The 50,973-nt window shown below is 65.3% G+C and carries 52 protein-coding genes and 1 pseudogene (1 of these 53 only partly in view); 20 read left to right on the top strand and 33 right to left on the bottom strand.

Annotation, left to right across the window (positions count from 1 at the left end):
• The 5 genes from HV798_RS23280 to HV798_RS23300 all read right to left on the bottom strand — a co-directional run.
• Nucleotides 1-283 carry the start of a 2-hydroxyacid dehydrogenase gene (locus tag HV798_RS23280; protein ID WP_175194475.1) on the bottom strand. The gene continues 677 nt to the left of window position 1, outside the view, so 283 of the gene's 960 nt are visible here — the first part of the coding sequence; it begins with the start codon at nucleotides 281-283; the stop codon falls past the left edge of the window.
• 12 nt (nucleotides 284-295) lie between these two features.
• A complete protein-coding gene (locus tag HV798_RS23285; RefSeq protein WP_425486166.1) occupies nucleotides 296-787 on the bottom strand; it encodes a type II 3-dehydroquinate dehydratase in 492 nt (163 codons plus the stop codon).
• Nucleotides 777-1,391, bottom strand: a complete 615-nt coding sequence (locus tag HV798_RS23290) for a glutathione S-transferase (RefSeq protein ID WP_175194478.1) — start codon at nucleotides 1,389-1,391, stop codon at nucleotides 777-779. The genes HV798_RS23285 and HV798_RS23290 overlap by 11 nt, the downstream gene beginning before the upstream one ends.
• Before the next feature lie 15 nt (nucleotides 1,392-1,406).
• Complete coding sequence (locus tag HV798_RS23295; protein ID WP_175194481.1) at nucleotides 1,407-2,405, bottom strand: NAD(P)H-quinone oxidoreductase; 999 nt, start codon at nucleotides 2,403-2,405, stop codon at nucleotides 1,407-1,409.
• Between the two features lie 83 nt (nucleotides 2,406-2,488).
• The gene (locus HV798_RS23300) at nucleotides 2,489-3,610 is read right to left on the bottom strand and encodes an ABC transporter ATP-binding protein (RefSeq protein ID WP_175194483.1); all 1,122 of its coding nucleotides are present in this window, start codon (nucleotides 3,608-3,610) and stop codon (nucleotides 2,489-2,491) included.
• On the opposite strand from HV798_RS23300, the gene HV798_RS23305 reads away from it, so the two are divergent.
• Nucleotides 3,609-3,851: a hypothetical protein gene (locus HV798_RS23305; RefSeq protein WP_175194485.1), complete on the top strand. Its 243-nt coding sequence runs from the start codon at nucleotides 3,609-3,611 to the stop codon at nucleotides 3,849-3,851. The genes HV798_RS23300 and HV798_RS23305 overlap by 2 nt on opposite strands.
• Before the next feature lie 157 nt (nucleotides 3,852-4,008).
• On the top strand, nucleotides 4,009-5,259 hold the full coding sequence (locus tag HV798_RS23310) for a flavin-containing monooxygenase (RefSeq protein ID WP_175194502.1): 1,251 nt from the start codon (nucleotides 4,009-4,011) through the stop codon (nucleotides 5,257-5,259).
• A gap of 73 nt (nucleotides 5,260-5,332) precedes the next feature.
• Here the strand turns inward: HV798_RS23310 and HV798_RS23315 are convergent, their stop codons facing one another.
• Together HV798_RS23315 and HV798_RS23320 are read right to left on the bottom strand one after the other, a co-directional pair.
• The gene (locus tag HV798_RS23315) at nucleotides 5,333-5,818 is read right to left on the bottom strand and encodes a hypothetical protein (RefSeq protein ID WP_175194516.1); all 486 of its coding nucleotides are present in this window, start codon (nucleotides 5,816-5,818) and stop codon (nucleotides 5,333-5,335) included.
• Nucleotides 5,819-5,832: 14 nt separating this feature from the next.
• Nucleotides 5,833-6,774: a LysR family transcriptional regulator gene (locus HV798_RS23320; RefSeq protein ID WP_175194524.1), complete on the bottom strand. Its 942-nt coding sequence runs from the start codon at nucleotides 6,772-6,774 to the stop codon at nucleotides 5,833-5,835.
• Between the two features lie 96 nt (nucleotides 6,775-6,870).
• Here HV798_RS23320 and HV798_RS23325 point away from each other — a divergent pair, with 96 nt between their 5' ends.
• The 3 genes from HV798_RS23325 (at nucleotide 6,871) to HV798_RS23335 (ending at nucleotide 9,770) form a co-directional block, all read left to right on the top strand.
• A complete protein-coding gene (locus tag HV798_RS23325) occupies nucleotides 6,871-8,208 on the top strand; it encodes a 2-hydroxycarboxylate transporter family protein (RefSeq protein WP_246289078.1) in 1,338 nt (445 codons plus the stop codon).
• Between the two features lie 7 nt (nucleotides 8,209-8,215).
• Nucleotides 8,216-9,196: an alpha/beta hydrolase family protein gene (locus tag HV798_RS23330; protein WP_175194526.1), complete on the top strand. Its 981-nt coding sequence runs from the start codon at nucleotides 8,216-8,218 to the stop codon at nucleotides 9,194-9,196.
• Nucleotides 9,197-9,302: 106 nt separating this feature from the next.
• On the top strand, nucleotides 9,303-9,770 hold the full coding sequence (locus tag HV798_RS23335; protein WP_175194529.1) for a carboxymuconolactone decarboxylase family protein: 468 nt from the start codon (nucleotides 9,303-9,305) through the stop codon (nucleotides 9,768-9,770).
• 57 nt (nucleotides 9,771-9,827) lie between these two features.
• On the opposite strand, the gene HV798_RS23340 is transcribed toward HV798_RS23335, so the two are convergent.
• The 3 genes from HV798_RS23340 to HV798_RS23350 form a co-directional block, all read right to left on the bottom strand.
• Nucleotides 9,828-10,430 (bottom strand): LysE/ArgO family amino acid transporter, encoded by a 603-nt coding sequence (locus tag HV798_RS23340; RefSeq protein ID WP_175194531.1) that lies wholly within the window; start codon nucleotides 10,428-10,430, stop codon nucleotides 9,828-9,830.
• A 142-nt stretch (nucleotides 10,431-10,572) separates the two neighbouring features.
• Nucleotides 10,573-10,824, bottom strand: coding sequence for a hypothetical protein (locus HV798_RS23345; protein WP_175194533.1), 252 nt, complete (start codon nucleotides 10,822-10,824; stop codon nucleotides 10,573-10,575).
• Nucleotides 10,825-11,012: 188 nt separating this feature from the next.
• On the bottom strand, nucleotides 11,013-11,237 hold the full coding sequence (locus HV798_RS23350; RefSeq protein ID WP_025139528.1) for an HP1242/YdcH family protein: 225 nt from the start codon (nucleotides 11,235-11,237) through the stop codon (nucleotides 11,013-11,015).
• A gap of 261 nt (nucleotides 11,238-11,498) precedes the next feature.
• Here HV798_RS23350 and HV798_RS23355 point away from each other — a divergent pair, with 261 nt between their 5' ends.
• On the top strand, nucleotides 11,499-12,644 hold the full coding sequence (locus HV798_RS23355; RefSeq protein WP_175194535.1) for a sterol desaturase family protein: 1,146 nt from the start codon (nucleotides 11,499-11,501) through the stop codon (nucleotides 12,642-12,644).
• Between the two features lie 3 nt (nucleotides 12,645-12,647).
• On the opposite strand, the gene HV798_RS23360 is transcribed toward HV798_RS23355, so the two are convergent.
• The 6 genes from HV798_RS23360 to HV798_RS23385 form a co-directional block, all read right to left on the bottom strand.
• A complete protein-coding gene (locus HV798_RS23360; RefSeq protein WP_175194537.1) occupies nucleotides 12,648-13,373 on the bottom strand; it encodes an anti-sigma factor in 726 nt (241 codons plus the stop codon).
• On the bottom strand, nucleotides 13,370-13,939 hold the full coding sequence (locus tag HV798_RS23365) for a sigma-70 family RNA polymerase sigma factor (RefSeq protein ID WP_175194597.1): 570 nt from the start codon (nucleotides 13,937-13,939) through the stop codon (nucleotides 13,370-13,372). Before HV798_RS23365 ends, HV798_RS23360 begins: the two co-directional genes overlap by 4 nt.
• Nucleotides 13,940-14,063: 124 nt before the next feature.
• Nucleotides 14,064-14,612, bottom strand: coding sequence for a DUF3455 domain-containing protein (locus HV798_RS23370; RefSeq protein ID WP_025139524.1), 549 nt, complete (start codon nucleotides 14,610-14,612; stop codon nucleotides 14,064-14,066).
• A gap of 128 nt (nucleotides 14,613-14,740) precedes the next feature.
• Nucleotides 14,741-15,364 carry an isochorismate family cysteine hydrolase YcaC gene (ycaC, locus tag HV798_RS23375; protein ID WP_025139523.1) on the bottom strand — a complete coding sequence of 208 codons (624 nt, stop codon included), beginning with the start codon at nucleotides 15,362-15,364 and terminating at the stop codon, nucleotides 14,741-14,743.
• 125 nt (nucleotides 15,365-15,489) lie between these two features.
• Nucleotides 15,490-16,458, bottom strand: a complete 969-nt coding sequence (locus HV798_RS23380; RefSeq protein WP_175194599.1) for a LysR substrate-binding domain-containing protein — start codon at nucleotides 16,456-16,458, stop codon at nucleotides 15,490-15,492.
• A gap of 104 nt (nucleotides 16,459-16,562) precedes the next feature.
• A complete protein-coding gene (locus HV798_RS23385; RefSeq protein WP_175194539.1) occupies nucleotides 16,563-17,522 on the bottom strand; it encodes an AraC family transcriptional regulator in 960 nt (319 codons plus the stop codon).
• Between the two features lie 319 nt (nucleotides 17,523-17,841).
• Between HV798_RS23385 and HV798_RS23390 the strand changes: the two genes are divergently transcribed.
• Both HV798_RS23390 and HV798_RS23395 read left to right on the top strand, forming a co-directional pair.
• A complete protein-coding gene (locus HV798_RS23390) occupies nucleotides 17,842-18,888 on the top strand; it encodes an aldo/keto reductase (RefSeq protein WP_175194542.1) in 1,047 nt (348 codons plus the stop codon).
• A gap of 156 nt (nucleotides 18,889-19,044) precedes the next feature.
• Nucleotides 19,045-19,797: pseudogene (locus tag HV798_RS23395) on the top strand (YoaK family protein); the annotation flags it as partial.
• 53 nt (nucleotides 19,798-19,850) lie between these two features.
• On the opposite strand, the gene HV798_RS23400 reads toward HV798_RS23395, so the two are convergent.
• From HV798_RS23400 to HV798_RS23410, 3 genes are all read right to left on the bottom strand, one after another.
• A complete protein-coding gene (locus HV798_RS23400; RefSeq protein WP_175194546.1) occupies nucleotides 19,851-20,648 on the bottom strand; it encodes a hypothetical protein in 798 nt (265 codons plus the stop codon).
• 86 nt (nucleotides 20,649-20,734) lie between these two features.
• Nucleotides 20,735-21,487, bottom strand: coding sequence for a tetratricopeptide repeat protein (locus HV798_RS23405; RefSeq protein ID WP_175194548.1), 753 nt, complete (start codon nucleotides 21,485-21,487; stop codon nucleotides 20,735-20,737).
• Nucleotides 21,488-21,538: 51 nt separating this feature from the next.
• Nucleotides 21,539-22,084, bottom strand: a complete 546-nt coding sequence (locus tag HV798_RS23410; RefSeq protein WP_025139515.1) for a fasciclin domain-containing protein — start codon at nucleotides 22,082-22,084, stop codon at nucleotides 21,539-21,541.
• Between the two features lie 283 nt (nucleotides 22,085-22,367).
• Between HV798_RS23410 and HV798_RS23415 the strand changes: the two genes are divergently transcribed.
• Nucleotides 22,368-23,027 carry a thiopurine S-methyltransferase gene (locus HV798_RS23415; protein ID WP_025139514.1) on the top strand — a complete coding sequence of 220 codons (660 nt, stop codon included), beginning with the start codon at nucleotides 22,368-22,370 and terminating at the stop codon, nucleotides 23,025-23,027.
• A 62-nt stretch (nucleotides 23,028-23,089) separates the two neighbouring features.
• On the opposite strand, the gene HV798_RS23420 is transcribed toward HV798_RS23415, so the two are convergent.
• The 4 genes from HV798_RS23420 to HV798_RS23435 all read right to left on the bottom strand — a co-directional run bounded on the left by HV798_RS23420 (nucleotide 23,090) and on the right by HV798_RS23435 (nucleotide 28,568).
• Nucleotides 23,090-23,689: a transglycosylase SLT domain-containing protein gene (locus tag HV798_RS23420; RefSeq protein WP_025139513.1), complete on the bottom strand. Its 600-nt coding sequence runs from the start codon at nucleotides 23,687-23,689 to the stop codon at nucleotides 23,090-23,092.
• A 215-nt stretch (nucleotides 23,690-23,904) separates the two neighbouring features.
• Nucleotides 23,905-26,496, bottom strand: coding sequence for a bifunctional aconitate hydratase 2/2-methylisocitrate dehydratase (gene acnB, locus HV798_RS23425; RefSeq protein WP_175194551.1), 2,592 nt, complete (start codon nucleotides 26,494-26,496; stop codon nucleotides 23,905-23,907).
• A 292-nt stretch (nucleotides 26,497-26,788) separates the two neighbouring features.
• On the bottom strand, nucleotides 26,789-27,697 hold the full coding sequence (locus HV798_RS23430; protein WP_175194553.1) for an FxLYD domain-containing protein: 909 nt from the start codon (nucleotides 27,695-27,697) through the stop codon (nucleotides 26,789-26,791).
• Complete coding sequence (locus HV798_RS23435) at nucleotides 27,687-28,568, bottom strand: FxLYD domain-containing protein (protein WP_175194556.1); 882 nt, start codon at nucleotides 28,566-28,568, stop codon at nucleotides 27,687-27,689. Before HV798_RS23435 ends, HV798_RS23430 begins: the two co-directional genes overlap by 11 nt.
• 316 nt (nucleotides 28,569-28,884) lie before the next feature.
• Here HV798_RS23435 and HV798_RS23440 point away from each other — a divergent pair, with 316 nt between their 5' ends.
• Nucleotides 28,885-29,649 carry a TSUP family transporter gene (locus HV798_RS23440; RefSeq protein ID WP_175194558.1) on the top strand — a complete coding sequence of 255 codons (765 nt, stop codon included), beginning with the start codon at nucleotides 28,885-28,887 and terminating at the stop codon, nucleotides 29,647-29,649.
• 55 nt (nucleotides 29,650-29,704) lie between these two features.
• On the opposite strand, the gene HV798_RS23445 is transcribed toward HV798_RS23440, so the two are convergent.
• The 6 genes from HV798_RS23445 to HV798_RS23470 all read right to left on the bottom strand — a co-directional run bounded on the left by HV798_RS23445 (nucleotide 29,705) and on the right by HV798_RS23470 (nucleotide 35,521).
• Nucleotides 29,705-30,145, bottom strand: coding sequence for a CBS domain-containing protein (locus tag HV798_RS23445; protein WP_025139508.1), 441 nt, complete (start codon nucleotides 30,143-30,145; stop codon nucleotides 29,705-29,707).
• A 572-nt stretch (nucleotides 30,146-30,717) separates the two neighbouring features.
• On the bottom strand, nucleotides 30,718-31,731 hold the full coding sequence (locus HV798_RS23450; protein ID WP_025139507.1) for a proline racemase family protein: 1,014 nt from the start codon (nucleotides 31,729-31,731) through the stop codon (nucleotides 30,718-30,720).
• Between the two features lie 35 nt (nucleotides 31,732-31,766).
• A complete protein-coding gene (locus HV798_RS23455; RefSeq protein WP_175194561.1) occupies nucleotides 31,767-32,558 on the bottom strand; it encodes an ABC transporter permease in 792 nt (263 codons plus the stop codon).
• Complete coding sequence (locus HV798_RS23460) at nucleotides 32,555-33,403, bottom strand: ABC transporter permease (RefSeq protein ID WP_175194564.1); 849 nt, start codon at nucleotides 33,401-33,403, stop codon at nucleotides 32,555-32,557. The genes HV798_RS23455 and HV798_RS23460 overlap by 4 nt, the downstream gene beginning before the upstream one ends.
• The gene (locus HV798_RS23465; protein WP_175194566.1) at nucleotides 33,400-34,449 is read right to left on the bottom strand and encodes an ABC transporter ATP-binding protein; all 1,050 of its coding nucleotides are present in this window, start codon (nucleotides 34,447-34,449) and stop codon (nucleotides 33,400-33,402) included. The genes HV798_RS23460 and HV798_RS23465 overlap by 4 nt, the downstream gene beginning before the upstream one ends.
• A 16-nt stretch (nucleotides 34,450-34,465) precedes the next feature.
• Nucleotides 34,466-35,521, bottom strand: a complete 1,056-nt coding sequence (locus HV798_RS23470) for an ABC transporter substrate-binding protein (RefSeq protein WP_175194568.1) — start codon at nucleotides 35,519-35,521, stop codon at nucleotides 34,466-34,468.
• A 124-nt stretch (nucleotides 35,522-35,645) separates the two neighbouring features.
• Between HV798_RS23470 and HV798_RS23475 the strand changes: the two genes are divergently transcribed.
• From HV798_RS23475 to HV798_RS23495, 5 genes are all read left to right on the top strand, one after another.
• Nucleotides 35,646-36,728 (top strand): GlxA family transcriptional regulator, encoded by a 1,083-nt coding sequence (locus tag HV798_RS23475; RefSeq protein ID WP_175194570.1) that lies wholly within the window; start codon nucleotides 35,646-35,648, stop codon nucleotides 36,726-36,728.
• Nucleotides 36,729-36,832: 104 nt separating this feature from the next.
• Nucleotides 36,833-37,540 (top strand): glutathione S-transferase, encoded by a 708-nt coding sequence (locus HV798_RS23480; RefSeq protein WP_175194573.1) that lies wholly within the window; start codon nucleotides 36,833-36,835, stop codon nucleotides 37,538-37,540.
• 472 nt (nucleotides 37,541-38,012) lie between these two features.
• Nucleotides 38,013-39,482, top strand: coding sequence for a methyl-accepting chemotaxis protein (locus HV798_RS23485; protein ID WP_175194575.1), 1,470 nt, complete (start codon nucleotides 38,013-38,015; stop codon nucleotides 39,480-39,482).
• A 127-nt stretch (nucleotides 39,483-39,609) separates the two neighbouring features.
• Nucleotides 39,610-39,834: a DUF1653 domain-containing protein gene (locus HV798_RS23490; RefSeq protein ID WP_025139499.1), complete on the top strand. Its 225-nt coding sequence runs from the start codon at nucleotides 39,610-39,612 to the stop codon at nucleotides 39,832-39,834.
• A gap of 3 nt (nucleotides 39,835-39,837) precedes the next feature.
• The gene (locus tag HV798_RS23495; protein ID WP_175194578.1) at nucleotides 39,838-40,458 is read left to right on the top strand and encodes a 3'-5' exonuclease; all 621 of its coding nucleotides are present in this window, start codon (nucleotides 39,838-39,840) and stop codon (nucleotides 40,456-40,458) included.
• A gap of 12 nt (nucleotides 40,459-40,470) precedes the next feature.
• On the opposite strand, the gene HV798_RS23500 is transcribed toward HV798_RS23495, so the two are convergent.
• Nucleotides 40,471-40,761 (bottom strand): antibiotic biosynthesis monooxygenase family protein, encoded by a 291-nt coding sequence (locus HV798_RS23500; RefSeq protein ID WP_175194581.1) that lies wholly within the window; start codon nucleotides 40,759-40,761, stop codon nucleotides 40,471-40,473.
• A gap of 122 nt (nucleotides 40,762-40,883) precedes the next feature.
• Between HV798_RS23500 and HV798_RS23505 the strand changes: the two genes are divergently transcribed.
• The 3 genes from HV798_RS23505 to HV798_RS23515 all read left to right on the top strand — a co-directional run bounded on the left by HV798_RS23505 (nucleotide 40,884) and on the right by HV798_RS23515 (nucleotide 43,001).
• The gene (locus HV798_RS23505; protein ID WP_175194584.1) at nucleotides 40,884-41,297 is read left to right on the top strand and encodes a hypothetical protein; all 414 of its coding nucleotides are present in this window, start codon (nucleotides 40,884-40,886) and stop codon (nucleotides 41,295-41,297) included.
• A gap of 461 nt (nucleotides 41,298-41,758) precedes the next feature.
• Nucleotides 41,759-42,232 carry a hypothetical protein gene (locus HV798_RS23510; protein ID WP_029954239.1) on the top strand — a complete coding sequence of 158 codons (474 nt, stop codon included), beginning with the start codon at nucleotides 41,759-41,761 and terminating at the stop codon, nucleotides 42,230-42,232.
• Nucleotides 42,233-42,278: 46 nt separating this feature from the next.
• Nucleotides 42,279-43,001: a hypothetical protein gene (locus HV798_RS23515; RefSeq protein ID WP_175194586.1), complete on the top strand. Its 723-nt coding sequence runs from the start codon at nucleotides 42,279-42,281 to the stop codon at nucleotides 42,999-43,001.
• Nucleotides 43,002-43,032: 31 nt separating this feature from the next.
• On the opposite strand, the gene HV798_RS23520 is transcribed toward HV798_RS23515, so the two are convergent.
• Nucleotides 43,033-45,459 carry a DUF3772 domain-containing protein gene (locus tag HV798_RS23520; protein WP_025139493.1) on the bottom strand — a complete coding sequence of 809 codons (2,427 nt, stop codon included), beginning with the start codon at nucleotides 45,457-45,459 and terminating at the stop codon, nucleotides 43,033-43,035.
• 162 nt (nucleotides 45,460-45,621) lie between these two features.
• Complete coding sequence (locus HV798_RS23525; RefSeq protein WP_175194588.1) at nucleotides 45,622-46,545, bottom strand: LysR family transcriptional regulator; 924 nt, start codon at nucleotides 46,543-46,545, stop codon at nucleotides 45,622-45,624.
• Between the two features lie 125 nt (nucleotides 46,546-46,670).
• On the opposite strand from HV798_RS23525, the gene scpC reads away from it, so the two are divergent.
• Nucleotides 46,671-48,188, top strand: coding sequence for a succinyl-CoA:acetate CoA-transferase ScpC (gene scpC, locus HV798_RS23530; protein ID WP_175194590.1), 1,518 nt, complete (start codon nucleotides 46,671-46,673; stop codon nucleotides 48,186-48,188).
• A gap of 50 nt (nucleotides 48,189-48,238) precedes the next feature.
• Here the strand turns inward: scpC and HV798_RS23535 are convergent, their stop codons facing one another.
• Nucleotides 48,239-49,186 carry a LysR substrate-binding domain-containing protein gene (locus tag HV798_RS23535; RefSeq protein ID WP_025139490.1) on the bottom strand — a complete coding sequence of 316 codons (948 nt, stop codon included), beginning with the start codon at nucleotides 49,184-49,186 and terminating at the stop codon, nucleotides 48,239-48,241.
• A 130-nt stretch (nucleotides 49,187-49,316) separates the two neighbouring features.
• On the opposite strand from HV798_RS23535, the gene HV798_RS31735 reads away from it, so the two are divergent.
• Nucleotides 49,317-49,700: a hypothetical protein gene (locus HV798_RS31735; protein WP_246289081.1), complete on the top strand. Its 384-nt coding sequence runs from the start codon at nucleotides 49,317-49,319 to the stop codon at nucleotides 49,698-49,700.
• The last annotated feature ends 1,273 nt before the right edge of the window (nucleotides 49,701-50,973 follow it).

Raw genomic sequence — 50,973 nt, forward strand, 5'->3', positions numbered from 1 at the left:
TGATGGGCACGTCGGCGGGCAGATCTTCGCGGCCGACCAGCGAATCCACCCCCGCGCCCAGATTCACGATGAGGCGCAGGTTCTTCATGCGGTCGAAGAACCCCGGCGGCGCTTTCCATACCAGCGCGTAGTGGATGTCGGCCGGATCGTGTGCCTCGTCGCCGTGCACCACGCGCAGGTCGGGCAGGCGCGCCTGCATGGCGTCGCGCCACGCCGTGTAGTCGTCGAATTGGCTATAGAAGACCATTGCGCCCGATATGGGGGGCAGGAGGGCGGCATGCATGGCGGGTCATCCTCAGGCGGTGCGGCCGATCAGGCGGGACATGGCTTCGATGGCAAGCTCGTAGCCATCGCCGCCCAGCCCCGCGATGACGCCATCGGCGGCCTTGGAAATATAGGAATGGTGGCGGAAGGCTTCGCGCCGCCAGATATTGCTCATGTGGACTTCGATGATCCTGCCTGGAAAGGCTAGCAAGGCATCCAGAATGGGCACCGACGAATAGGTCAGGCCGGCGGCGTTGATGATGATGCCTTGCGCCGCGCCGCGGGCTTCCTGGATCCAGTCGACCAGCTGGCCTTCGTGGTTGGACTGGACGAAGTTCAACTGGATGCCCAGCGACGCGGCCTTGTTCTCGCAGCGCTGCTGCAGCACGGGAAAACTGTCCGTGCCATAGGTCTTGTTGGCATCCAGTCCGTAGAGATTGGCGTTGGGTCCGTTGAGAAACCACACTGTGGAGGATGTCGGGGGTGCGCTCGGCGTCGTCATGGCGGCAGTCTCAGGCTTCATGGGGAAGGGTCGCCTGCATGGCAGGCAAGGCGTTGATCACGGAGAACCACGCCGCGGCGCGTGGATGCGCGGTGCGCCAGTCCAGTTCGGGAAAGCGGAAGTCCAGATAGCCCAGGGCGCAGGCGAGGGTCAGGTCGCCGATGTCGGGATGCGTTCGCGACAGGTCGTTCGCTTGCGATTCGATTTGCGCCAGGCAGGCCTGCACCTTGACGAGCTGCGCCTCGCGCCATTGCGGCCACTGGATCTCGGCTGGCCGCGCCGTGTGTTCATAGCGCGCCAGCAGGGCGGCATCCAGCAGGCCATCGCCCAGCGCCTGGCGCGTCAAGGCCACCCAGCGGGCCGGGCCGGCCGGGAACAACTGCGTGTCGCCGGCAGCGTCGGCCAGGTATTCGCAGATCACGCGGCTGTCGTAGAGCGCGCTGCCGTCCGGCAGGAGCAGGGTGGGCACCTTGGCCAGCGGATTGTGGGCGGCGATGCGCGTGTCGCGGTTGATCGGGTGCGCGGCACTGGCCAGCCATTCGATCCGTCCGGCCTGGCCGGTCTGGTGCGCGCAGATCATCACTTTGCGCACGAAGGGCGACGTCGGGGCGTAGAGAAGTTTCAAGCGGGACTCCGTGGGTCAGGGTTTGAGGACCAGCTTGCCGAATACCTTGCCGCTTTCCAGCAACTGATGCGCGCGCACGGCATCGGCCAGGGGCAGGCTGTGTGCCATCCTGGGGCGGATGCGGCCTGCGGCCACCAGGGGCAGCACATGGCGCCTGAGCGCGACGGCCATGCGGGCCTTTTCTGCATCGGTCTGCGGACGCATGGTCGAAGAATGCAGGCTCAACTGTTTCTGCATCAGCGTCAGCAGCTCGATGTTGATGGCCGACCCTTGCAGGAAGGAAAGGCTGACGTGGCGCCCGCCGAAGGCCAGCGCCTGCAGGTTGCGCCGCACATAGTCGCCACCGACGATATCCAGCACCACATCCACGCCGCGGCCCTGCGTGAAGGCTTCGCAGGCCTGCACGAAATCCGTGTCATGAAAGCAGATCACCTCATCGGCGCCCAGTTCGCGCAGGGCGTCGAAGCGGTCGCGTTCGCCGTCCGTGGCGATGACCCGCGCGCCGGCGGCATGCGCCATCTGGATGGCCAGCGTGCCGATGCCCCCGCCGCCGCCATGGATCAGCACCGTGTCGCCCATGCGCAGGCGGCCCAGCTCGAACAGGTTGTGCCAGACGGTGAACAGGCCTTCCGGCAGGGCGCTTGCTGCGGCATCGTCCAGTGCCTCAGGCACCGCCAGGGAATGATCCACGCGGGCCACGCACCAGGGCGCGTAGCCGCCGCCGGCAAGCAGGCTCATCAGGCGCTGCCCGCGCAAGGCGTCCGGCACGCCGGGGCCGCAAGCCGTGACTTCGCCACAAGCCTCCAGCCCCAGCACGTCGGTCACGCCCGGCGCCGGCTTGCTCACGCCCTGGCGCTGCATGATGTCGGGCCGGTTGATGCCGGCCGAATGCACGCGCAGCAGCACTTCGCCGGGGCCCGGCGCCGGCACCGGCCTGCCCGCCAGCGTCAGTACTGTGGCGTCGCCCGGCTCGCGGGCGATGATGGCTTGCATTTCAACGGGAATCTGGGTCATGGCATTGGGCCTCGCGGACGAATGGACACTCGGCGGCTGCGCAGGCGCGGCCGCCAGGAAACGGGGGTTTGCCTGCGCCGGCTTCAGGACGACGCGTTGAAGACCGTGACGCCCTGGCCGGGCAGCGCCAGTCCCGCCACGGCGCCCACGGGCCATTCCTGCAGGCAGTTCAGGTCGAAGGTGCGCACCATGACGTGCTGGCGCCCCTCTACGGGAATGTGCACCTCCAGGTACAGATCCACGTGGTCGCCCTGGAACACGTGGTTGACGACCGTGCCGCTCAGGACCGATCCGCTATGCAGGGTTTCCAGCTTGATGTGTTCCGGCCGCACATAGAGATCGAGCCGGTGGCCTTCGTGCGAGCCGCCCACCAGGCGCTGGCGGGGGATATGCGTCAACCCGGCGCCCAGGCGCAGCTGGATGGTTTCCGCGCTGGTGCCGTGATAGTGCGCGGGCAGGATGTTGACGTCGCCCAGGAACGAGGCCACGAACGGATCCTGCGGATTGCGGTAGAGCTCGTCCGGCGTGGCGACCTGCCGGATCTCGCCCTGGTTCATCACGGCGATGCGATCCGACATGCTGAGGGCCTCGCCCTGGTCATGGGTGACGAAGATCGTCGTCACGCCCAGCCTGCGCTGGATGTCGCGGATCTCTACCTGCATGGCGCCGCGCAGGCCTTTGTCCAGCGCGGAAAAGGGCTCGTCGAGCAGCAACACCTTGGGACGGATCACCAATGCCCGCGCCAGCGCCACGCGCTGCTGCTGGCCGCCGGACAGCTCGCGCGGCTTGCGCTCGCCCAGGCCGTCGAGCTTGACCAGGGCCATGGCTTCCCGCACCCGCTGTTCGATCTCGGCGGCCGGCACGCGCCGCATCCGCAAGCCGTAAGCGATATTGCGCTCGACGGTCATGTGCGGGAACAGGGCGTAGTTCTGGAACACGATGCCGATCTGGCGCAGATACGGGGGCAGCGCCGTGACCGGCGTGTCGTCGATGAAGATCTCGCCTTCGTTCGCATCGGCAAAGCCCGCGATCAGGTTCAGCAAGGTGGTCTTGCCGCAGCCCGATGGGCCCAGCAGCGTCAGGAATTCCCCGCGCTCGATCTTCAGGGACACCTGTTTCAGTACCGCGAGATCGCGGTATTGCTTGACGACGCCCTCCAGGCGGACCGCGCTGGAGCTATCGGAGGCAAAGGGAAGATTCGGCATGGCTGCTGCACTCACGGAGTTCAGTTTCCCGGCGCGAAACTCCGGGAAAAAACAGGCGGGGGTCGCATGGCACGCAGGGCTGCGACGCCAGCGTTCTGATGCAGCCAAGAATACGGTAAAGCCCTATTTCCAGTGCGTTGCCGATGCTGATGGGGGCCATCGGAAAAAAGAAATCACGACGGTGCAAGCGCTGTACCCGGGCAAACCGACACCTTTGCTTTTTCCTAAGTCAGCCGTCTGAAAAACGAAGTTATCAACTCCGGGCTTCGGGGTCACACTGCGTGCCAATCGTTCAGCGCGCACCGGGATCGTGCACGCGGTTCGCCGGCTTTCTTGTCCTTGATCGTCGTGTCAGCCTCGAGACGCACCAGGGTCTCGGTATTCCTTAGGATCTTCACATGTCAATTGAAAAAACCAATACGCTGGTGATCGGCGCCGGCCAGGCCGGCATCGCTATGAGCGAGCACCTTGGCGCCATGGGGATTCCGCATATCGTGCTTGAACGCAAGCGGATAGCAGAACGCTGGCGTTCCGAGCGCTGGGACTCGCTGGTGGCCAACGGCCCCGCCTGGCACGATCGCTTTCCCGGCTTGAAGTTCGATGACGTCGGGCCCGACGTCTTCCCGCCCAAGGAACGTATGGCCCAGTACTTTGAAGACTACGCCAGGATGCTCAATGCGCCGGTGCGTACCGGCGTCGAGGTCCGGCGCGTCAAGCGCAATGACAAGCGCCCGGGCTTCACTGTCACCACGTCCGAAGGCACGATCGAAGCGCTGCACGTGGTCGCCGCCACCGGTCCCTTCCAGGTGCCGACCTATCCGAACATCGTGCCGGAAGGCGCCGGCATCCAGCAACTGCATTCTTCGGCCTATAAAAACCCGGGCCAGCTGGCCGACGGCGCCGTGCTGGTCGTCGGCGCGGGCGCTTCCGGTTCGCAGATCGCCGAAGAGCTGCGCCAGGCCGGCCGCACCGTCTACCTGTCGGTGGGCGAGCACTACCGGCCGCCCCGTTCCTATCGTGGGCGCGACTACTGCTGGTGGCTGGGCGCGCTGGGAATGTGGGATGAGGTCAAGAAAAAGCCGAAGCGCGAACACGTCGCCTTCGCCGTGAGCGGCTACGAAAACGGCAAGACCGTCGACTTCCGGCGCCTGGCCCACGACGGCATCCAGCTCGTCGGCATCACGACCGCCTACGACAACGGCACACTGCGCTTTGCCGACAACCTCGCCCGCGACGTTGCCCAGGGCGATGCCGATTACTTCGAGGTCCTGCGCGAAGCCGATGCCTACATCGAGCAGAACGGCCTGGACCTGCCGCCCGAACCGGATGCCTGGAAGCTCCTGCCTGACCCGGAATGCCTGGCTTACCCCATCCTCAGCCTGAACCTGGCCGAGGCCGGCATCAAGACCATCCTGTGGGCGACCGGCTTCAAAGTGGACTTCAGCTGGATCGAAGTCGACACCTTCGATGAGAAGGGCTACCCCATCCACAAGCGCGGCATTTCCGCCGAAAAAGGCATTTACTTTCTCGGCCTGCCCAACCTCACCAACCGCAGCTCATCCTTCATCTGGGGCGTCTGGCACGACGCCCGCTACATCGCCGACCATATCGGCATCCATCTGGACTATCTGGCCTACAAGAAGGAATGACGGAGCCGGCCTGTGGCCCGCAAGCAGGCCGGACCTGACCGTCCGGCCACTTGCGGGCGGCAATGCGCGGCGCTCACGGCGCCGCGGCATACACGCGTCTCAATGACTCGCCCAGCGGCGTGATGAAGTCATCCAGCTGCCAACATCGGGACGGTTGCCGCTTGAGGATCAGGTGCACGATCTGCGGGGTTTTCGGTCCACCGGGCTCCAGGACGAAGGGATAGCGCATGGCGACGATGGCGGTGTCTTCCGAGGTCGACTCCGCTTCGAAAACCGGCGCCCCGCCGATGTCGCCGTCTTGCGCGCCCAGCCAGGGGTCGTAATCCAGGTGGCCGACTTCGCCTTTGGCGTAGGCCCACTCCCCGCGCAGGGCGGCATCGAAGGCAGGGGTGTACAGCGAAGGATCGTGACGCTCGGTATTCCAGTGGAAATCGGCGTGGTCCTGCTGGAAGCTGCGCGTCCATTGCTCGGGGGCAGGGCAGCCGGCGCGGACGGGGCCTGCAAGCGCGCAAAGCGCGAGCAGCAAGAGCGGTTTCATGAAGGGGGCGCGTAACGGCACGGAGTCTCCTTGCGTCATAGCAATGTTGCCTGCCAGGCACCCGACGCAATCAGGTTGCGGCATTCGGCGATCACTTCATCCGCCACCAGATCCACTGGGTTGGCGATCTTGCCCAGTTTACGGTGTGCCAGGCAGACGGTGCGGGCCAGCGGGGGATGGATCGGCCGGGCATCCACCTGCCCGGCTTCGATCTCGTCCCTGACCGCGCAGGGCGCCAGCACGCTATGGTAGCGGCCGCTGGCGACCAGCTTGACCAATTGATGCCCGGCATCGATTTCCAGCGCCACGTTCAGGGCGGCACCATGCTTTTCCGCATGGGTTTCCAGGGCCGTACGAAAGCCGTTGGCGCGCGACGGCATGGCCAGGGGGTAGCTGCCCAGCTCGGCCATCGCCACGGGCGCGTGGCGGGCACGCGCGCCGCGGCGGCTGACCAGGTGCATGGTTTCCTGGGCCAGCGGCAGGCAGTGCAGGTCGTTCGTGGCGCTGCGGTCGAACACGATCGCCATGTCGATCTCGTTGTTCTGCAGCCATTTCCACAGGTAGCCGGAAAAGGCTTCCACCACCCGCAGTTTGATCTTGGGGTAGGCGCTGGACAGCCTTTCGATGATGGGCAGGGCCGCGACCGCTGCGGTCGACGACGGCAGGCCGATGGCGACCTCGCCTTGCGGTTCCTGGCGCAAGGCGTCCAGCTCGCGCAGGCTGGCCTGGGTCAGCGCCAGGATGTCGTAGGCGCGCGCCAGCAGCAATTGGCCGGCGTGGGTGAGCCGCACGCCGCGCGGTTCGCGGTGCAGCAGCGCCATGCCCAGGCGCGCCTCGAGCTTGGCGATCGCGATGCTGAGCGCCGGCTGGGCCATGCCCAGCTTTTGCGCGGCGGCGGTCATGCTGCGCGCCTCGCTGATGGCGACCAGTACGGTCAGGTGCTGCAGGCTCAGCGGCAGCTTGTCAGTCTCATCCATTGATTATTTATATGGAAGAATAAATTTGGCATATTTTACATTTATGGATGGCGTGGCTACATTCGCCGCTTTCCCGCATAACGATAAGGAAGCGCGATGAGACAAGCGGAACAGGCAGCGACCCCGACCCAACCCGGATGGTTGCGCGCCTGGTTGAAATTGATGGACGTGCAGATCGGCGTCGTGCCTTTGCCGGTGTTTGCCGCGCTGTTGCTGGTGATCGGCGTCATGACCGCGAAAGGCAAAGTGCCGTCCGACCTGTCGATGTCGATCGGGGTGCTGGCGGTGGGCGGCTTTGTCTTCATGGAACTGGGCAAGCGCGTGCGTCTGATTTCGGTGACGGGCGCGGCCGCCATCATGGCGTTCGTGGTGCCTTCCGCGCTGACGTTCTATGGCGTGATTCCGCCGCAGGTGGTCGAGTCGGTGCAGACCTTCACCAAGGTGTCCAACTTCCTGTACCTGTATATCGCCATCATCATCGTCGGCAGCATCATGAGCATGCCGCGCGAGGTCCTGGTGGCTGGATTCCTGAAGATCTTCGTGCCCCTGGCGGCGGGCTCGGTGGTGGCGGGCGTCGTCGGTACCGGGGTCGGCATGGCCATGGGGTTCGACTGGATACACAGCCTGTTCTTCATCGTCATTCCCATCATGGCCGGTGGCTTGGGCGAAGGCGCGATTCCGCTCTCGCTGGGCTATTCGATGCTGATGGACCAGCCGCAGGAAGTGCTGTTCGCGCAGATCATTCCGGTGGTCATGCTGGGCAGCTTTACCGCCGTGATCCTGTCGGGCCTGTTGAACATGTTGGGCAAGCGCTATCCGCACCTGACGGGGGAAGGGCAGCTGCAACCCGGCGCCGATCCGTTGCAGGCCTCGCAGACGGACGCTGCGCCTGCCCCTTCCGTGTTCGAACCGCTGGCGCTGGGCAGTGGCCTGGTGACGGTCGTAGGCCTGTACCTGTTGGGCACGCTGAGCCAGAAGCTGTTTGATTTTCCGGCGCCGATCGCGATGCTGATCCTGGTGGTGGCGATGAAGCTGCTGCGGATGATCCCGCTGAAGATCGAGCGCGCCGGCAAGGACCTGTATGCCTTCACGTCCAAGGTCGTGACGTATCCCTTGCTGTTCGCCATGGGGGTGGCGTTGACGCCCTGGGACAAGTTCGTCAGCGCCTTCAATCTGCCCACGTTGGTGACGGTGTTCGCAACGGTCTTTTCGATGATCGCAACCGGCTTCGCAGTGGCGCGGCGGCTGCGCATGTATCCCATCGATGTGGCCGTGGTGAACGCCTGCCACAGCGGCCAGGGCGGCACCGGCGATATCGCCATCCTGACGGCCGCCAATCGCATGGCGCTGATGCCGTTCGCGCAGATTTCCACGCGCATCGGCGGCGCGATCACGGTCACGCTGGCACTGATTGCGGTTCGCTATGTCGTCTAGGAATTTCGTGGCGGCGCCAACCATGCAGGAAGACGTGATTGCCCTGCGCCGCGTGCGCGGATTTCACATCGGCGGGCAGGCACTGGATCTGCAAGGCTTGCTGCCCAAGACCCTCGAGACCGTGCCGGGCGAGCCGCCGCGGCAGTCCGATCCCAACGGGCGCTATCAGGTCGGGCAGTTGTACGCGCAGCATTTCGAACTGGCTCGGGCGGCCTATTCGCTACCCGTGCTGTTCTGGCATGGGGGCGGCATGACGGGCGCCACCTGGGAAGAAACGCCGGATGGGCGTCCCGGATGGCATGAACACTTCATGCGGCGCGGTTTTCATACCTGCGTCAGCGACGCCGTCGAACGGGGGCGGGCCTCCTGGGCACCATACCCAGAAATTTCGCCGACGGCGCCGGAGCATCGCACGGTGGATCAGGCCTGGTCCATCTTCCGGTTCGGCCCGCCAGGCGGCTACCTGAACCGGGCGGCGCATCCCGGCATGCGCTTTCCGGTGGCGCGGATCGACCAGCTGGGCAAGCAATTCGTGGCGCGCTGGACATGCAATGGCGCCAGGACCCTTGCTGCCTATGGTGAACTGCTGCGCCAGTTTGGCCGCAGCATCATCGTGGCCCATAGCGAAGGGGCGCGCCATGCGGCGCAACTGGCGGCGTTGATGCCGCGGGCGATTGCCGCGGTGGTGTTGATCGAGCCGGCCGGCGCACCGGCGTTGGATGCCGGCATGGCTCGAGAGGCGGCAGAGGTGCCGCACCTGGTGGTCTGGGGCGATCATTTTGGCCACAGCGACCTGTGGCGCCGCTATCGCGCCGGGGCGGATCGGTGGCTGGATCGCGTACGAACGGCGGGCGGCCGGGTGGATACGCTGGACCTGCCGGCCAGCGGGATGTTCGGCAATTCCCATCTGCTCATGATGGACGACAACTCGGCCGACATCGCGGACCGGGTTGCCGACTGGGTCGGCGCGCAGATGCCGGGCAGATAGCGCCGCGGCCATCATGGCCCAGCACGCAACCTGGTTCTTGGATCTACCGAAAAATTCCGCCCAGGCGCAGTATGGAGTCTTCGATAGACACCCATCAGGACCCATCATGAGCCAACGCATCGACTACACCCAGGCCTCGCCCGAAGGCTACAAGGCTTTCGGCGCCGTGCACGCCTACCTGCGCCATTGCGGCCTGCCGGAAGTGCTGGTCAACCTTGTTTACCTGCGCGTCTCGCAGATCAATGGCTGCGCCTATTGCATCGACATGCATTCACGCGACTTGCAGAAGCAGGGCGTGGCGGTGGACAAGCTGGTGCTGGTGCCGGTGTGGCGCGAAGGCGGGGCGGTGTTCAGCGTGCGCGAACAGGCCGCGCTGGCCTGGGCCGAATGCGTGACGCGGGTCGCAGAAACCGGAGTGCCGGACGCCGATTACCAGGCGGCTGCCGCGGAGTTCAACGACAAGGAACTGGCGGACCTGACCTATGCCATCGGGCTGATGAACGCCTTCAATCGCCTGGGCGTCACGTTCCGCAATGTGCCGGCTGCGGCAAAGAAGGCGGCGCAGGCGCAGTAAAGGGCTGGCCGCGAGCGCGGCCGGATATGCGAGTATGCCGCCGCGCCTGCGGCAGCGTCAGGGCCACACCAGCTTGACCGCAATCGCCAGCATCGCGATGCCGACCAGCGCATCCAGTACCCGCCAGGCGGTCTGGCTGGCGAATACCGGCCGCAGCAGGCGGGCGCCGAAGCCCAGCGTGAAAAAGAACACGAACGAGGCCGTCATGGCGCCCAGCGCGAAGGCGGTCTTCTGCCCTTCGTATTGGCTGGAGATCGACCCCAGCAGCACCACGGTATCCAGGTAGACGTGCGGGTTCAGCCAGGTGAAGGCCAGGCAGGTGGCCAGCGTGGCGCCCAGCCCGGCGGCCTGGCGCGAAGACGGGGTCAGGCTGCCGTGGTTGCGCAGGGCCGACCGCAGGCTGCGGACGGCGTAGGCGAACAGGAACAACGCGCCGCCATAACGCAGCACCGGCTCCAGCCACGGCAGGGCGTTGGACGCCAGCCCGAACCCCGCGACGCCCGCCGCGATCAGCAGGGCATCCGACACCGCGCATACCAGGCAGACGGCCAGGACGTGTTCCTGGCGCAGGCCTTGGCGCAAGACGAAGGCGTTCTGCGCGCCGATGGCGAGGATCAGGCTGAGGCTGAGGAGAAAACCGGGAAGAAAGGCGTGAGTCATGTCGTACCTGCAAGCAAGGGCGACAGACTAGCGGGTACCGCGTCGTTAGAGAATCTAAAGATACTAATCTATCTTTAGTATTGCTGAAGCGGGGCGCTTGGCGGGGGCCTGACTGGCCGCGCGTCTCTTGCCAAGCGGGGACTCAGTGGCGCGCGGCGGTGGGGCGGGGTTGCAGCTTGTCGAGCTGGGCCTTGAGCGAATCCAGCAGCAATTGCAGCTGTTCGGACGTCATGGCATAGACGCGGCCACGGGCGCTGAGCTCGGTGGGCGACGGAGTCGGGTCGGGCAGGAAATCCAGCCGGAACAGCAGGGAGTCGTGTTCGACCAGCGGCAACATGGCCCAGCCGGTCACGGGCGACACGGCCTCGCCTGGCTTGAAATCTCTGTCATGCACCTTGCAGCACCTCGGTTACGCCTCCGGCAAAAGCGGCCGGACCAGAGGGATTCTATTCGTTCAGGTATTTGTCAGCAAGCGGGCAACGAAAGCGGGCAACAGAAGCGGGCAAAAAAAGCGGGCAAAAAAAGCGGGCAACAAAAAGGCGCCGCAGATGGCGCCTCGGGAATGCTGGCTGACTGCGCCGGCTAGCCGCCGTTCTGGTCGGCCGCGCGCAGCAGGTTGTACAGCTTGTCTTTGAGCAGCAGCTTTTCCTTTTTCAGGACTTCGACGCTGGTGTCCGAGGCGGGCACGATGCCGGCCTCCATGTTCTTGATTTCCTGGTCCAGGTCGTTGTGGCGCTGGAACAGGGCCGAGAAGTGTCCGTTTTCGGCTTTCAGTTGGGTAATCAGTTGGCGATACTCAGGGAACATGACGGCCTCTTTGCTTGATCCGGTTGGAGGGGGACTGCGCGGGAGCCGGCGGGCCGGCCCGTGATGAGCTGTCAGGTCCATGACATCGCAATGGCCCGTCAAAGTCAACCTCGGGTGGCCGCAGGCGAGGCGGCGAATTTGATGCGGCGCAAGCCCGGGCGGGCCTCGCAGCCGCTTGGTTTTATCTGCTCACGTTTGATTACATAGCGACCGGGGACCGGGGCATACACTCGCTTCCCCGTGGTCTGCCATAAAAGTGAAATGAATCAGCGCGCGCCCATCCACCGTCAAGTCCTGGATCTGTTCAAGCAAGACGGTCGCATCCATCCGGGTACCGGCATGATTACCGGCGTGATCGCACTGTTCCTGGCGATCTTGTCCGTGCTTGGCGTGCTGGCGTTTCATTTCCCGGCCTACCTGACCACGCCCGAGCTGCGCACCTTCTATACGGTGGAAGCCATGCGCGCGCTGTTGTTCGGCGCCTTGCTGGTGTCGGGCACCATTGCGCTGACCAATATCGTGTTTGGCCGCCAGCGCTGGCTGAACATCGCGGCATTCGTGCTGGTGTGCGGCGCGGTGGCCGCAGGCGGCAGCCAGGTGGTGGTGACCTCCACCAATACGGGCCATCATCCCTACCTGGGGCTGGACTGGTTCATCCTGGACCTGCTGGCTTCCAGCACCGTGTTCATCATCTTCGAAAAGCTGTTCCCGCTGTACCCCGGCCAGCCGGTGTTCCGCGGCGAATGGCAGGTGGACATGAAGCACTTCCTGTTCAACCACCTGTCGGTGGGGGCGGTGCTGCTGTGCATCAACTTCTTCGTGCACCGGTTGTTCTCGTGGGCGGCGTATGAACCGCTGCAGCAGGCCATCCAGTCGCTGCCGTACCTGGCTGAACTGTTCCTGGCGGTGCTGGTGGCCGACCTGGTGCAGTATGCCGCGCATCGGGCGTATCACGAGGTGCCGTTCCTGTGGCGCATCCACGCAGTGCACCACAGCACCCGCACGCTGGACTGGCTGGCGGGTTCGCGCCTGCACATCGTCGAACTGCTGATCACCCGCGTGGCGGTGCTGGGCGTGCTCTTCGCGCTGGGCTTTTCCAAGCCGGTGCTGGACGCCTACATCATCATCGTGGGCTTCCAGGCGGTGCTGATCCACTCGAACGTCAAGCTGCCCTGGGGCTGGCTGCGCTATGTGATCGTGACGCCGGATTTCCATCACTGGCACCATTCGTCCGACACGGAAGCCATCGACAAGAACTACGCGGCGCACCTGTCGTTCATCGACTACCTGTTCGGCACCGCGGTGCGCGGCGCCGGCAACCGCCTGCCGGAAAACTACGGCATTCTGGACAACGACATGCCGGGTACGTTCCTGTCGCAGCAGGCTTATCCCTTCCGCAAGAAATAGCGGTTACATCACCTTCACGGCCCGGCCGATGAACTGGATCGGGCCGGTCGGCTTGCCGATGGGCGAGCCGCTGGCCGGTTCCAGCGTCAATTCAAACAACTGGTTGGGTTCCAGCGGCGGCAGCTTGTCCAGCGGGATGCGCACCGGTTCGCCCGGTTTGACCAGGCCCAGCGACACCGGGCCGGCCCAGCCGTCGGCCTTGGTCCAGAATTCCAGCGCGCGATCGGCCGGCACCTGCATGGCTGCGATCGGCACCAGTTGCACCTCGCGCTCGCCCGCCTGCGCCTGCACCACCCAGCCCGGCGTCTGCGACTGCGGGGCGACCAGCACCACCATGTATTGCATCGGGCCGGGCGTTGGCGCGGGCCGCAGGGCCAGGGTGCCGGCCAGGACCAGCGCGGCGGCCAGGCCGCTGGCGGCGACCCCGCGCCAGAAGAACAGGCTGTCCCACCATCCCGGACGCGGCGATGCGCCGGCCCGGGCGGCGGCCGACTGGCCGTTCAGCGTCTTCTCGATACGTGGCCACAGGCCGGGCGACGGCTCGACCGGCGTGGCCAGGTTGGCCAGCGGCAGCAGGCGCGCTTCCCAGCGGTCGACGGCGGCACGCAGCGCGGCATCGTGCGGCAGGCGGGCGTCGACGTCGCGACGACGCGCGCCGGACAGGGTGCCCAGCACGTATTCGCCGGCCAGTTCGTCCAGGCCTTCAGGGGTATCGGGCAGGGCGCTCATGCCAGGCATTCCTTCAGCGCTTTCAGGCTGCGTTTGATCCAGGCTTTGACGGTGCCCAGCGGGGCGCCCAGGCGTTGCGCGATTTCACTGTGCGACAGGCCTTCGACGTAGGCATGCAGCACGCAGTTGCGGCGCACGGGCTCCAGTTGTTCCAGGCAGGGGCCGATGCGGCCGGCGCTGTCGCGCCAGTCGAAGGCTTCACGCGTGTCGTGCCAGGCCTCGATCGCATCGCGGGCATCCAGCGCGGCGGCGGTGTCGTCGTCGACAGCGGTTTCGTGGCGGCCGTCGCGGACGGCGTTCAGCGCCAGGTTGCGGGCCACGCTGTAGAGCCAGCCGCGGGCCGAGCCGCGCGTGGCGTCGAAGCTGGCGGCCCGGTTCCAGATATTGACGAAGGCGTCGTGCACGATGTCTTCGGCCCGGGCGCGGTCGCGCACGATGCGCTGGGCCACGCCCAGCAGCCGCGGGCCTTCATGGCGGTACAAGGCTTCCAGCGCCGAGCGTCGTCCCGCGGCGCACTGCGCGAGGGCCGCTTCGTAATCGAAATCCGGAACAGGTCGGTTCGGCATGCGTGCGGGGGCAGGGGCGGTGGGCGTGGGTCCGGGCAAGGCCCGGGCGGCGGCGGATGCTGGCATGTTACCGGACTCCCGCCGCCGTGACCCGTGCCATTGCACGCCGCCTTGGCCCGTCCCTTCAGTCGGCCTTCCAGAAGATGTAGTCGGCCTGGTACGAGACCTGGCTGCGCTGGCCGGCCGTGGTGCAGGGCGTTTGCGGGGCGACGCCACCCTTGAGCGCGGTGCGCTGGATGTAGGCGACGCCGGTCAGGGCGCCGGCGCCCATGGCGGGGTTGGCCTTGACCAGCTGGTAGGGCAGGTTGCCCGTGCCGGCGGGCGCCACGGCGACCTGGGTGCCGGTCAGCTTGGAACCGTCAGCGGCTTCCCAGGTAGCGGGCGGGCCGTAGTAGGTGCCGACCTGCTTGCCCTGGCGATCCTTCAGCACGGCTTTCGGGCCGGCGAAGACCCATTCCATCTGGTCCTTGGCGTCTGCCTTGGCGCGGCATTCATAGGTGATTTCGCCTGCGCCGACGGTTTCCCAGGCGACCTTGTGGCCGGCGGGAACCTGGACGGGCGCGGGCAGGGCGTCCTGCGAATACGCCATGGCGGGGGCGGCTTGCATCAGGCCGCAGGCGGCCAGCAGGGCGGCGGCCAACAGGCCGGTGGCGGGGGTGGGGCGAGTGGTCATGAGCGGTCTCCTGGGGGATGTCCCTGGCGGATACGGCGGGCAGGATGCGCGCCGTTGCAGGTACTACCCGCGGGAGCCGCGTTTGGATGCAGGCCGGTGCGAAATCTTTTTCGCACCGGCCTGCGGGCTTACTTGGCCTTGTTGGCGGAGTACGAGGCCATCAGGTTGCGGTAGTCGGGGATGTGGTTGGCGAACAGCGTGCCCAGGCCTTCGATGTCGTTGCGCCAGTCGCGATGCAGTTCGCAGGCCACGCCGAACCATGACATCAGTTGGGCGCCGGCCTGTTCCATGCGGCTCCAGGCGGCATTGCGGGTGACTTCGTTGAAGGTGCCCGAGGCGTCCGTGACGACGAACACGTCAAAGCCTTCTTCCAGCGCGGACAGCGCGGGGAAAGCCACACACACTTCGGTGACGACCCCGGCAATGATCAGCTGCTTCTTGCCGGTGGCCTTGACGGCCTTGACGAAGTCTTCGTTGTCCCAGGCATTGATGTTGCCGGGACGGGCGATGTAGGGCGCTTTGGGGAATTTGTCTTTCAGTTCCTGCACCAGGGGACCGTTGGGACCGTCTTCGAAACTGGTGGTGAGGATGGTGGGCAGCTTGAAGTAGTCGGCCAGGTCGGCCAGGGCCAGCACGTTGTTCTTGAACTGGTCGGGCTGGAAGTCGCGCACCAGTGACAAGAGACCTGCCTGATGATCGACCAGCAGTACCGCCGCTTCGTTCTTGTCCAGCTTTACATAGGGTTTGGTCATGGCTTTTGCTCCGTCTGCTTGAAAGGGGGCGGGCCGTGGGCCACGCCGGGTCACTTGAGGGAATAGCCGTCATCCTAAATACAAGCCCAATATGTCGGTAGTGGGTCAAAATGGTATTCAGCGTCCTATTTTTCGGACAGCGGGGGCGCCATGGGCAGAAGCAGGCCATGCCGGCGTTGCGCACCGGACTCCAGTTCGGCGATGCGCCGGTATTCCAGCGACATGAAGTCGAGCAGCTCGCGGACCGCGGGCAACAGGCCTCGGCGCGACGGGAAGACGGCGTGCACGTTGCCAGGTTCGGGCTGCCAGGAGCCGCCGACATTCACCAGCCGTCCGGCATCCAGTTCCTCGTGGATCATCAGCAGCGGCAGGGCCACCACCCCCACGCCACGCAGCGCGGCCTGTTTGAGCGCCAGCATGTCGTCGGTGACCAGGCGCGGCGTGAACGGCACCGTCAGCCGGGCGCCGTCGGCGCCAAGCAACTGCCAATTGCATTCGCGCTGCTCGGTGCCCAGGGCCAGCGTGGGCATCTGGCTCAGTTGTGCCGGGTCGCCGGGGAAGGCCTGGCCGCGTGCCAAGTCCGGGCTGGCCACCAGGCATTGGCAGCCCATGCCCAGGTGCTTCATCACCAGGTCGCTGCTTTCGATGTGGCCAAACCGTACGCGCACAGCCAGGTCGTAGCCTTCGCGCAGCACATCGACGGGCCGGCTGAAACTCTTCAGGTACACGTGCACCTTGGGGCACTTTTCCATGAATCGGGCCACCACGTCGCCCAGGAAATAGTAGATCAACGCGGGCGGCGCGCTCATGCGGATCGTGCCTTGGGGTTCGGCATGCGTGCGGTCGATGACGTCCTGTGCGGCTTCGGCGCCGGCCAGCATGGCCAGGCATTGCTCGAAATATTCCTGGCCCAGTTCAGTGACCGCGAAGCTGCGGGTGGACCGCTGGATCAGCCGCACGTTCAGGCGATCTTCGAGTTCGGCGATGCGGCGGCTCAGGCGCGATTTCGGGATGCCCAGGGCGCGCCCGGCCGGCGCGAACCCTCCGTTACGCACGACTTGCACGAAATAGTAGAGGTCGTTCAGGTCTTGCATAGGGCGCACGGGTGGGTCATCGGGATGGTGGATGCCCAAGCATATCGCCCTTTGCCCGGCCGGCCCTGCCCGAGACCTTGGACCCGAGGCGTCGCGCCAGAGAATCAGGCAGCCGCCAGCGCCTCGTCCTTCCAGCGCTGCTTGTCGCGCAGGGGCGGCGTGCCGAACAGGCGGCTGTATTCGCGGCTGAATTGCGACGAGCTTTCGTAACCCACGGCATGGGCGGCCAGGGCCACCCCGGCGTCGTCCGTCAGCATCAGGCGGCGCGCCTCTTGCAGCCGCAGGTGCTTCTGGTATTGCAGCGGGCTCATCGCCGTGGCCTGCTTGAAATGATGGTGCAGCGACGACACGCTCATGTGGACGTCGCGGGCGATTTCCTCGACCCGCAGCGGCTGGGCATAGTTGTCGCGCAGGATGCGGATGGCCTTGGCCACGCGGTTCAGCTGGCTGTCCTGCAGCACGGTCTGGCGCAGCACCACGCCCTGGCCGTTCATCAGCAGGCGGTACAGCAATTCGCGCTTGACCATCGGCGCCAGGATCGGAATGTCGCGCGGGCTGTCCAGCAAGCGCAGCAGCCGCAGCATCACGTCCAGCAGCGTGCCGCCCAGCGGATTGACGCACAGCGCGCGCGACGCCTCGGCCGGCACCAGCGGCGGCAGGTTCTCGTCGCTGATCAGCTCGGAAATCTCTTCCGGATTCAGGTCCAGCCGCAGGCCCAGGTACGGCAGGGTCGGGCTGGCGACCGATACCTTGGCCACCACTGGCAGGTCGACCGACGAAATCAGGTAGTGGAAGGGGTCGTACTCGTAGGATTCGTCACCGATCAACAGGCGCTTGGACCCTTGGGCGATGACTGCCAGCGCGGCCTTCTGCAAGGCGGGCTTGGGACCGGTGGGCTGCGAGATGCGATGCAGGTACAGGCCTTCGATGGGGGTATCGAGCGAACCCTCCAGCGCCCCGGTCATGCGTTCCAGCAGGCACAGCAATTCGCGCCGGGCAGGCTCGAACGCGGCATCCAGGATGGCGGCGGGGGAGGAAATGGGCAGATCGGGGGTGGGAGGCATCGGGCGGCTCCGTGGAAGGCGGCCTCGCGTACGCGTGGGGCGCGAGGCGGCCGGAGAATCAGGCGTTATCGAGTGTAGACCCGGAGAGGCCATCTTGGGACGGCCTGCCCGCTGTGCGCGGAGGATTAGGCAAAGAATGCGGAGGATCGGGCGGATGCCCGGCTTGGAGGCTCGCTGCCAGAGAATCAGGCAAAAAAAGGGCAGGATCGAGCATCCATCCGAAGGGCTTGGCGACGCATACTGTCTGCACCCCGGCCACGCGACATCGCCGTTCCATTCCGGGACGGGCGGCGCGCCGCGCCCACGAAGGAGTGCAATGATGCGGTACAAGAAATTCGGCAGCACCGGCCTGTTCGTCTCGGAACTTTGCCTGGGCACCATGACCTTCGGCGGCGAAGGCGAACTATGGAGCAAGATCGGCGACCTGCAACAGGAAGACGCCAACCGCCTGGTGGGGCGCGCGCTGGAAGCGGGCGTGAACTTCATCGACACGGCGGACGTGTATTCGGAAGGGCGCTCTGAAATCATCACCGGCCAGGCGCTGCGCGACCTGAAAGTGGCGCGCGACGACGTCGTCATCGCGACCAAGGTGTTCGGCCAGACCGGCGCGGGCGTCAATGCTCGCGGCAATTCGCGCTTTCACATCATGGACAGCGTCAAGAAAAGCCTGTCGCGGCTGCAGCTGGACCATATCGACCTGTACCAGATCCACGGCTTCGACCCGGCCACGCCGGTCGAGGAAACCGTGCGCGCGCTGGACAACCTGGTGCAGCACGGCCACGTACGCTATGTGGGCGTGTCCAACTGGGCGGCCTGGCAGATCATGAAGGCGCTGGGCATTGCCGAGCGCCTGGGCCTGGCCCGCTTCGAGTCGCTGCAGGCGTACTACACCATCGCCGGCCGCGACCTGGAGCGCGAGATCGTGCCGCTGCTGCAAAGCGAGGGCGTGGGCCTGATGGTCTGGAGCCCCCTGGCGGGCGGCCTGCTCAGCGGCAAGTACAGCCGTGACGGCCAGGCCGAGGCCGGCAGCCGCCGCGCCCAGTTCGACTTCCCGCCGGTCGACCGTGATCGCGCCTTCGACAGCATCGATGTCTTGCGTCAGGTGGCGGATGCGCGCGGCGTGTCGGTGGCGCAAGTGGCGCTGGCGTGGCTGCTGCACCAGCGTTCGGTGACCAGCGTCATCATCGGCGCCAAGCGCGTCGACCAGCTGGACGACAACCTGGCGGCCACCGCCATCAAGCTGACGCCCGACGAACTGGATCTGCTGGACAAGGTCAGCGCGCTGCCGCCGGAGTATCCGGGCTGGATGCACGTGCGCCAGGGCGAATTCCGTCGCAAGCAGCTGGCCGAGTCGCAAGCCGACTGACCGCATTGGCCGCCGGGCGCAAACCCGGCGGTCAGGGCTGCCGCCCTCGCGGATGCGGCGGTAGAATCCCGGGATCAGGCGCGGTCGGCCAGGCTGGCCGCGTCTTCCTTCCCGGGCGCTTTCGTCATGAAGCTCCCGGTGCGTTGAGGCGTCGCCGTGCCCATTCCCTTCCTGCGCCAGCTCACCGCGGTCAGCCGCACGCCACAGGCCAACCGGCGGCTGGCTTATTTCCTGACCTTCACCGCGGGCGCCGTCAACGCGGGCGGCTTCCTGGCCGTGCAGCAGTACACCTCGCACATGTCGGGCATCGTGTCGATGATGGCCGACCACATGGCGCTGGGCGGCCTGGCGGTGGTGCTGCAAGGGCTGGCCGCGTTGCTGTCGTTCCTGGCGGGGGCCGCTACGTCGGCGTCGTTGATCCATTTCGGGCGCCGCTCGCACCTGGCCAGCGAGTTCGCGCTGCCGCTGCTGGTCGAAGCCATGCTGCTACTGGTGTTCGGCCTGTTGGGCGCCAACCTGGAAACGCTGCGCTGGTTCTACGTGCCAGGCACCGTGATGCTGCTGTGCTACATCATGGGCCTGCAGAACGCGATGATCACCAAGGTTTCCAAGTCCGAGATCCGCACGACCCACGTGACCGGCATGGTCACCGATATCGGCATCGAACTGGGCAAGCTGTTCTACTGGAACCTGGCACGAGCCGATGCCGCACAGACGCCGCCGGTGCGGGCCGATCGCGGCAAGCTGATCGTGTTGGGCGGGATGGTCACGCTGTTCTTTACCGGCGGCGTCGTGGGGGCGTATTCGTTCTTCCACTACGGCTTCGGGTCCACCTTGCCGCTGGCGCTGTGCCTGATGGTGCTGGCCGCGGTGCCGGTGGCCGACGATATCCGTGGGTTCCTTTCACGGCCGTGACGCCGCGTCGTGCGCGGCATGTGGCATTGCGGGAAGCGCCTTTGCGCTTAGGCCTTCGCGTGTGCCAGGAAGACTTGCAGCGCCGCGGCCGTCTGCCAGTGCAGGCTGGCCAGGCGCGCATCCTTGGCCGATTCGGTGATGGCGCGGCCCTGGGCGTCTTGCGCATAGGGTTCGCCCAGCGCGCGCGCCATGTCGATCTGGAAGAAGCTGCTGTCGCCGTACGGGCGCTTGCCGTCGATGTAGGGCATGGGCCAGAACGCGTCGCCTTCACGCAGCACCGCGTCCAGCGCGCCCTGGCCAGCCTCGCGCCAGTTGGCCGCACGCAGCAGGGTGAGATGTTCGCGGCGCAGTTGGAAAAAACCCTTGGCGTCCACGCCGCTATCCGGAAAGTCGAAGGCTTCGCGCCGCTCTCGCGGCAGCGCATAGCGGCCGGGCGCCAACTGGCCGATGCGGCGCACATAGGCGGGCACCAGCCGGCAGACCTCGGCCATGCGCTGGGTTGCCAGGCTTTTGTCGGCCGTGCCCAGCAGCGTCATTGCCGCAGCCACCGTGTCCTTGCCGCCCAGCGGATGTTCGAATTCGATGCCGGGCGCGCCAGTCTCCACGGGAATCCAGATCACGCCCAGATTGCGCATCAGCCTGGCATGGTCAGCGCCGTAGCGGATGCTCGCCAGATCGGCCTGGAACACGCGCCGGACGATGGCGTCGCGGTCATTCGGCGCGGCGGCCGCCGTGAGGCGCAGCGGCGCCACGGCCAGCGCGGCCAGCGCCAGCGTCAACGCGCGGCGGGGCGGGCAGGGCACGGACACAGGCAACGCGGATGCAGGGGACGGCAAGCGGGGCATGGGGTGGGCTCCTGGGCGGCGGTGTGGACGCAATCGACCTTATGGAAAAAATGGCCTGCAGTGGGGGCATCGACCCTGCGCAAAAGCTAGCGCGGCAACGACGCCAGCTCGGCCTGGGCGCGGGAATAACCGGGCTGCACCCGCAGCGCGGCTTCGTAGCTGGCGCGGGCGTCCGCCTGGCGGCCCAGCCGCCGCAGCAGCAGGCCCTGGTTGGTCAGGATCTGGGCGCTGGCCGGCGTGGCGTGCACCGCCTGGTCATACGCCTTCAGCGCCTCCGGAATGCGATTCAGGCCGTCCAGCAGCGCGGCTTGCAGGTTCAGGCCGATGCTCCATTGCGGATAGCGTGCCGTCAGGGCCTGTGCGGTGGCCAGCGCGTCGGGCAGATCGCGCAATTCGGCCTGCGCGCCGGCCTTGTTCACATAGAACCAGCGATTGTCAGGGGCCAGGGTGATTGCCTCGTCGAACAGCTTGACCGCCGCCGCTTGCTGGCCGTTGATGGATTGCAGCTTGCCCAGGAAGTTCTTGATGTCGGCATTGCCCGGCTCGCGTTGCGACAGGGCTTCGGCGATGCGCTGCGCCTGTGCGGGATCGTTGGCGCGCAGTGCGGCGGAGATCTGCTGGTTCATGTCCTGCAGCGGCGCGGGCCATTGCTGGATGCGGGCGCGCAAGGCTGCGCTCTCCGAAGCCAGTTCGGCCTTGTAGGCGTTATCGAATTCCAGGGGCTGCGCTTGCGCTTCGGCGGGCTGGCCGACCAGCAGCAAGACGGCCAACAGGCCGGATATCGCGGCAAACCGTAAACCGGACAACGATCGAAAAGCACGAAGCAGCGTTGCGGTCATGAGGGGGGCGGGGTAGGGGTCGCAGGGACCCCTACGATATCCCGGATGCGCTTACTTGGGCATCAGGACGCTGTCGATCACGTGGATCACGCCGTTGGATTGGTATACGTCGTAGGTGCTGATGTTGGCCACGCCGCCCTTTTCGTCCTTGACGGTCAGGTTGTGCTTGCCGTTCATCATGACCCAGAGCTTGCCGCCGCTGGCCGTCGTCAGTTCGGTGACGCCGCCCTTTTTGGCCTTGGCGGCCAGGGCGTCGAAGTCCAGTTTGCCCGGCACCACGTGGTAGGTCAGGATCTTGGTCAACGTGGCCTTGTTTTCCGGCTTGACCAGGGTGTCGACCGTGCCGGGCGGCAGTTTGTTGAACGCGGCATTGGTGGGCGCGAAGACCGTGAACGGCCCCTTGCCCTGCAACGTATCCACCAGGCCGGCGGCTTTCACCGCTGCGACCAGCGTGGTGTGGTCGGCGGAATTGACCGCGTTGGCCACGATGTTCTTGCTGGGCATCATCGCTTGTCCCCCCACCATGACGTCGGCCGCATAGGTCGGCGACAGGGTTAGGGCAGAGCAGGCGATGGCAATCGAGGCTAGCAATTTCATGACGATCTCCTTTGTGTTGGCCGTCACGAACACATACGGGGCTGGCCTTGGCATGGATGCAAGACAGGGGTTGGGATAAACCCTAGGAGTGTGCCCGGACGCCTGTGCCGCCCAGCCTTTGCTTGGATCGCGCGCAAGTATGGGCATTATTCGGCCGCTTGTTCCCGATGCTGGTCCGCCGCCGTACAGGTAGTATCAAGGGGTCTTGCCAAGCCGCGCACCGGCGCGCGGCACCGCCCGCGAATGGAGTAATTCGCTATTTTCAGGAGGATAAATACAAAGCATGGACGCGGAATTCTGGTTGGAACGCTGGCGCGACGGTCGCACGCATTTTCATCAAACGCGCGTGACGCCCCTGTTGCAGAAATACTGGCCGACGCTGTCGGTGCCCCCCGGGGGCAAGGTGCTGGTGCCGCTGTGCGGCAAGTCGCTGGATATGGTGTGGCTGGCGGCCCAGGGCTTTCAGGTATTGGGCGTGGAACTGTCCCAATTGGCGGTCGAGCAATTCTTCACTGAAAACGAGCTCAAGCCCGTCATCCACGACACCGCCTACGGCAAGCATTATGTCGCGGGCAATATCGAGATCATCTGCGGCGATATCTTCAAGCTGGATGCGCAACTGCTGTCGCATTGCGTGGGCGCCTACGACCGTGCGGCGCTGATCGCCTTGCCGGCGGACATGCGCGGCGCCTATGTGCGGCACGTCTATGGGCAATTGGCGCCGGGCTATCGCGGTTTGCTGATCACCCTGGATTATCCCCAGGAAGAAATGGAAGGGCCGCCGTTTGCGCTGGTCGATACCGAAGTGCGGGCCTTGTTCACCGGCGTGTCGCCGGCCGTCATCATCGACCGCCGTGACATCCTGGCCAAGGAACCCAAGTTCGCCGAACGCGGGGTCAGCCGGCTCGATACCGTGGTGTATCGGCTGGGCGTACAGGCCTGATCTCGGCCAAGGGGGGCGGTGCGAGCCGCCTTCCTTGGAAAAACCCGCCTGGAAAGCCCTGCCTAGAAAAACCAGCCGCCGCGCGTCAGGTCTTTTTCGCAGCTCTTGTACTGGCTGGCGAATTTGTCGGCGCGCGCCTGCACCTTCTTCGAGACCGTCTTGAGCCAGGCCTTGCGGTCGTAGCTGCGGTTGCGGTAGCCGGTCCAGCCTTCGTGGTAGTTCAGGTATTGGCCGTAGGCGTCGGACTTGGACACGCCGTTCAGGCGCTGGGTCTTGTTCATGTACCAGCCCATGAAATCCAGGGCGTCGGCGAAATTGTCACGGCTTGAACCCCAGCCGCCGGCGTCTTTCTTGTAGTCGCCCCAGGTCTCGTCCTTGGCCTGGGCGTAGCCGTACGCGGAACTGACCCGGCCCCAGGGGATGATGCCCAGGAAGTAATAGCGTGGCGGCACGGCGTCCTGCTTGAACGACGATTCCTGGTACATCATCGCCATGGGTACCTGCACCGGCGCACCCCATTTCTTCTGCACTTTCAGCGCGGCATCGTGCCAGTCCGGCTTTTCGCGGAAGATGGCGCAGATGTTCTCGGGGTTCGAGGGCGGCGCCGTGGCGCAACCGGCAAGCGCCGTCAACAGCGGTAGCGGCAACAAGAGCCGTGTCATTGGCAGTCTTCTCCAGGGGCCGGCAGGCGGCTATCAGGGGTTTTGTGTCATTGGTTACGGTGATTGTATGAAAACGTATCGCCTGAAAAGTTCCGTCCCCGACTAAATTCCCGCCGGGACGAGAATTGACCCCTTTTCGGCCTTGCCGCGCCGCCAAAGAAAAACGGCCCCGGATCGCTCCGGGGCCGTCTGCAGGCAAGCCTGGCGGATGAGGCTTACACCTCGATCACGTCGGCCACGTCCTTGTAGTCAGCGATCTTGTCGAAGTTCAGGTACTGATAGATCTGATCGCCGCTCTTGTTGATGACGCCCATGTCGGCCATGTACTCGTCCTTGGTCGGAATCCGGCCCAGCTTCGAGCAGATGGCGGCCAGCTCGGCCGAACCCAGGTACACGTTGGTGTTCTTGCCCAGGCGGTTCGGGAAGTTACGGGTGCTGGTCGACATGACGGTCGCGCCTTCGCGCACCTGGGCCTGGTTGCCCATGCACAGCGAGCAGCCCGGCATTTCGGTGCGCGCACCGGCCGTGCCGAACACGCCGTAGTGGCCTTCTTCGGTCAGTTGCGTGGCATCCATCTTGGTGGGCGGGGCCACCCACAGCTTGACGGGGATGTCGCGCTTGCCTTCCAGCAGCTTGGACGCTGCGCGGAAGTGGCCGATGTTGGTCATGCAGCTGCCGATGAACACTTCGTCGATCTTGGCGCCGGCAACTTCCGACAGCGTCTTGACGTCGTCCGGGTCGTTCGGGCAGGCCACGATGGGCTCGTGCACGTCGGCCAGGTCGATCTCGATGACGGCAGCGTATTCGGCGTCGGCGTCCGGTTCCAGCAGCTTGGGGTCGGCCAGCCAGGCTTCCATTGCCTTGATGCGGCGGCCCAGCGTGCGCTCGTCTTCGTAGCCGTTGGCGATCATCCACTTCAACATCACGATGTTGCTGTTGATGTACTCGATGATCGGTTCCTTGTTCAGGCGCACCGAGCAGCCGGCGGCCGAACGTTCGGCCGAGGCGTCCGACAGTTCAAAGGCTTGTTCGACCTTCAGGTCGGGCAGGCCTTCGATTTCCAGGATGCGGCCGGAGAAGATGTTCTTCTTGCCTTGCTTGGCCACCGTCAGCAGGCCTTGCTTGATGGCGTACAGCGGAATGGCGTTGACCAGGTCGCGCAGGGTCACGCCGGGCTGCAGCTTGCCCTTGAAGCGGACCAGCACCGATTCCGGCATGTCCAGCGGCATCACGCCGGTGGCAGCGGCAAAGGCGACCAGGCCCGAACCGGCCGGGAACGAGATGCCGATGGGGAAGCGGGTGTGCGAGTCGCCGCCGGTGCCGACGGTGTCGGGCAACAGCATGCGGTTCAGCCACGAGTGGATCACGCCATCGCCCGGGCGCAGCGACACGCCGCCACGGGTACTGATGAATTCCGGCAGCGTGTGGTGCGTCTTCACGTCCACGGGCTTGGGGTAGGCGGCGGTGTGGCAGAACGACTGCATCACCAGGTCGGCCGAGAAGCCCAGGCAGGCCAGGTCCTTCAGCTCGTCGCGGGTCATCGGGCCGGTGGTGTCCTGGCTGCCGACCGAGGTCATCTTCGGTTCGCAGTAGGTACCCGGGCGAATGCCGCGGCCTTCCTGCAGGCCGCAGGCGCGGCCGACCATCTTCTGGGCCAGCGTGAAGCCCTTGCCTGTGTCGACCGGGTCCTTGGGCAGGCGGAACAGCGTCGACGGCGGCAGGCCCAGCGCTTCGCGCGCCTTGCCCGTCAGGCCACGGCCGATGATCAGCGGAATACGGCCGCCGGCACGCACTTCGTCGAACAGCACGTCCGACTTCACTTCGAATTCGGCGATGACTTCGCCGTTCTTGATGGCCTTGCCTTCGTAGGGACGCAGTTCAACCACGTCGCCCATTTCCATCTGCGACACGTCCAGCTCGATCGGCAGGGCGCCGGCGTCTTCCATCGTGTTGTAGAAGATCGGGGCGATCTTGTTGCCCAGGCAGACGCCGCCAAAGCGCTTGTTCGGCACGAAGGGGATGTCTTCGCCCGTGAACCACAGCACCGAGTTGGTGGCCGACTTGCGCGAGGAACCGGTACCGACCACGTCACCCACGTAGGCGACCAGGTGGCCCTTTTCCTTCAGCGATTCGATGAACTTGACCGGGCCGCGCTTGCCGTCTTCTTCCGGCTGGAACGCTGCGCCGTCACGCTTGTTCTTCAGCATCGCCAGGGCGTGCATCGGAATGTCGGGGCGGGTGGTGGCGTCCGGGGCGGGCGACAGGTCGTCGGTGTTGGTTTCGCCAGGCACCTTGAAGACCGTGATGGTCAGGCTCTGGGGCAGTTCCGGACGGCTGGTGAACCATTCGGCGTCGGCCCAGCTCTGCATCACGGACTTGGCGTTGGCGTTGCCCTTGTCGGCCTTTTCCTTCACGTCGTGGAAGGCGTCGAACATCAACAGGGTCTTTTTCAGGGCATCGGCGGCGATGGTGCCGATTTCCGCATCGTCAAGCAGTTGGACCAGCGGGCCAATGTTGTAGCCGCCCAGCATCGTGCCGAGCAGTTCGGTCGCCTTGGCGCGGCTGATCAGGGCACAAGCTTCCGAGCCCAGGGCCACGGCGGCCAGATACGACGCCTTGACCTTGGCGGCGTCGTCCACGCCGGCCGGCACACGGTGGGTCAGCAGCTCGACCAGATTCTGCTCTTCGCCAGCGGGCGGGTTCTTCAGCAGTTCGATCAGTTCAGCGGTTTGTTTGGCCGTCAGGGGCAGCGGGGGAATCCCCAGAGCCGCGCGTTCGGCAACGTGTTGGCGGTAAGTATCCAGCATGTGAGGCCTGCTTAAAGTCGGGTTGGAAGAAGGGTTGTCGGCAGGAATTGTAGAGGGAAGAGGGGGGCGCAAGCAAATGTCTTATATCTTATATAAGACTTGAGCCGATAGCCGTTGCGGGAAGGCCACGGCGCCTGCGGACGACGCCGCCCGGACGGGGGGCGCCAGAGGGCGTTGCGGGGAGTCGCCCGGCCAGGCTGGCGGCCGGAACGAATAAATGGGGACAGAAAAAGAGGGGGCGGGCTGCCCCCTGTTTTGCGGGTCCGGGTCCTGGCGAGAGGGCCGGCCGCGCCTAGTTGGCCTTGGCGTCGTACACCACGGCCACTCGGGCGAAGTTGCCGCCGTATTGCTTGACGTTCACCGTGAACGGCGCGCTTTCGCCGGGTTGGAGCTTGGGCAGCTTCAGTTCCGAATACTGGGCGCCCGACAGCTTGTCCTGCGCGTCGTACAGGCTGACCCATACCTTGACGTTCTGGACCTCGGCCTTGTCGTCGTTGCGCACCCGGCCATGCACCACCACATACTTGTAGCGGAAACGGTAGGTGAAATTCAGCGTGCCGGTGCCGACGGCCGCCTCGGTGTTGTCGACGCTGATGTCCAGCTTGGGACGCGTGCCGGGCATCGCAGCGCGTTTGGCAGGTTGCCAATCGGTCTTGATCTCGCTGTAGCGCTCGAAATCCTCGCCTTGCAACCGCACCGGGATGCGCTCGCCGGGATACAGCATGGACGGCAGCGACCATTCCTGGCGCAGCCGCAGCGGGCGGGCGCCGTCGAACACCGACAGCGTCAAGCCGGGCGACAGCGCAATGTAGCCATCGCTGCGGTTGACGACTTCGGCCAGCAGCAGCGGGCGCTCGATTTCATCCAGCAGGCGCCGCGGCGGCGACAGCGACAGCGCGGCGGGGTCGAACAGCGCGAAGTCCGGGTCCAGCAGTTCGGCCGTGGTCAGGCGCACGTGGTCGATGACGCGCGTATCGGCGGGGCTGACCCGCACGATGCGGCTGGCGGGGGGCGCGGGCTTTGGGGCGGGTTCGGCGGTGGCCGCGGCGGCCTGCGGGGTGGTCGCGGCCTTGGCCTTTTCCCAGGGCAGCAGGCCGTTGTACTTGGCCAGCGCATAACCGCCGGCGGCCAGGATGACCAGCACCAGTCCGGCCTTGGCGGGCAGGGACAGGCGTTTGGGTTCGGAACGGCTAGCTTTCACTTTGCACCATGTAATCGTAGGAGCCGACCTTGCCCTCGGACAGCATTTCGCAGCGCACGTCGAACGAGGTCACCCCGCCAGGGGCGAGCGAGTTGGCCGAGCCGTAGCCGTTGCCAGTGCCGATCAGCTTGCCATCTTCGCCATACAGCATCACCGTCACCTGCGTGCTGTTGGACACGGTCGTGCCCTGGTTGCGCAGCAGGCCGACCAGGCGGTAGGCGCCGTCGTTGCGCACCAGTTGCACCTTGTCGGCGGCAATCTTCAGCGCGGTCCCGCGCGCGCGGGACGGCACGCTGGGCTCCAGCGTGTAGCGGGTATAGGACGTGTCGGGCAGCGAGATCACCACGGGCGTGTATTCGCCGGGCTGCAGGGTACGCGCCAGCGGCGACCCGGTCGCGGACGACAGCGTCAGTTCGCCCTGGAAGAACGTGGCGGTGACGCGCGGGCTGTCGATCTTTTCGCCCGTTTCGTTGCGCATCACCATGACCAGCTGGTTGCGGTTACGCACGCGCCATTCCTGCACGTCGGTCAGCTTGACCAGCGAGGCGTCCAGGGGCGGGATGACGGGGGGCGGTCGGTAGGTGGACCGTGTCGACGAGCCCAGATTGAACGTCAGCGGCACCAGGATCGCCGCCAGCACCACCAGCACGATCGCCACGATGGCGCCCGGCTGCAGCTTGGCCGCGGGCGCCGGCTGCTGCATGCCGCGCAGGATCTTCTCCAGCCGCTGGGCGACGTTGTCCTCGACCAGGGTCACGGCCTGGCAGTGGCTGCACTGGTACTCGTTGGTGTCCAGCTTGATGAACTGCGCGCTGCCGCAAGTGGAGCAGGTCAGTGTCACCGTATTGATCGTGGTCTGTTTGGGCGTCATGCTGGGCGGAAAACGCGCCGGGCTCGGCGCGGCGCCGGGATGGCGCGGCAAGACCCGGCAGAGCGTGGCTTACAGGGCGGGAAGGATAGCGGGGGGCGGCGAAAGGCTGGGTGCATGAACGCATCCAGTTATGACAAGATGTATGGGCGGGGCTCCGGCGTCGCCTCAATGCGGCGCGCCAGGCCGCCCCACCCCCGGTGCTATCATCGCCCGCGTCCCATCCTCTTCTTGAATACGCCGTTCCCCGTCGTTCCGCCCTGGGCCGCCTTCTGCCGCGGTCGGGCCGAGCCGAGGCAGGTCAGGCTCCGCCCGAAGCATGAGCATCTTCCAACACGTATTGTTCCTCGCCTGCGTGGCGCTGGCGACCTACGCCCAGACCATGACGGGCTTTGCCTTTGGCCTGGTGCTACTGGGCCTGTCCGGCGTGTTCCAGCTGGCGTCCGTGTCCGACGTGGCCAATGTGGTCAGCGTGCTGTCGCTGGTCAATGCGGTCGTCACGCTGGCCCGCGCCAAGCCGCAGGTCAATTGGCGGCTGATGGCGCCGGCCCTGGCCAGCAGCCTGGTCGGCGTGGGGGCGGGGGTGGCCGCGCTGGCGTGGATCAGCGGGTCCATGGCGGTGCTGCTGCAATTGCTGCTGGGCGTCACCATCATGGCCTGTGCCGTGCTGCTGGTTGCGCGCACCCAGCCGCTTGAGCGCGTGTCATCGCGCGCTTCGTTCCTGTTCTTCGGCGGCGTGTCGGGCGTGTTGGGCGGCTTGTTTTCCAGCGCCGGCCCGCCCATGGTGTATCACCTGTACCGCCAGCCTCTGCCGCTGGCGTCCATTCGCAATAGCCTGCTGGTGCTGTTTTCCCTGAATGCCCTGGTGCGGCTGGCGCTGGTGACGGGGCAGGGCGCATTCAAGGCGAATTCGGTCTGGCTCAGCCTGCAGGCCTTGCCCGTGGTGATCGGCGTGACCTGGGCGGCGCGCCGCTACGGCACCGCCGGGTCCATGAAGACCATCAAGCGGATGGTCTTCGTGCTGCTGGTGGCGGCCGGGCTGGGCCTGGTGGTGCCCGCGTCCCGCATCCTGGCGGGCAGCTAGCCGCCAGGGCGGGAATGGCGGTCGGCCGTGGGCTGACAGCCGCCGCGCGGCCAGGTCAGTGCGACTGGCCGGAAATGTAGCGTTCGAGTTCCGTGATGATGAACTTCTGCTCGCTCATGACATCCTTGACCAGGTCGCCGATGGACACCAGGCCCACCAGCTTTTGCTCGTCGATGACCGGCAGATGGCGGAAATGCCGTTCGGTCATCAGCGCCATACAGTGTTCGCGGGTGTCTTCGGGGCGCACGTAGAAGACCGAATCGGTCATGATGTCGCGCACTTTGGTCGTGCGCGACGAGCGGTCCTGCAGCACGATCTTGCGGGCGTAGTCGCGCTCGGTCAGCATGCCCAGCACCTCGGCGCCATCGACCACCACCACGGCGCCGATGCCGCGCTCGGCCATGGTCTTGATGGCGTCGTACACCGAAGATTCCGGCGAGACCGTCACGACGGCGGGGTTGGCCTTTTCCCTGAGAATCTCAGCAACTTTCTTCACGATGTGCTCCCGAATCGCTGGCAAGGTTCAAACGCCGGCCCCTGCCGTGCGCCTGCGCGCGGCGAGCGGTGTGGCCGTGGCTCCATCCTAAGCCCGGGGCAGGGATTGCCGCAAGCGTCTGATAGCGGGGTATCCCGTATTGCGCAGGAGGCTCCTGGAGCAGATGGCTATAGTCACTATTGCGCTGCGCTCCTCTGTCAGCGCGCCGGTGGAGTGGCGGCGCGCTCGGCGGCAATCGCCGCCAAGACGGCGTCGGTTGTCAGCAGCCGGGACGGATCAGCTTTGCAAGCTGCGCTGATCGCCTCGACTTGCCTGAGCCAGTCGCACGCGGTTGGGTGGGCATCCCGGGGGACATAGGGTGGGGGCAGTGCCGCTTGAGTGGGCTCGTGCGAGTCCTGTTTGGCGATGGGGAAGGATGGCGTTGGGGCGCGCAGCATGGGAAAAAATCCTGGTCATTTATCTCCAAGATAGGCTACGTGCCGCGCCGTGGCACCACAAGGCTTTGAATCCCTTCACTCCGTCCTATCTATATGGCGGCGGCCCGCAAGCGCAGGCCGCCGCCCCGCATCACCTCAACGGATCAGAAACCCCGCGCCCACCGGGTCATTCTTGTCGATGACCCAGCGTGCCGTACCCAGGATGCTGGCGGTGCCCTTTACCGTGGGGCGCACCGCGCGGGTGCCGTTCAGGTTCACCTCACCCAGCAGGCAGCCTTCGAATGTGCCGCTGCCCAGCAGGCCTTCCGACTTGATCGGCTGATTCAGGCCCATCTTGCCGCGCGCCTCGAACATCGCCATCATCGCGCTGGTGCCGGTGCCGCCGGGCGAACGGTCCAGTTGTCCCGCGCTGAACACGTGCACGTTCTTGTAGAACGCGCCTTCGATCGTCGGCTGGTGCCAGAACGTAATGAAGTTCAGGTTGTTGATGTGCGCTTCGGTCGGATGCTGGATGCGGTGGCGTGCATTGAGCTGGTCGCGCACCAACAGGCCCATGCGCGACAGTTCCGTGCCGTTGTCCGGCGAAATGCGCAGGTCGCAGTTCGACAGGTCGACGATGCCGAAATAATTGCCGCCCCACACGATGTCGGCCGACAGCTTGCCGTAGCCCGGCAGTTCCACCGGGATGTCCTGCGCGGCCACGTAGGCCGGCACGTTCTCGAAGCGCGTCCACAGCACGTTGTCGCCTTCGGATGCCACTTCCGACACCACCAGCCCGGCGGTGGTCTCGAAGCGGATGCGGGTGATGCCGTCCTTGCCGCGCGGCACCAGGCCGTTGGCCACCATGGCCATGCTGACCGCGATGGTGCCGTGGCCGCACATGTGCGAATACTCGGTGCCGTCGATGTAGATCAGGCCGGCGTCGTACTCGGGGCTGGACGGCGGCGTGAGGAACACGCCGAACATGTCCTTGTGGCCGCGCGGCTCGCGCATCAGCGCCTTGCGCAGCCAGTCGTAATGCTGTTCCAGGAACGCGCGCTTTTCCAGGATGGTCGAGCCGGCGGGGTACGGAATGCCGCTATGCACGATGCACAGGGGCTCGCCTTCCGTATGGGTATAGATGACATCGAACGCGTCTTGCTTGCGCATGACAGAAGCTCCAGGCGGTAGATAGAAGAGAAAAGTTATTTGCCGCGTTCGGACAGCATGTCCAGCCCGACGGTCAAATCCAGGATCACGATGGCGACGACCGCAGCCACGATCGTGGCGCCCGATACGGCTGCGATGGTCGGATCAATCGTGTATTGCACATAGTTGAAAAGCTTCACCGGGATCGTGTTCAGGTCCGCGGTGGTGTTGAAAATCGACAGCTCCACGTTGATCCACGACGAGATGAACGCGAAGATCGAACCGGTCACGATGCCCGGGCGGATCTGCGGCAGCACCACCAGGAAAAACGTGGTCCAGGGATTGGCGCCCAGGTCGGCAGAGGCTTCTTCCAGCGCCCGCTGTTCGGGCGTCAGCAGCGTCAACGTGGATCGCAGCACGAACGGCGCGATGCTCACGATGTGGCCGATCAACAGCGACAGGAAACTGCGCGTCAGCCCGAAGTACGCGCCGAACTGCAACAGCGCCGCGCCCAGCACGATGTGCGGCAGCACCAGCGGCGACATCAGCACCGACGTCAATGCGGCCTTGCCCGGAAATTCGTAGCGCGCCAGCGCCAGCGCCGCGGGCACCGTCAGCAGCACCGCCGCCACCGTCGCGGCCAGCGCCAGCACCGTGCTGGTGGTGAACGCGGCCACGTAGCCGGCTTCCACCAACAGCGTGCGATACCACTCCAGTGTCCAGCCCTGCGGCGGAAACGCCAGGTACGGCGTGGCGGTGAACGAGGCGCCCAGGATCACCACGAGCGGCAGCGCCAGGTAGGCCAGCACAACCAGCGCGATCAGGCGGATCAGGTGGCGGGCGATCATCGCGTGGCTCCCGGCAAGGTGGCGGCGCGGTTGGCCAGCGCCACCAGGATCAGGGTAAAGACCAGCAGCACCATGCTCAGCGCGCCGCCGTAGTGAAAGTCGAACACCGTGCTGTATTGCTGGAAGATCAGCATCGACAGCACCGTGACGCGGCCGCCCGACAGCAGCGCCGGCGTCACATAGGCGCTGACCGCCAGCGTGAAGACAATGATCGCGCCCGACACCACACCGGGCAGCGTCAGCGGCCAGGTCACATGGAAAAAAGTCGCGGCAGGGCTGGCGCCCAGGTCGGCCGAGGCCTGTTCGCAGGCCGGGTCCACCCGCGCCAGCGCATTGCCCACCGCCAGCACCACAAAGGGCAGCAGCACATAGACCATGCCGATCAGGATGCCCAGCTCGGTGCCGATGAAGCGCATCGGCCGGTCCACCGCGCCGGTGGCCATCAGGCCCTGGTTGACCAGGCCGTTGCGGCCCAGCAGCACCATCCAGCCAAAGGCGCGAACGATGTTGCTGGTGAACAGCGGCACCACCAGCAGGATCACGCAGGCGCGGCGCCAAGCCTGCCAGCGCACCACGCGCACCAGGTACCAGGCCAGCGGATAGCCCAGCACCAGGCAGGCCAGCGTCGTGAACAGGGCCAGCCTGAACGTCACCAGGATCACGTCCCAGTGGTATTGATCGGCCAGCACGCGCAGGTACTGGGCGGCCGTGGGCGTCAGCCCGTCAGGCCCGCCGGTGGCGCTGGCCAGCGCCACCACCGCCAGCGGCGCCAGGAAGAACGCCGCGAAGAACAGCACGGGCGCTGCCAGCAGCAGGCCAGGAGAAAGCCAGGCGCGCCGCATCATGGCTGCCCGCTTATCAGGTGCAGGTTCTGGGGCGCAAACGCCAGCGCCACCTCGGCGCCGCCATGCAGCCCCGTGGGGGCAATGCCGCCATGCCGCGCCACCAGCGTCTGCGCGCCGATGTCGACATGGATCATGCTGTGGCTGCCGACGTTGATCACGTCGGTCACCTTGCCGGTCAGCATCGCGTCGGCCGCGTCACACAGCTTCAGGTCTTCGGGCCGCAATACCGCCAGGCCGCGGGCGGCGGCCGGCTGCGGAAAGTGCGGCACGCGTAGGCCCTGGGCGTCCAGCACCAGGGCGCCGTCGTCGGTGGCGGTGTAGGCCAGGAAATTGGCGTCGCCGATGAATTCGGCCACGAACTGCGAGGCCGGACGCCGGTAGATATCGGTACCCGCGCCCACCTGCTCGATGCGGCCCGCGTGCATCACCACGACGCGGTCGGCCATGGTCATGGCCTCTTCCTGGTCGTGCGTGACGAAGATGAACGCGATGCCCAGCCGTGCCTGCAGGTGCTTGAGTTCAAGCTGCATGCGCTTGCGCAGCTTCAGGTCCAGCGCCGACAGCGGCTCGTCCAGCAGCAGCAGCTTGGGCTGGTTGACGATGGCGCGCGCCAGTGCCACGCGCTGCTGTTGGCCGCCTGACATTTCCCGGGGATAGCGCGCACCGAAATCGGCCAGCCCCACCATGTCCAGCGCGTCCCGGGCGCGGGTCGCGGCCTGTGCCCGGGACGCGCCCTGGCGCCGCGGGCCATAGGCTACGTTTTCCAGTACCGTCATGTGCGGAAACAGCGCGTAGTTCTGGAACACGGTGTTCAGCGGCCGGTGGTGCGCGGCCAGGCGGCTGATGTCCTGGCCGTCGATCAGGATGCGGCCGGACTCCGGCTTCAGGAAGCCTGCGATCGACTTGAGCAGCGTGGTCTTGCCGCAGCCGCTGGGGCCCAGCAGGGCGACGAACTCTCCCTGCTGGATCGCCAGGTCGATGCCGTCCAGCGCCTGGTAGGCGCCAAAGCGCATCGACACGCCTTCGATAGTGAGCAAAGCGGACATGGGAACGGGACCTTGCTCAGCGCTTGCGGGCAACCTGCCGGTTCCACGCATCGGTGACCTCGGCGCGGCGGGCGTTGATGATGTTCCAGTCGAACAGGCTCAGGTTCTTCACCGAGCCTTCCGCGCCCCAGGGCAGCTTGCGGGCGACGTCTTTGGACACCTGCACGTCCTTGACGGCCGGGCCCAGGTACAGGCGGGTGGCCAGGCAGGCGGCGGCATCCGGCGTCAGGGCGGTGTCGATGAATTTCTGCGCGGCAGCCTTGTTGGGCGCGCCCTTGACCAGGTGCAGGCGCGCGTCGGTCGCCCAGACGCCTTCCTTGGGCACCGTGAAGCCGATCGGCAGGCCCTTGTCGATCAGGTCCCAGGCGCCCACGTTGAAGTGCGCGCCGATCACGGCTTCGCCGCTCTGGTAGGCGTTGGTGGCCGCGCCCGAGCTGTCAAAGAACAGGGCGGTGTCCAGCGACGCCAGCTTGGCATACAGCGGGCCCAGGTTCGACGGATCGATCGCCCAGACCCGGGCCAGGAAGAAAATGAATGGCACGCCGGACGAATTGGCGGGCGAGGGCACCGCCACCGCACCTGCATATTCGGGCTTCCACAGGTCTTTCCAGCTGGTCGGTGGCTGGGTCACTTCCTTGGTGCTGTAGGTGATGCCCAGCGAGTAATAACCCGTGCTGACCGCGAATACGGATGCGCCGTCGCGATACACGCCCTGGTCTATCACGTTCTTCAGGTTGGGCACGGCGGCCGGGTCCAGCCCATCGAGCACGCCGGCCTGCTGCGCCAGCTCGCTGATGCCGCCGTCCATCCAGGCCACGTCGATGGTCGGCGCGGCCTTCTGCTGCTGCAGCTTGGCCAGCGTGGTGGTAGACGTGCCGACTTCCGGCACGACGGTCACGCCGGTCGCCTTGGTATACGGGTCCGCCACGCAGGCCCGGAAGGCATCGCCCCAATTGCCGCCGTACCAGGCGACCGTGATCTTCTGCTGCTGCGCCAGCGCTGCCTGCGACGCCAGGATCAGCCCCGCACCCAGTACTGCGGCGCCCAGCGCGCTGCGGCTGTGTGTTGCCATGTCGGATTCCCCTTGTAGATTTGTCGATCCGCGAATCATTGACTCAAGTACCACAGCCACATCTTGGGCGATGCTCGGGAAAACGAGCTTGAAGGCGCGGGACATAAACTTGAATAATTGCGTCATGACTGTCGCCGCGCCACCTTCGTCCGCACCGCTCTCCTATGAAGACGGCGAAGACCTGCTGCCCCCGGGGAAACCCGCACTGACCGTCGGCCTCGTGCTGCTGGACCAATTCACGCTGGCCGCCTTTGCCGGTTTCGTGGACGTGCTGCGCCTGGCGGGCGACCACGGCGGGCGCAGCCGGCAGATCCACACTGCCTGGCGTGTGATGAGCTGGGACGGCAAGCCGCGCTGTTCCAGCGCCGGCCTGACCATCGACGTCGCCGCGGGCCTGCCCGACGACCCGACCCAGTTCGACTACATCGCCGTCTGCGGCGGCAACGACTATTCCAGCGGCCGCATGCCCGAGCCGCTGCGCGATTGGCTGCGGCTGGCGGCTGCGCAGCGGGTACGCCTGCTTGGCATCTGCACCGGCACCTTCGCCTTGGCGCAGGCCGACGTGATCGGCCCGCGCACGGTCTGCGTGCACTGGAATGTGCTTGAGGCCTTTCGTGAGCGCTTTCCTCAGACCCGTGCGGTGGTCGACCGGCTGTTCGTGGACGAAGGCGATCTGATTTCCTGCGCGGGGTCGACTGCCGCGATCGATCTGGGCCTGTACCTGGTGGCGCGCCACTGCGGCCGCGACAAGGCGCAGCAGGCGATGCGCCACATGATGCTGCAAGGGGCGCGGCCCGGCCGTGTGCCGCAAGCGCATTTCCGCACCGACCTTTCGGGTATCCAGGACGTGCGGGTGCGCCAGGCCGCGCATTTCATCGAACAGCGCATCGACAATCCGCCGCCGCTGGATGCCATTGCGCGTTATGTCGGCGTAGGCCGCCGGCAGCTGGAAAGAGCCTTTCGCCTGGCCACGGGCATGTCGCCCATGGCGTTTCAACGGCAACTGCGCCTGGAATATGGCAGCTGGTTGCTGCTGAATAATGCCTGCAGCATCACGCAGATTGCCCTGGATTGCGGCTTTGCCGATGGCGCGCATTTTTCGCGCGATTTTCGTGCCCATTTTGGCCAGTCGCCGCGCCAGTATCAACAGGTACATGGACGCCAGGCCGCACAGGTCGACGGCGAAATCAGCGTCTTCCCCGCCTAGTCCGGTTACCTCCCGAAACCGCGCGGCCCCGCGCCGTCATCAGCATGACGGACCCCTGCCTTAGTATGGGCAGGTACTGGCATTGCGTTTCGAAGGAGACCTGCATGACCTACGATCTTTGGTATTGGGACGGCATCCCCGGACGGGGGGAGTTCGTGCGTCTGGCGCTCGAGGCGGGTGGTATTGCCTATCGCGAGCGGGCCCGCGAACCCGGCGGTGACAACGCACTGCTCAAAGACATGCTGTCCGACCGCAAGCATCCGCCATTCGCGCCGCCGTATCTGGTCGCCGGCAAGATGACGCTGGCGCAGACCGCCAACATATTGCTGTTTCTGGGCGAAAAACACGGCCTGGCGCCGGACAGCGTCGAAGGCCGCCTGTGGGTGAACCAGTTGCAGCTGACCATCGCCGACATGGTGGCCGAGGCGCACGATACCCATCACCCGATTTCCGCCAATGATTATTACGAAGACCAGAAAGAAGAAGCGGCTCGTCGGGCGCGCAGTTTTCGCGAAGAACGCATTCCCAAATTCCTGGGTTATTTCGAAGGGGTGCTGGCCGGGCCGGATGCCTGGTTGGCGGGGGGCAAGCGCTGGACTTACGCGGATTTATCGCTGTTCCACCTGATCGATGGCCTGCTGTACGCCTTTCCCAAGCGCATGGGCACCCAGGCCGTGAAATCTCCCAACATCATGGCCCTGCATCGGCGTGTGGCGGAACTGCCGACGCTGCAGCCTTACTTCGCCAGCGGCAGGCGCCTGCCTTTTGGCGAAGGCATATTCCGCCACTATCGGGAACTGGACGCGGAATAAACCCCCATCGGTTTTCGATCCGACGCCATTTTTATTCACGAGTTAAATAAATAGGGCCGCCATCGAGGCGGCCTTTTCATTATTACCGCCAGGCATTCGAAAATACGAGACGGATGCGTATTAACCCTGACGTCGCCATGTATTGCGGTTTATGTCGCAGTTGAATTAATGCTGAATTTGCGAGTAATAAAGAAACGTCGTGAAACTTTTTTCAGTAACCGTCTTCTGAAAATATTGAGAACGCCTGATTTTTAGGATTAAATATTTTCGACTGGATACATTCTTCCGTTTTCTCTGTATTCACTGACCTGCCGTCGCTGCGGTAGCGACGGATATGCAGGCAAGCGTGTGCATGCGGCGCGGCGTGCACTGCCTGATTGTTGGGACGCGCCAAGCAGTCTGCTTCAGATAAGCCGCCGTTTCTTTATCCGTTTCAGAACACTCGTCCCATCCACTGGCAGGAGATGTCAACATGCAATGGCTTACCCTAAACCGCTTGCTCCGTGGCGAGCGCGGTATGCAGAAAGCGGACCTGTATGGCCAGATCGCGGCCATCCACAAGGCGCAGGCGGTTATCGAATTCGATCTCGAAGGCCACGTGTTGATGGCGAACCAGAATTTCCTGGACACCATGGGCTACGAACTGGACGAGGTGCTGGGGCAGCATCACCGCATGTTCGTCGATCCTGACGAGCGTGAATCCCCCGAATATCTGGATTTCTGGCAAAGGCTGGGGCAGGGCGCGCATGACGCGGGCCGTTATCGGCGGATGCGCAAGGACGGTTCGGACGTGTGGCTGCAGGCCAGCTACAACCCGATTTTCGACAAACGAAATCGTCCCTTCAAAGTGGTCAAGTACGCCACCGACATTACCGAGCAGCAACAGCGCCAGGCCGATACCGAGGGCCAGCTCGAAGCCATTTCCAAGGTGCAGGCCATTATCGAGTTCGAACTGGACGGCACCATCATTCGCGCCAACGACCTGTTCCTGAATGCCGTGGGTTATCGCGAAGACGAGGTCGTGGGCCGGCATCACAGCATGTTCGTGCTGCCCGAAGAGGCGCGCGGCCAGGCCTACAAGGATTTCTGGCGAAAACTGCGCGGGGGCCAGCACGATACCGGCCAATACCTGCGCATCGGCAAGAATGGCCGCCAGGTCTGGATCGAAGCCAGCTACAACCCGATTTTCGACGCCGAAGGCCGGCCGTTCAAAGTCGTGAAATTCGCCACCGACATCACCAAGCGTTTCACCGCCGCCCAGACCCTGCGTGTGGCCGTTCAGGGGCTGACCGAAAATGCCGAGCGCGCCAGCCAGGCCAATACCCTGGCGCAGGACGCCTGCAAGGTCGCCGAAGAAGGCGGCAAGACCGTGCAGGGCGTGGTGCGCACCATGAGCGCCATTACCGACAGCTCCAAACGCATTTCGGAGATCATCGGGGTGATGGACGGCATCGCGTTCCAGACCAATATCCTGGCGCTCAATGCCGCGGTCGAGGCCGCACGCGCGGGGGCGCATGGCAAGGGTTTTGCCGTCGTCGCCGCCGAAGTGCGCAGCCTGGCGCAGAACAGCGCTGCTGCGGCCAAGGAAATCAAAGGGCTGATCACGACCTCGGTCGAACAGATCGAAAACGGCGCCAGCCAGGTCCAATCGGCAGGCGCCACCATGGAAGACATCGTGGCCTCGTCGCGCCGCGTGACGGAAATCATGGGGGAAGTCGTCGAGGTCTCGCTGGCCCAATCCGGGAAGCTGGGCGAAGTGACCGAAGACATCACCCAGATGACCGCCGAGGCGGCCTCCGCCTTGCAGGCCGCCCACGAATTGCATGGCGGCCACGCCATCCTGAAACCGGCGGTCAAGCCGGTGGCGCCGTCCGTGCGGGCCCGTCCGGCCGCCAATACGCCGCTGCCGCCCAAGCCCGTGCTGGAATACGTGCGGTACTGAGTACTCGGTGAGCACTCGGGCGGCGCCACCGGCCGCCCGAGTGCGCTATAAATACGGTCTTGTTTGAACCCGTCGGCCCAGGCAGGAAACCCCCGCCCGGGCCGTGCTTTTTTTGCGGCAATCTTCAATGACCGAATCCGAAGCCCTGGCTCTTGCCACCCATCGCCACTACAAGGGCGGCCTGTACCGCTATGTGGATACCGCCCGCCATTCCGAAACGGAAGAGTCGATGGTGGTCTACGAGCATCTCTGGCCGCACGCCCGCGGCCTGTGGGTGCGGCCGGCCGACCTGTTTTTCGGCCAGCTGGCCGACGGCTCGCCGCGTTTTGCCCCGCTGCGCGCGGCGGAGTAGGCCGTGGCCTTCTACTACCGCAGGACGCGTCAGCCGGGCACCACGGCCCGGCCTGCCGGCGCCGCTCGCCCGCCGTCGGCGGCGGTGTCCGCGGCGCTGGACGCCTTGCGCGGCCCGTTCATTGTGGCCGACTTGGAAACCACGGGTTTGTCGACCGCGAGCTGCGAGATCCTGGAATTCGCCGCAGTCCGCGTGGGACTGGACGGTGCCGCCGAACGGGAATATGCACAAGTGGTGCGCACCCGCGGCGCGGTGCCGCCTTTCATTTCGCGGCTGACCGGCATCACCCAAGCCGAAGTCGACAGCCAGGGCCTGCCCGTGGCGCAGGCGTTTGCAAGGTTCCTGGAGTTCGTCGAAGACCTGCCGGTGTTTTTCCACAATGCGTCGTTTGACCGCCGCTTCCTGGAAGCGGCCGCGTTGCAGACCGGCATGCCGTTCGCCAATGCCACCCATTGCACGCTGGCGCTGGCTCGGCGGGCCTGGCCGGAACTGCCCTCGCACAAGCTGGATGTGCTGGCGCGGCATGTGGGGGCATCCGAACCCACTCACCGGGCGTTGGCCGACGTGCGCACCACGGTTGCCGTGGCGCTGGCGGCCAGTTCAAGGCTGGCGGCGTCAGACTGACGCCGCCCGTTTTCAGACCACTTTCTGTTCGTGATGTACCTGCGGCGGTTCCACGAAGAAGCCCGCCACCAGTTTGCGCCACTCTTGAAAATCGGGCGATTCCCGGAAATCCACCATATGGTTTTCGACGGTTTCCCAATCTACGACCAGCGTGTAGCGCTGCGGCTGCTCGATGCTGCGGTACAGCTCCATGCCATGGCAACCCCGGGCGCGCAGAAAAAGCGGTTTGGCCTGCGCCACGCCGGCCTCGAACAGCGCCTCCTGGCCTTCACGGACATGAATGCTGGCGATCTCCTGGATCATGATGGTGTCTCCGGATGAAAGGGGCCGGGCAGGGCCCGGTCGGGCGGAGTAGTATGGCTGAAAATTCCCCTCGCGTCGCCGGGCGGGCAGCAGGTTCGGCCTGCCGGCCCCCCGCCATTTCGATGAACCGACAAGCTGTCACCCTGCCGCGCCTGATCGTTGCTCGCCTGTTGTGGTACGCGGCGGTCGCCGCGCTCGCCGTCATGGCGCTGGCCTCGCAAACCCAGTTCAGCGTGGCCGCCGTGCTGTCGGCCATCGCCATCTACGTGCCGCTGTCCATGCTTGGCCTGCCGCTGATTGCCTGGTTGGGGCTGAGCCGCGCCAAGGGCATCCCGCCCAAGGGGCTGGCGCCCGTCTGGCCATGCTTGCTGGCCGGCGGGGCGGGCATCGCGCTCCTGGCCAGCTACCATCTGTCGGCCCGGCTGGAACTGGCCGAGTGCGGCGTGCTGTTGTTGCTCGTCGCGGTGGACCTCGCGCTGGTGCGGCGCGAATCGGCTTGCCTGGCCGGGCGCATCGGTGCGGACTCGCGGGCCTGATCCCGAGTCCGCTGCCCACGGCGTCAGGCGATTCTGCAGTCGTGATACGGCTTTGCTCCGTCCATCCTGACAGTCAGCCTAACGGCTGTCACCGCTCGGCCTGCCGCCGTGCGCGCTAGGTTAATTGCGCGAGGGCGCGGCCCGTCGACCCATCCTTAGAGTTGAGAAGCGCCGCAGCAATTTCTTGCGCGGCGCGTCCCGCCTCGTCCATCCGCATGGCCCGCGGCGCGGTGCTCGCAGATTCCACGACATCTTTTACGTCTTCTTCCCCACTCTCTAGGGACCGGTCGCCCGTTTAACCGATATCGACATCCTTAGTGCGGCGCAATCATTCCGTACCAATACAAAAGTCCCAAGCGTCACGTTGCCGTAAGGGCGTACTGCGTCGGGGTGGTAAAGGTCCGCGCCGGTCGGCCACCGGCACCTGTTCATCCGCATGAAACGGATCAGGAGGAGCTCAAATGAAAAAGCTCGCAGCAGTCGCAACTCTGTCCTTCGTCGCGTTCTCCGCCTACGCGGGCGGGCCGAGCCCCAGCATTTCCGCATCGGGCCATGTCGGCACCATCACCGGAACGGTCTCGTCGGTTTCCACGGGCACTTCCGTGGTGTCGACTCAGATCAACGGCTATGGCTCATCGAACCAGACGTCGTTCGGTGAGACGGGCGGCGTCGCCAGCGCCGGCGGCACGTTCGACAAGGACGGCACCAACGTGGTGACGAGCACCCGGCAGTACGCCACCAGCGAGACGTACGGCCATATCACCGGCAATGCGCCGATCATGGTGGGCGACAGTGTCGCCAACGGCGGCGCCACGTTCGGCAGCACCACCACGAACGCCTCGGCAACGGGCACGTTCAATGCGGGGGCGATCGGCGCCACGGCGTCGATTCACGGCATCGGTCCCGTGGGCGGTATGGGCGGGTTCGGTCACTGAGCAGCAGGCAACCCGGACGGCCTCGGCCGTCCGGCTGGAGGACATCATGAAAACCATTGCGCTTGCCTTATCCCTGTCGCTGTCGCTGGTGGCGTTCTCGGCCAACGCCCAGACCAGCTCTTCGGCTGCGACGACCTCGGCGTCATCGGGGTCCACCAACGCCGGCAACAACCAGGGTATTACGCTTAACTCCAACAATAGCGGCTCGAGCACCTTGCGCACGGCGCCGCCGATTGGCGCGCAGAGCTTCTACGGCTCGTTCTCGTCAGACAGCTGCATGGTGTCGGCGGGCGGCGGCGGTTCAGTCGTAGGGTTCGGCATGAACGTCGCGTTTCCGGTCGAAGACACCAAATGCAGCCTGCGCCGCAACTTCGAACGCACCATGCAGGCCGCCGCGTCGACCAAGGACCCGGATCGCTCGCGCAGGCTGGAAACGGCCGCGGTCGACATCCTGTGTCAGACCGACGATCGCACCAAGGCGGCGTTGACCGCCCAGGGCCTGTGCACCAATCCGTCGCTGACCACGGCAGACCACCGCTTCGAGAATCCGACCGTGGCCCAGGCCGCGCCCGCGAGCGCCGCGCCGCAGGCCATGATCGCGCCCGCTCAGCCGCCGATGCAGACGGCACAGTACGCGCCGCCGCCTGCGCCTGTCGCCGCGCAAGCCTATCCGGTGCTGTCGGTGCAGAACTCCATGTCCAACTCGCCGCCGCTGCGCAATCCGCGGATGGATCGCCAAGGGCTGGTGGACTTCTATTCGCCGGGTTGACATCGTGTCCGGCGAACCGATGCGCAAAGGATCAGGGCGTGGCGGCTGGCGCGGCCGTGGCGCCCGGTCCTTCAGCGGCAGGCGCTTGCAAGGCCGTGGCCTGCGGCGCAGAGGCCAGCAGCATGGTGGGGGGCGACGATACCTCCAGCCCGGCGTCATGCAGCCGTTGCAGCAACGTGAACAGCAAGGCGCTGCGCACGCCGTACGACGAACGTGGCGACGACACATAGCCCTTGGCGTTGAACACCAGGTTGCCGCCTTCGATGCCATCCAGGAACACATTCGGCGCCGGCGTATCGAGCACATCCTCGTGATCGGCAAACGCCTGCAGGATCAGTTCGCGCACACGCTGCGCATCCGTTGACAGCGGCAGCGGCAGCTTGATCTGCACCAGGCCCAGCGGGTTCGAACGCGTCACGTTGCGCACGGTCTTGGTCACGAATTCCGAGTTCGGCACGATGACCGTGGAACGGTCACCCATCTGGATTTCCGTTGCGCGCACGTTGATACGCAGAATGTCGCCCTCGACGCCGCCCAGCGACACCCAATCGCCCACCTTGACCGGCCGCTCGGCCAGCAGGATCAGGCCCGAGACAAAATTCTGCACCACCGCTTGCAGGCCGAAACCGATACCCACCGACAGCGCACTGGCGATCCATGCCACCCGTTCAAGTCCGATGCCCGCCGCGGACAGCGACAAGGCCACGGCCAGCACGAAGCCCGCATAGCCGAACAACGTGGCAGCCGACAACTGCATGCCCGGGTCGAGCTCGGTGGTCGGCAGGTAGCGGTTGGACAGCCAGCGCTTGAGCATCTTCACGCTCAAGAGCGATACCGCCAGCACCAGCAACGCCTGCAACACCGCGCCCGGGCGAATCTGCGCTTCGCCGATGGCCAGTCCCTTGCGCAACTGGTCAAAACGTTGCAGCAGGTCCATCGGCCCTTCGCCGAAGGGCGCCAGCAGCAGGATCACCGCCAACAGCCCCACCGCCACGCGGCCCACGCCGGACAGCAGCACCGCCGCCTGGTCGCGCAGGCTGGGGCCTTCGCTGTCGTCGCGGTGCGACGTCCCCAGCAGGGTGCTGAAACCGTCTTCGATCAGGGTCGACAGCAGGTAGGCCGAGGCCAGGATGATCGCGACCCACAGCACCTGCTTGGTCAGAAAGCTGCCAAAGGCCACATAGCCGGCCAGCAGGCTGGCCAGGCTGATCGCCAGCACCGTACCCATCGCCGTAAGCAGCAACGAGATCCAGAAGGGCGTCGGCGCGGCGTCTGCCTGTTGCGCCTGGCGCCGCAGGCGCCGGCCGATCGACAGCGCAACGGCCATGGTCAGCATGACGAAGACGGACACGATGCCGGTCAGGGTGATGGTCGTGGTCAGGCTGGCGTTCAGCAGCACGGGCAGCCGTTCGGCCAGCCAGATCATCACGACCAGCACGCCCAGCACGCCGGGCAGCCAGCGCAGGCGCTGCGCGACCGCGTCGGTAATGGGCGGCAGGCGCCACGACGGCCGGTTGGTCGACATCAGCGCGTAGCCCAGGCCTGACACGTAGCCGCCGAAACACACCGTGGCCACCAGGTTGGCCAGCAGCGCGCCGGTACTGTCCGACAGCTGCGAATTCCAGTCCAGGCCGGTGTGGATCAGCACGGCGATGACGCCGGGCGTCGCGACGGCCAACGCCAGCAAGGCGACGGCCAGGAACGAGCGCCGCAGCCGCCCGGGCGGCACCCGGGTCGCCGTGATCCGGAGCAGCACGCGCCCGATCCAGATGCGCAGCGCGATCGCCACGGCGGCCGCCACGGCCAACAGCAGCCAGCCCCCCTTGGGTGTCTGGCCCACGGCGGTGGTCAGGTCATCGCGCAGCGCCACCAGGCGTTCCAGGTCGCCGGGAAATTCCTCGCGGAACTCCGCCCAGAACTGGCTGGACAGGAACGAATCACGGCGCTCGCCCAGCCGTGCCTGGAACTGCGTGCGGCGCAGGCCCGAGATCTGCTCGGCGGTCTGCGCGGCATCCACCGACAAGAGCCGCGCCAGCTTGATCTGCGCGTCCAGGGCGCGGCTGTTCTTTTCCAGCTGCATGCGCTGCGCCGCCACGTCGGGCGCTTCCTTGACGCCGTCGGGCGGGGCGCCCAACTCGCTCAGGCGCGCCGTCACGCTGGCCAACTGTGGCGTCAGGGCATCGGCGGTGGCATCGGCCTTGGATTGGATGTCCTGCACGTCGCCGCGTTGCTTGAGCAGGTTGGCATCGTCGGTCTCATCCGGCACGCGCTTGCGGATGTCATCGAGCTGCTTGCGGGCATTGGCCAGCGTGGCGTCGGTGTCGGCGGGGGCCGCGGGCGCCGCGGCGAAGGCGGGGCCCATGCAGAACGCCAGCAGCAGGGCGGCGATCAGCGCGGCAAAGGACAGCGTGCGCGGCCGGGCGGCGCGCAAAGGCGGGTGTTGCAGGTTCGGGGTCATTTTTCTTGGGGCGATTTGCTCGCGTCGAGGCGGCAGCATAACAAGCCGCAGACGGGACCGTTGCAACAAAAACTCAGCACTGTCCCTGATAGATTTCGTGGCATCGGCGATGCTGCGGATCGTCCATCTGGCAGGGGAAATGGGGCCAGATAGACCCAGACATCAAGGCGGGGACGTGCGCTTGGCGGCGGCCGTCCGGCGAGGCTTGCCCAGGACCTCATCGCACACGGCCAGCCAGGCCCGCGCGGCGTAGGAAAGATAGCCGGAGGACTGCCAGATATGGCCGACTTCCCATTGCAGTCCGGACTTGGCCAGCTTGGCGGTGCTCAGGCCGCGCGTCTTCATCCACTGCATCAGCGGCTCGGGTAGCAGCGCGGCGCCCAGGCCGGCCGAGGCCATCGCCACCAGGAAGTCCCAGTGTGCGCTCTGGGCCGCGATGCCGGGTTGCATCCCGGCGTCGGCAAAGGCCTGCCGCAGCCGTCGCGTCATGGCGAAATCGTCCGTGGGAATCAACAGCCGGGTGTCGCGCAACGCGCTCAGCGGCAGAGACGTCTTGCCCGCCCAGGCGGCATCTGGCGGCCCGATCACCCAGATGGGATAGCTGCCGAAGGCCTGCACGGCCAGGCCGCTGTCGGGCGCGACGGGCAAGATGGTGGCGCCCACTTCGAGTTCTCCGCCGGCCACCAGGTCTTCGACCGCGCGGCCCGTGCCCTCGCGCAGGGTCAGGTGGATGCCGGGGTGCAGTTCGCGAAAGCGTTTGACCACCGGCGTGAACAGCAGATTGATCATAGGCGGAATGCCGACCTCAAGCGCCCCGCGCTGCAGATCGGCGGTCTGCCGCAATTCCTCGGTCAGCTGGCGCATGGTTTCCAGCACCTGCAGGCCGCGCTGGTACATCACGCGGCCCGTATCGGTGGGCCGCGCCGTGTGGCCGTCGCGCACCAACAGCGCGGTGCCGGCTTCTTCTTCCAGCTGGCGAATCATCTTGCTGACCGTGGACTGCGTCACGAACAGCGCCTTGGCCGCCTGCGTAAAGCTGGCGTGCCGGACGGTTTCCACGAAATAACGCAGGGCGCGCACGTCCAAGGCTCAACTCCTTTGCAAGACGCGGAACATTCAAACAATGAAAAAAACGACTGGATTGAATGATTTTAAGTCATTACGAGATTTGCCGAGGCCTTCCTATACTGCGAAAAAAATCTGGAGACACCATGCATCTCGACCGTATCCGTCACCCTGGGCTGCGCGCCAAGATCACGTCCGCCGAACAGGCGGCCCTGCTGGTCCAAGACGGCATGACCGTCGGTATGAGCGGCTTCACCCGCGCCGGGGACTGTAAGTCCGTGCCCGCGGCCCTGGCCAGCCGGGCAGAGCGCGAGCCGCTGTCGATCACGCTGATCACCGGCGCTTCGCTGGGCCACGACACCGACAAGATGCTGGCGCAGGCCAATGCGCTGGCGCGTCGCATGCCGTTCCAGGTCGACACCACGCTGCGCCGCAAGATCAACCAGGGCGACATCGCCTTCATCGACCAGCATCTGTCCGAGACCGCGGAGCAATTGCGCGCGGGCCATATCGGCCCCATCGACGTCGCCATCATCGAGGCCGCCGCCATCACCGAAACCGGCGCCATCGTGCCCACCATGTCGGTGGGCAATTCGGCTTCGTTCGCCCAGCAGGCGCGCACCGTCATCATCGAACTGAACCTGGGCGTGCCCGCGGCCATCGAAGGCCTGCACGACATCTACGTGCCCGGCGACCGTCCGGGGCGCGAGCCCATCGGCCTGGTGTCGGCCGACCAGCGCATCGGCCAGCCGTTCATCCAGGTGGACCCCGACCGCATCGCCGCCATCGTCATCACGCAAGAACCGGACAGCCCGTCCAACGCCTTGCCGCCCGACGCCGAAACCAATGCCATCGCCGCGCACATCAACGCCTTCCTGCGCCGCGAAGTCGATGCAGGGCGCCTGACCAATTCGCTGCTGCCGCTGCAGGCAGGCATCGGCACCATCGCCAACGCCGTCCTGCATGGCTTCGAGTCGTCGGATTTCGATGGCCTGACCATGTATTCCGAGGTGCTGCAGGACAGCGCCATCGAACTGCTGGACCAGGGCAAGCTGGCGTTCGCGTCGGCCTCGTCCATCACGGTGTCCAAGCCGGTGTATGAAAAGATCCTGGCCAACATCGAGCACTATCGCGAACGCATCGTGCTGCGCCCGCAGGAAATCAGCAACGCACCGGAAATCGTGCGGCGCCTGGGCATCATCGCCATCAACACGGCGCTGGAATTCGACCTCTACGGCAACGTCAATTCCACCCATGTCGGCGGCACCCACATGATGAACGGCATCGGCGGCTCGGGCGACTTCGCCCGCAACGCGCACCTGGCGATCTTCGTGTCCAAGTCCATGGCCAAGAACGGCGATATTTCCAGTGTGGTGCCCATGGTGTCGCACGTGGACCATACCGAGCACGATGTCGACGTGCTGGTCACGGAATGCGGCCTGGCGGACCTGCGCGGCCTGGCGCCACGCGAACGCGCCCGCGCCGTCATCCAGCACTGCGTGCATCCGTCGTACCGCGACGCGCTGCAGGACTACTTCGATCGCGCCTGCCAACGCGGCGGCCAGACGCCGCATCTCTTGGAAGAAGCCTTTTCCTGGCACCAGCGTTTCAACGAAACGGACAGCATGCGCGCGGCGCCGTCCGCCGAGCGCAAGGTTGCCTGAGTCCGGCGCGGTTTGACTGCCGCCGCAGTTGGGGGTAAAGCCGGGCCGCTTTACCCCTTTTTTTCTTGCGCGGCCTGGGCGGCCTCGTGGCGCGCCGGCGTCACCAGCGTCTTGCTCGACCGCTCCAGCTCATCGCGCAACCACTGTTTGAACGCCACCAGTGGCGCCCAGTCGCGCAGGCTGGGCCGGTAGACCAGGTGATAGGTCTGCGCCTGTTCGTAGTGCACGCTGACGGGCGACACCTGCACCAGCCGGCCTGCGCAGATCGCGTCGGCCGCCAGCAATTCACGTCCCAGCGTGATACCCAGCCCCTGTTCCGCCGCCTGCAGCATCATGCCTGCGTCATTGAAGGTCGCCACCGGCGTAACGGGCACCCGCAGGCCAGCCGCGGCGAACCAGTGCTGCCACATGTCCCGTTCGCCCAGCAGCGGCTGGCGCGCCAGCGTTTCGGGCGTGTTGTCCGGCAAGGCCCGCGCCGTCTCGGGGGACGTCAAGGCGATCAGCGGCAGGGGCATATCGAACAGCGGTTCGGATTCGACGCCCGGCCAGGGCCCGCGGCCAAACCGCAACGCCGCATGAAAACCGTCGCGCAGCAGATCCACGACCTGCTGGGATGTCTCGATTTCCAGCGACAGGCCCGGATGCTGGGCATGCCAGCGCGCCATGCGCGGCAACAGCCAGCGCTGCGCAAATGACGGCAACACCGACACGCGCATCCGCTGCGCGCTGCCGCTGGCCGCCGCGGACGCCGCCATCAGCCCTTCGTCCAGCAACGCCATGGCGCTTTGCACGCTGCACAGAAGTGCCGCGCCAGCGGCATTGAGCACAATGCCGCGCCCGCTGCGCTCGAACAAGGGAAAGCCCAATTGCTCTTCCAATCCCTTGATCTGCTGGCTGACCGCGCTGTGCGTCAGGTGCAGCCGGTCCGCGGCCGCGCGCAGGTTCTGCAGCTCGGCGACGGCGCGAAAGGCGGGCAGGGTGTTCAAAGGCAGGCGCATGGGCGGACTTTCATAGGGGGGAATCGCATTTGGTTAGATTAACTGACCGTAATGGGTAAAACAATTCGATTTTCAGACGGATATTGGGCGACTACGCTTACCAAAACGGATAAAGCCAAGGAGCCCAACCATGTCCGCGCAAACCTGCCTCTCTATTTCCCCGCCATTTGGTGCTGCGACTGGTGCTGCGACTGGCGCTGTGGCCAGCGCTGCGATCGGCAGCTCGGGGGCGGCCCGTCCCCAGCCGGCGTCCCCCGAGGTCCAACTGGCCGCTGCGGCGCCTGCCACGGTCACCGCTCAGGCCGAGCCGCAAAGCGCATCGCGCGGCGGCATCCTCAGTCGCCTGTGGCGCGCCTATCGCCAACGGCGGGCCGAGGCCGTCCTGCGCAACCTGGCGGACGAAATGGACGCCCATATGCTCAAGGACGTCGGCGCCCCGCAATGGTTGGTCAACGAGACCACCCGCGAACAAGCGCTCAAGCGGATCACCTCTATCGACAATCTGCGCTGGTGAGCGTCTGTCCGGTCGGGCGGCTGGCAAGCACGGTGGCGTCCTTTCCGCCCTCTCCTATATAGATAGGGGAGATGGCGCGTCGTGCTGCTATCCATATAGATAGGGAAATGCCGCATCGCCCTGCTATCTATATAGGTGACTTTCCATAGAGGACTCCCATCCAGGGCGCTTGTCCAGATGGGCGGTTGGGCGCCCATGTCTATATAGAGCGCGCAGGAAGAGGGCATCTTTGCGGGGAGCGCCCTCTTGGAAAGCGCTTCTCTATATAGAGCGCTGCTACAGCCCGCTGCTGTAGCGCACGCCCGAATCGATAGCGCCGATCCACGGCGGGATCAGCCTGGTGGCGCATGCCCTGCGGCCGATACGCAGGTTTTTGCTTCCGGCGCGTGACAACGCAAAAATCTGTGCTATAGTCTCGCTCCTTCGCAGTTCAAGCAGTTTTGTGAACAGCGAGGCCAAGCAAGTGCAACGGATCTGGCCACTTAGGTGAACGGATTTGCCGCAGGGCTCCAAGGCGATGAGCGGGTCAGTAGTTTGTGACCTGATTCTCGAACCAGCAGTCAGCGGGTTTTGCAAAAGAGGGTGCAAATCAGGCAGAAGCCAGTTGCACAATCTGCAAAAATTGTGCTATAGTCTTGGGCTTGGCTGGTGACAGCGAATCAGGGTTTACCCGGTAGGGTGATCTGAATCAAGTTACTAGCCGACTGGGCGGTGACCAACCTCTGGGGTTTCCCGGGGCTGCTGGAAAGTGAAGTGATTCACCGGATGGCGGGGTTGCAAGATAGGATGCAAATTAGGCAAAAGCCGGTTGCATAATCTGCAAAAGTTGTGTTATAGTTTCAGGCTTGGCAGTTGCCGAAAAGTTAGGGTTAACCCTGGTGTTTCGATAGCTGCTAGGGCGAGGCCTGAAGAGGTCGTAAGGCAGGGCGGTGAAGTTGAGTTGAAAAACGAAAGTTTTAAAGCGAAACGAAGCTGACTTGACAAACGATAAAAACTTCTTCATAATCTCGTTTCTCTGCTGCAACGACAGTGACGACGCGAAAGCGAAGTTGGCCGAAGTTGAGGGCAGATAGCAGTAGGAAGTACAGAATTTAGCAGTACCGCTCTTTAACAATTAAACAACCGATAAGTGTGGGCGCTTGATGCGAGTGCAGAGTGACTCCGGTCACAAGCACAATGAAATCAAGTGCTCACTAGAAGTGAAGTACCTTAGACGTCAAGTTTAAGAACATACCTCACTTCCTTTGAGTAGCGACGTATGACTCGACCCTTT

It is taken from the genome of Achromobacter deleyi (assembly GCF_902859705.1).
GTDB classification, from domain to species: domain Bacteria; phylum Pseudomonadota; class Gammaproteobacteria; order Burkholderiales; family Burkholderiaceae_B; genus Achromobacter; species Achromobacter deleyi.

What these genes read in the sequence shown, in the direction of transcription:
- HV798_RS23285 (WP_425486166.1), bottom strand. Translation starts at nt 787, where the DNA reads ATGAAGCCTGAGACTGCCGCCATGACGACGCCGAGCGCACCCCCGACA.
- HV798_RS23295 (WP_175194481.1), bottom strand. Translation starts at nt 2,405, where the DNA reads ATGACCCAGATTCCCGTTGAAATGCAAGCCATCATCGCCCGCGAGCCG.
- HV798_RS23305 (WP_175194485.1), top strand. Translation starts at nt 3,609, where the DNA reads ATGGCTGCTGCACTCACGGAGTTCAGTTTCCCGGCGCGAAACTCCGGG.
- HV798_RS23300 (WP_175194483.1), bottom strand. Translation starts at nt 3,610, where the DNA reads ATGCCGAATCTTCCCTTTGCCTCCGATAGCTCCAGCGCGGTCCGCCTG.
- HV798_RS23310 (WP_175194502.1), top strand. Translation starts at nt 4,009, where the DNA reads ATGTCAATTGAAAAAACCAATACGCTGGTGATCGGCGCCGGCCAGGCC.
- HV798_RS23320 (WP_175194524.1), bottom strand. Translation starts at nt 6,774, where the DNA reads ATGGATGAGACTGACAAGCTGCCGCTGAGCCTGCAGCACCTGACCGTA.
- HV798_RS23325 (WP_246289078.1), top strand. Translation starts at nt 6,871, where the DNA reads ATGAGACAAGCGGAACAGGCAGCGACCCCGACCCAACCCGGATGGTTG.
- HV798_RS23335 (WP_175194529.1), top strand. Translation starts at nt 9,303, where the DNA reads ATGAGCCAACGCATCGACTACACCCAGGCCTCGCCCGAAGGCTACAAG.
- HV798_RS23340 (WP_175194531.1), bottom strand. Translation starts at nt 10,430, where the DNA reads ATGACTCACGCCTTTCTTCCCGGTTTTCTCCTCAGCCTCAGCCTGATC.
- HV798_RS23350 (WP_025139528.1), bottom strand. Translation starts at nt 11,237, where the DNA reads ATGTTCCCTGAGTATCGCCAACTGATTACCCAACTGAAAGCCGAAAAC.
- HV798_RS23355 (WP_175194535.1), top strand. Translation starts at nt 11,499, where the DNA reads ATGAATCAGCGCGCGCCCATCCACCGTCAAGTCCTGGATCTGTTCAAG.
- HV798_RS23360 (WP_175194537.1), bottom strand. Translation starts at nt 13,373, where the DNA reads ATGAGCGCCCTGCCCGATACCCCTGAAGGCCTGGACGAACTGGCCGGC.
- HV798_RS23365 (WP_175194597.1), bottom strand. Translation starts at nt 13,939, where the DNA reads ATGCCGAACCGACCTGTTCCGGATTTCGATTACGAAGCGGCCCTCGCG.
- HV798_RS23370 (WP_025139524.1), bottom strand. Translation starts at nt 14,612, where the DNA reads ATGACCACTCGCCCCACCCCCGCCACCGGCCTGTTGGCCGCCGCCCTG.
- ycaC (WP_025139523.1), bottom strand. Translation starts at nt 15,364, where the DNA reads ATGACCAAACCCTATGTAAAGCTGGACAAGAACGAAGCGGCGGTACTG.
- HV798_RS23380 (WP_175194599.1), bottom strand. Translation starts at nt 16,458, where the DNA reads ATGCAAGACCTGAACGACCTCTACTATTTCGTGCAAGTCGTGCGTAAC.
- HV798_RS23385 (WP_175194539.1), bottom strand. Translation starts at nt 17,522, where the DNA reads ATGCCTCCCACCCCCGATCTGCCCATTTCCTCCCCCGCCGCCATCCTG.
- HV798_RS23390 (WP_175194542.1), top strand. Translation starts at nt 17,842, where the DNA reads ATGCGGTACAAGAAATTCGGCAGCACCGGCCTGTTCGTCTCGGAACTT.
- HV798_RS23400 (WP_175194546.1), bottom strand. Translation starts at nt 20,648, where the DNA reads ATGCCCCGCTTGCCGTCCCCTGCATCCGCGTTGCCTGTGTCCGTGCCC.
- HV798_RS23405 (WP_175194548.1), bottom strand. Translation starts at nt 21,487, where the DNA reads ATGACCGCAACGCTGCTTCGTGCTTTTCGATCGTTGTCCGGTTTACGG.
- HV798_RS23410 (WP_025139515.1), bottom strand. Translation starts at nt 22,084, where the DNA reads ATGAAATTGCTAGCCTCGATTGCCATCGCCTGCTCTGCCCTAACCCTG.
- HV798_RS23415 (WP_025139514.1), top strand. Translation starts at nt 22,368, where the DNA reads ATGGACGCGGAATTCTGGTTGGAACGCTGGCGCGACGGTCGCACGCAT.
- HV798_RS23420 (WP_025139513.1), bottom strand. Translation starts at nt 23,689, where the DNA reads ATGACACGGCTCTTGTTGCCGCTACCGCTGTTGACGGCGCTTGCCGGT.
- acnB (WP_175194551.1), bottom strand. Translation starts at nt 26,496, where the DNA reads ATGCTGGATACTTACCGCCAACACGTTGCCGAACGCGCGGCTCTGGGG.
- HV798_RS23435 (WP_175194556.1), bottom strand. Translation starts at nt 28,568, where the DNA reads ATGACGCCCAAACAGACCACGATCAATACGGTGACACTGACCTGCTCC.
- HV798_RS23440 (WP_175194558.1), top strand. Translation starts at nt 28,885, where the DNA reads ATGAGCATCTTCCAACACGTATTGTTCCTCGCCTGCGTGGCGCTGGCG.
- HV798_RS23450 (WP_025139507.1), bottom strand. Translation starts at nt 31,731, where the DNA reads ATGCGCAAGCAAGACGCGTTCGATGTCATCTATACCCATACGGAAGGC.
- HV798_RS23455 (WP_175194561.1), bottom strand. Translation starts at nt 32,558, where the DNA reads ATGATCGCCCGCCACCTGATCCGCCTGATCGCGCTGGTTGTGCTGGCC.
- HV798_RS23460 (WP_175194564.1), bottom strand. Translation starts at nt 33,403, where the DNA reads ATGATGCGGCGCGCCTGGCTTTCTCCTGGCCTGCTGCTGGCAGCGCCC.
- HV798_RS23465 (WP_175194566.1), bottom strand. Translation starts at nt 34,449, where the DNA reads ATGTCCGCTTTGCTCACTATCGAAGGCGTGTCGATGCGCTTTGGCGCC.
- HV798_RS23470 (WP_175194568.1), bottom strand. Translation starts at nt 35,521, where the DNA reads ATGGCAACACACAGCCGCAGCGCGCTGGGCGCCGCAGTACTGGGTGCG.
- HV798_RS23475 (WP_175194570.1), top strand. Translation starts at nt 35,646, where the DNA reads ATGACTGTCGCCGCGCCACCTTCGTCCGCACCGCTCTCCTATGAAGAC.
- HV798_RS23480 (WP_175194573.1), top strand. Translation starts at nt 36,833, where the DNA reads ATGACCTACGATCTTTGGTATTGGGACGGCATCCCCGGACGGGGGGAG.
- HV798_RS23485 (WP_175194575.1), top strand. Translation starts at nt 38,013, where the DNA reads ATGCAATGGCTTACCCTAAACCGCTTGCTCCGTGGCGAGCGCGGTATG.
- HV798_RS23490 (WP_025139499.1), top strand. Translation starts at nt 39,610, where the DNA reads ATGACCGAATCCGAAGCCCTGGCTCTTGCCACCCATCGCCACTACAAG.
- HV798_RS23500 (WP_175194581.1), bottom strand. Translation starts at nt 40,761, where the DNA reads ATGATCCAGGAGATCGCCAGCATTCATGTCCGTGAAGGCCAGGAGGCG.
- HV798_RS23505 (WP_175194584.1), top strand. Translation starts at nt 40,884, where the DNA reads ATGAACCGACAAGCTGTCACCCTGCCGCGCCTGATCGTTGCTCGCCTG.
- HV798_RS23510 (WP_029954239.1), top strand. Translation starts at nt 41,759, where the DNA reads ATGAAAAAGCTCGCAGCAGTCGCAACTCTGTCCTTCGTCGCGTTCTCC.
- HV798_RS23515 (WP_175194586.1), top strand. Translation starts at nt 42,279, where the DNA reads ATGAAAACCATTGCGCTTGCCTTATCCCTGTCGCTGTCGCTGGTGGCG.
- HV798_RS23520 (WP_025139493.1), bottom strand. Translation starts at nt 45,459, where the DNA reads ATGACCCCGAACCTGCAACACCCGCCTTTGCGCGCCGCCCGGCCGCGC.
- scpC (WP_175194590.1), top strand. Translation starts at nt 46,671, where the DNA reads ATGCATCTCGACCGTATCCGTCACCCTGGGCTGCGCGCCAAGATCACG.
- HV798_RS23535 (WP_025139490.1), bottom strand. Translation starts at nt 49,186, where the DNA reads ATGCGCCTGCCTTTGAACACCCTGCCCGCCTTTCGCGCCGTCGCCGAG.
- HV798_RS31735 (WP_246289081.1), top strand. Translation starts at nt 49,317, where the DNA reads ATGTCCGCGCAAACCTGCCTCTCTATTTCCCCGCCATTTGGTGCTGCG.